The organism is Chelativorans sp. AA-79 (assembly GCF_029457495.1).
In the GTDB taxonomy this organism is placed as follows: Bacteria; Pseudomonadota; Alphaproteobacteria; order Rhizobiales; family Rhizobiaceae; genus Chelativorans.
In genome coordinates this window covers 4,030,531-4,085,285 of sequence record NZ_CP120361.1, presented here as the reverse complement: position 1 = coordinate 4,085,285, position 54,755 = coordinate 4,030,531, and the positions used below count along the sequence as shown (strand labels likewise).

Sequence of the window (54,755 nt, the reverse complement as noted above, 5' to 3'; positions counted from 1 at the left end):
CGAAAGTGCCCACGTGCTGCTCCTTCCAGAGGGTGCCGACGGCTTCGGCACAGTCTTCGATCAAAAGAAGACCGTGCTCCTCGCACAGGCCGACAATGGCATCCATCGCGCAGGGATGACCGTAGAGATGCACGGCCATCACGGCTCTCGTGCGCGGCGTGATGGCTTTATGGGCGGCTTGCGGATCCAACTGTAGTGTGGTTTCGAGCGAATCGACGAAGATCGGCGTGGCGCCTGCCTGGAGTATCGTGTTGACGGAGGCGATATATGTTAAGCTCGGCACGATTACTTCGTCACCTGGTCCGATGCCGAGAGCGACGAGGGCAAGGTGGAGCGCTACCGTTCCATTCGCTACAGATGTTGCCTCAGCCGCACCGACATACTCCGCGAACCCACTCTCGAACTTAGAAATAAATTCTCCTCTTGAGGAAATCCATCCCGACGACAGGCATTCATTGACATAGGCAGTGACGTTGCCTGTTAGCCGCGGTCGATAAACAGGAATGCTCGCCATCGTCATTCTTTCGGAGCGTATGAATGATAACCCTGCTTCATCAAAAGCGCATCGCGCTCTGCCGCCCGCAGGTCCTCGCGAACCATTTCCTTGACCAGTTCAATGAATGATATCTTAGGCTCCCATCCTAGTTTTTCCTTGGCTTTGCGTGCGTCGCCCAGGAGCGTCTCGACTTCCGCTGGCCTGAAATAACGGGGATCCACTTCTACGACAAGAGTGCCTGTCTTGGCATCATAACCCTTTTCGTCGACTCCTTCACCCTCCCAGCGAATGTCGATACCGAGTTCAGCCGCCGCGATCGTCACGAACTCGCGCACGGAGTGTTGCTCTCCAGTTGCGATCACAAAATCTTCAGGGGCCTCCTGCTGTAACATCAACCACTGCATTTCAACATAGTCGCGAGCGTGGCCCCAATCACGCCGTGCATTAAGGTTGCCGAGGAATAGTCGCCGCTGCATTCCAAGTTTAATTCGAGATAGCGCACGCGTGATCTTGCGTGTTACAAAGGTTTCGCCGCGTATCGGGGATTCGTGATTAAATAGAATTCCATTGCAGGCATATATGCCGTAAGATTCCCGATAGTTTATCGTAATCCAATACGAATACAGCTTGGCTACGGCATAAGGGGAGCGAGGATAAAATGGCGTCACTTCAGTCTGTGGTGTTTCCTGAACCAGTCCATACAATTCAGATGTCGAGGCTTGATAATAGCGCGTGCGGTCAACCATGCCCAGAATTCTGATGGCTTCGAGAATGCGCAATGCGCCCAGCGCATCTGAATTTGCAGTATACTCAGGCTCCTCGAAGGAAACCGCTACGTGACTCTGAGCGGCCAAGTTGTAAATTTCGTCTGGTTGAACCAATTGTATAACGCGCATGAGACTCGACGAATCTGTCAAGTCGCCGTGGTGAAGTGTAAGGTCGACCCCACTCTCATGCGGGTCATGATACAAATGATCGATGCGGTCCGTATTGAACAGTGAAGAGCGCCTCTTAACGCCGTGCACGGAGTATCCTTTCGCCAGCAGAAGTTCTGCTAGATAGGCCCCGTCCTGTCCCGTAATTCCGGTAATCAGCGCAACTTTCTTCTTTGGCACGTCCGAATCCTTCTTCGTCTGCTACGCTCGGCCGTAGACGTCATCGAACCGCACGATGTCGTCCTCTCCCAGATATTCGCCGCTCTGCACCTCGATGAGGACGAGGGGCAGGATGCCTGGATTCTCCAGGCGGTGCTTGTGGCCGCAGGGGATGTAGGTGGATTCGTTTGTGGAAAGGAGGATCTCCCGCTCGCCGTTCACTACTTTTGCGGTACCGGAAACCACGACCCAGTGCTCCGAACGGTGATGGTGGGCCTGCAGGCTGAGCCTCGCGCCGGGCTTCACCTCGATGCGCTTGATCTTGAAGCGGTCGCCTTCCTCGAGCACCGTATAGGTGCCCCACGGGCGATGGGCGGTGCGGTGCAGCTTGGCCGCCTCGTGGCCCTGGGCCTTCAGGCAGCTGAACAGATGCTTGACGTCCTGCGCCTTGTCCTTGTGCGCGACGAGAAGCGCGTCCGCCGTGTCGATGACGAGCAGGTCGGAAACGCCCACCAGCCCGACCAGCCGGTCCTGCGCCTGGACGAAGCAGCCCTCCACGTCCTGGAACACCGTTTCCCCGGCCGAGCGGTTGCCTTGCTCATCGGCGGGGTAGACATCCGCCAGCGCGGCCCAGGAGCCGATGTCGGACCATCCGCATTCGACGGGCACGCAGGCGACGTTCTCCGCCTTTTCCATGACCGCGTAGTCGAAGGAGATGGCCGGCGTCGCCGCGAAGGCTTCCGGGTCCACCTCGAACGCCGTGCGGCGGTCGGATTCGCTTCTGCGCGCGGCTTCATAGGCGGTCGTCGCGCCCGCAAGCACGTCGGGGCAGTGGGCTTCCATGGCCTGCAGCATCGTCCCGGCGGCGAAGAGGAACATGCCGGAGTTCCACAGGAACCGGCCGCTGGCCACATACTCTTTCGCCCGCTCGAGGTCGGGCTTCTCGACGAAGCGAAGGACGTTGCCGTCCTCGGCCTCGATATAGCCGTAGCCGGTCTCGGGACCCTCCGGCACGATCCCGAAGGTCACGATGCGACCGCCCGTGGCGATCTGCTCCGCCTTCGCCACCGCGGCGGCGAAGGCCGCCTCGTCACCGATGAGGTGGTCGGAAGGCAGGATCAGCAGCTTGGCGTCGGGGCCGTTCTCGGCGGCGGCATGGACCGTGGCGAGCGCCACCGCCGCGGCCGTGTCGCGGCCGAAGGGCTCCAGAAGGAAGGTGTTCGCCACTTCGGGCGCAGCCGCCTCCGCATAGGCGTCCGAGGTCAGGAACAGAAGCTCGCGATTGGTGACCGTGATGGCGGATCGCACCCCGCCGAGCCGCGCCGCCCGCGAATAGGTGCGCCCGATGAGCGTGCTCCCGTCCGGAAGCTCGATGAAGGGTTTCGGATGCATCTCGCGCGACAATGGCCAAAGCCGCGAGCCGGCTCCGCCGCTGATGATTGCGGGAATGATTGTCATTGAGTGAGACAACGCCTTTCCGATGGTCGACCAGATCTCGTCACCATGGGTGAAGATCGAGTGGGCGACAAAAGCCCCAGGCCGTTCGTCCTGTCAACCCTGCTTCAGCAGCGGCATAATGCCATTTATGCCGGTCGTACCTGGGGGAAATCCGCCCCGGCCAATCTGACCGTCCTATCCAATACCGCCCGAAGGCTGCTTTTCAAGACCAAACAGCCGCGCTGCCGGTCGGAAGGTGACTTCGCTTACAGGACTGGTCCTCACGGCTCCGGGCCGAGGCGTCGGCGGATGGCGTTGTCGCGGATGTCGGCCTTTGAGAGATAGTCGATCTGCTCGACCAGCACCTCGTGCACGAGCTTGTCGCCCACACGTGCATTGATGCTGTCGCGGATTCCGCCGCGCAGCGCGTCGAGATCGACGTGTTCCTTGTCGGAGAAGTCGATCTGGGGATTGCCGTAGAGATAGGAGTGAAGCTGGTCGAGCAGGAGGAGGTTCGCCGGCAGGGAGAGCGCCTTCATCTTGGCTGGCTCGACCGTGTAGACGAGACGCGCCAGGAAATAGCCGTCCACCCGGCCGTTCTTCACGACGGGCACCGACATCACGCCGGTGCGCACATAATCGAGCCCGCCGAAGAAGGGCGGTGCGGGCTCCGCATTGCCGCGCGCCTGCGACATCTGGAAGGAATAGAGCACGGCGCCGAGCGTGGCGGCACTGATCCAGATGGCGGCCAGGACGAATTTGAACATCGGCCTATCGCTGCCCGAACTCGTGCATGGAATAGGTGCCGTCGGCCTGCGCGCGCTCGATCACGTTCTGCAAAAGAGATGCGATCTCGCCCACCGCGCTCAGATGAGCCCGGATCGTTGCCTCGTTGATGGCCAGCTTGGCCCGCAGCCGGGTCATCGCCGCACGGTGCTCGGGATCGAGGTCGCTCTCCTTCATTCCCTTGAGCGCCTTGGTCAATTCGTGGAGGTGGCGGCCCTTGCGCGCGTTCGACGCCTTGATGTCGAAACGGGGATCCGCGCGCAGCGACGCCGTCTCGGTCTCGATGCAGTCCTCGATCCGAACCATCAGGCTGAGCAGGCTGGAGCCTCGTCCGTCCGATGGGATCGCGTCCGCGGCCGGACCGGGACCAGGCTTGGTGATCAGATCTTGCATGGGCGGTTTCCGCATCTCCTGCTACTCTCCATTCTCCGGGGACGGTGCCCCGCCGGCCAGAGGTTTTGCCGCCTGGCGCTCGATCTCCTCGACCAGCGCTGTAGAGAGGGCCGCCTGCTCCGCGGCCTCCGCGGCTTGCCGGCCGAAGGAAACTCCGGCGACGGGAATCTTCGTTCCGTCCTCGAGGTAATGATCGCCCAGCACGCGCCCGGCGATGCCGATGCCGCCGCGCCTGGCGAAGACCTCGCCCAGCTGACCGGCCAGCAGGCCGCGCCACATCTCGCCGGAAAGCCCTTCGCCATAGGCGGTGCCGGCATCCTTGGGCAGCATTGTCTGGAAGAAGCTTTCCAGCACCATCGCCTCGAACTTCACGAAGGCATCGGGCTGATCCGCAGCGGCAGGGAGCCTTTGCCCGGCATGGGCGGAGGCCTCGACTGCCGTGTGGTGGTCGAATGCGCCATTGCCGGCGCCGGCGATGGCGCGCAGGCGCACCTGGGCCGCCTGCACCTTTTCCGGGCTGGCCGCGCGGGCCACTTCGAGAAGGATGTCGCCTGGAGGTGAAATCGCCACGACCGATGATCCGTTTCAACAAAGCCAATATGGCAGGGGAAGCTTGCGGCAGACTTGCCTGAGCATTTTGCAGGTCTATTGGGAGCCGTCAGGCTTCGGCATGCGTTCGATGATCTCGAGCACGGCGCGTTCCTCCGCGTTCCGCTCATGTCGCTGCTGCGCGGTGCGATGCGCGCGCTTCACTATGTCGGCGCGGGCGCTGGCCGCGGCGACCTTCTCCATCTCCGCCCGGGCTTCCTCCTGATGCGCATCGCGCCTGGCGAACGCCCTGCCGATCCGCTCGTGCCAGAGGCCGGGAAAGAGGGAGGAGACGCTGTCGGGGGCCGCGAGGCTTTCCATGAGGGTCTTCGCCTCTTCCTGGGCGTCGGCAGCCTGCTTGAGACCGGCGGCATGGCGCGCCTCGTGCAGTCCCTTGATCCGCTGCTGCAGGATGAGGAGTTTCGCCAGCCGGTGCCGCCTGTCCATTGCTCACCTTCCGATCGTTGTGGGGAAGAAGCCGTCGGCAAAGAGCGCGAGCAGAGAGCCGATGCCGAAATAGAGAAGCACAAGTCCGCCCGCGATGACGAAGGGCAGCGAGATGAAATAGATGGGAATCTGCGGCGTGAGCTTGTTGATGAAGCCGAAGGCGAGATTGATCAGGATGGCATAGGCGATGAAGGGGCTGCCAAGCCGGATCATCACGAAGAAGGATTGCGAGAGCGTGTCCGACAGGTCGATGAGTGCCGACTGCGCATCGAACAGGGCATCCATGGGCGCGAGGCGGTAGGAGGTCACCAGGGCCTGGATGACCCCATGATGGAAATCGAGCACGAAGAGCAGCATCAGCGCCGAAAAGGAGATGATGGCCGCCACCGCTGGCTGCGGCTCGTTCTCTTCGATGGCAATGCCGCCACCGGCCATGCCGAAGCCGATCATCATGGCGATGGCCGAGCCCATGAACTGGAGCGCGAGCACGTAGAAGCGCGCGACGAGCCCGATCAGTGCGCCGATCAGAAGCTCCGAGACGATGACCAGGAAGAGCCTGTCTGGCCGGTCTCCTGCATGGGGCGCGATGGTGTCCCACAAATGCGCGAGGAGGGCGAGCGAGGCGCCGACGGCCACGAAGAGCCTCACCTGCATGGGCACGCGGGCGCTGCCGAGCGCCGGCATCAGCATGAAACAGGCGCCGACCCGGCAGAAGGCGAGGAAGGCGGCGATGACGGCCGTCTCAATCATGGCCGCGCGGTGCGGACGTGGCGATGGTATGGGGCAGAGGGGGTGCGCAGCGGCTCGGCATGTCCGTCAGGAAATCGCCCCCAGCACCTTGATCTCCACGCCCTTGGCGATCTCGACATGGCTCAGCACCGGGAGCGTCGGGAACAGGCGCTCGATGATCATGCGCACATAGGGCCGCGCCTCGGGCGCGGTGACGAGCACGAAACGCTCGCCGGCATCGATCTGGGTGCGGATCGCCTTCGCCGCCTCCTGGCCGAATTCCTCGAGCTGGCGCGGATCGATGTCGAACTCGCGCACCTCGCCCTTGGGGTCGCGCTTCAGCGCCTGGTGGAAGGCAAGATCCCAACGGTTGCCGAGCCTGAGCACCTTCAGCGCGCCCGCATCGCTGAGATCGCCGCAGATCTGCTGTGCCATGCGGATGCGCACATGCTCGACGATTTGCTCCGTGCGGCGCACATGCGGCGCGATCTCGGCGATGGCTTCGATGATGAGATGCAGGTTGCGGATCGAAACGCGCTCGGCCAGGAGCAGCTTCAGGACCGCCTGCAGGCCGGGATAGGTGATGTGGGAAGAGCAGATCTCGTCGGCGAGCTTGCGGTATTCCGGGTCGAGCCGGTCGATCAGCGCCTTCATGTCCTTGTAGGAGAGAAGTTGCGGCAGGTTGTTGCGGATGACCTCCGAAAGATGGGTGAGCAGCACCGACATGTTGTCTGCATAGGAGAGCTGCTCGTTCTTCAGGTCCTCCGCGAACATCTCCGGCACCGAATAGGCGCGCATGCCGAAGGCGGGCTCCTTCACCTCCTCGCCGGGAATTTCGGGTGCGGGCCTGCCGCCGAGCAGCACCATGAGCTCGCCCACGCGGAGCTGGTATTCGGCGACCACGGTTCCGTGTACCTTGATCCGGTAGCTCTTGGGCGGGATGGAAAAATCGTCGGAGAGGCGGACTTCCGGCACCACGAAGCCGTACTGGGTGGCGAACTTCTTGCGCATCTTGTTCATGCGGAAGGCGAGTTCCTGGTGCGAGGCGATGAGCCGCGTCGAGAGTTGCTTGCCGATGAGCAGCTCGATCTCGGCCGTCTTGAGCGAGGCCTTGACGGAGTTCTGCTCCTCCTCGGACGCGGCGAGCTGTTCCTGGCGTTCGGCTTCCACGGCGGCGTCGGCGCGCTGCTTCTCCCGCCTGGGCAGCACATAGCCGAGCCCGGCCATGACGCCGCCGAGCGCCAGGAAGGGCAAGGCGGGAAGCCCGGGGACGAGCGCCAGCACGCCGAGCAGCATCGCGGCCACGAAGAGCGCGCGCGGATAGGCGCTGAGCTGGCCGAAGACGGCCTGGTCCGCCGAGCCGCGCGTGCCGCCCTTGGAGACGAGGAGACCCGCGGCAAGCGACACGATGAGCGCCGGGATCTGCGAGACGAGGCCGTCGCCCACGGAAAGCTTGGTGAAGATGTCGGCGGATTCGCCCAGATCCATGCCGTGGCGGGCGTAACCTATGGCGATGCCGCCCACGATGTTGATGGCGGTGATGATGAGGCCGGCGATCGCGTCGCCGCGCACGAATTTCGAGGCGCCGTCCATGGCGCCGAAGAAGGCGCTCTCCTCCTCCAGCTCGCGCCGGCGCCGCTGCGCCTCCTTCTCGTCGATGATGCCGGCCGAGACGTCGGCGTCGATGGACATCTGTTTGCCGGGAATGGCGTCGAGCGTGAAGCGCGCGCCCACCTCGGCGATGCGGGTGGAGCCCTTGGTGATGACGACGAAATTCACCACGATCAGGATGAGGAAGACGATCAGGCCGATGACGAAATCGCCGCTCATCACCAGCTTGGAGAAGCCGCCGATCACATAGCCGGCCGCGTTCGTGCCCTCGTGCCCCTCGGACAGGATCATGCGCGTCGTCGCGATATTGAGCGAAAGGCGCAGCATGGTGGAGATGAGGAGAATGGTGGGGAAGGACGAGAAGTCGAGCGGCCGCGGGATCCAGAGCGCCACCATCAGGATGAGCACCGAGAAGGCGATCGAGAAGGCGAGCCCGACATCGATGAGGAAGGCCGGTACGGGCAGAAACAGGATCGAGAGGATGATGACGATGCCGACCGCGAAGCCCACATCGCGGCCGTGTTTTCCCCTCTCCGGGACGAGAACGCCTTCGCTCGATGCCATGTCACGCCTCCATGGAAGGCACGTTACCGGCCGAAGCTTGTGCGAAGGCGGAGAGCTAGAACCCGTTCTCGATGCGCTGGAAGATGACGGTCGTGAAGGACGAGATCTGCGCGCCGATGAACGGGCCGGACAGGGCGACCGCGAGCAGGATGGCGACGATCTTCGGCACGAAGGTCAGCGTGATCTCCTGTACCTGGGTCAATGCCTGCACCAGCGCGATGCCGATGCCCACGACCATCGCCACGACGACGCCGGGCGCGCAGGCGAGCAGCACCGTCCAGATCGCGTATTGCGCGATTTCCAGCGCGTCGGCCTCGTTCATGTCAGCGGATCACCACGCCGGGTCCGACGATCACCTCTTCTCCGCTGTCGAGCTTGGCGACGACGCCGTCGCTGTAGAGCTTCACCTCGGCCACGGTGCCCTTCACCGTGCCGTCGGCGGAGGTGATCTCGCGCCCCACGAGGCTGCCCGCCTGGGAGAGCGACGAGGCCGCCAGGATCTGCTCGAGCTTGGAGTTCATCTGCACCGACTGCTCGACCTGCGAGAACGTGGCGAGCTGGGCCACGTAGTCGGTCGATTCCATCGGGCTCGTCGGGTCCTGGTTCTTCATCTCCGCGACGAGCAGCTTGAGAAAGGCCTGATAGTCGACGGTCTGCGGAGCGGAGGCCTGCTGCTGGGATTGCGAGGCCGAATTCACTGTCGAGACATTCATTCTATTCTCCCACCGCGCGTGCAAAGCTGAATTCGGGGCTGTTCGTTTCGGGGCTTTGGCGCTGCCCCGACAGGATCTCCTCCTCCAGCGGATAAAGCGCGCGGATCGCCTTCAGCGCCTCGTAGACGTCGCCTTCGCCGACCAGCGTGTCGATGTGCTTCAGGCCTGCAAGGATGCGCTCGTTCCGGAAGACGGAAAGAAGATTGCCGAGCGTGCTTTTGAAAAGCTGCCGCGTCTTCTCGGCATTGTCTGGGCTCATCAGCATCACCTGGACGACGAAGTAGAGCTGCCGCAGCGGCGTGCTCGCCTCCTCCGGCTGCAGGACATGCTGCTGCAGTAGGAATTGCACATCGTTGAGGAACTCGAGCGAGACCTTGCGGTCGACCTTGATCACCGCCCCGTTGACATAGATCTTCTCATTCGGCTTGAGCGAGATCTTGAGTGTCTTCTTCATTGCAAACCGTCGCGGATGATCTGGGAGATTTCGATAAGCCCGTCGAAATTGTCCGAGCGGCCCTGCCGCACCTCTTCGCCCTCGCGCAGGAGCCACAGGCCGATGGAGATGAGGTTCGCACGCAACTCCTTCGGCAGCGCGTTGTCCGGATGCCCGAGATCCTCCACCAGCGACGTCCAGACCCGGTTCATGAAGAGTATGGCTTCGGTTGCCTCGCGCGATTGCGGCCCGGCGGTCCGCGCGGTGGTGAGGAGATCGATCGAGCGCGTCAGCAGCTGGTGCTCGCGATCCTTCGCGTCGGCCAGCGAGTCGGTCTGAATTTCGCTGTAGGAAAATTGGTACATGAAGTGTCCCGTCTCGCTTGGCTGTTACGGCAGGTAGCGCAGGAGGCTGAGCTGCTGGATGCGCGCGGTGAGCGCATAGGAAGTCTCGATCTGGGTGAGGAGCTCGTTCACCCGCGTTGACGCTTCGAAGGGATCGACCCCTTCGAGATCGTTCACGAACATCTTGTAGAGGTCGATCTGGGACGAGATGCGCTCGCTCGCATCCTTGACGCGCTTCTCGATGACGCCCGCCTCCGACTGCGCGGAAGCGATTTCCGGCACGGCTTCGCCCACCGTCGCGGTCATCTGCTTGTAAAGCGCCTGGCGCGCCTCGTCGCCCAGCGAGATCGCGAGGAATTCGCTGAGGACCGAGGTGGTCATGGCGAGTTTCCGCATGCCGCCGCCATTGGCGGTCATCGAGGTCTGCGCCGTCTCGTTGGGCGCGATGCGGCTCGTCACCCGCTGGTCCGAGGCGTTCGACCAGGCCGTCTGCCAGCCGGCGCCCATGAAGCTCGGCTCGATGACGGTGTCGAGGAAATCATCGATCTGCCCCGCCGTGATTCCCGCCGCCGCTGGATCGTCCTGGCTGAAGCCGAAATAGGCGAGGAACTGTGCGTCGAACTGGGCCTTGTTGGGCGAGGCGGGATCGGTGAAGTCGTTCAGCGGCTTCACGTCCGTGTCGATGCCGGCGAAGAGATATTCGCCGTTGAAGTTGCCGTTGAGCACGCTTGTCATGGATTCCAGCGCGCGCTTGGCTTCCGCCTGCACGATCGCCGTATCGTTCACCCCGGACATCGCCGCCGTCAGCGTGGAAAGCAGGCCTTGGCTGATCTCCCCGAGCTGCGTCAGGCTGTCCTGCGTGGCTTTCAGCCGGTTGCCGGCCAGGCTGTTGGAGTCGATAAGGCCTTCAAGCCGCGTGATCTCGCGCGTCATGGAGAAGCTGGAGCCGGCGCGCGCTCCCAAAACCTTGCCAGGGTCCGACAGGCGCAACGTCGTCGCCTCCTCCTGGCGCTGCACCAGATCCGCCTGCATCCGCATCATCTGGAACCGCAGCGTCTGCGAAATGGCGCTCGTGGATACGAAGGAAACCTTCATGGCTATCGCGTCGCCTCCATCAGGGTCGCAAGCATCTCGTCGATGACCGACATCAGCCGGGCGGAAGCCTGGTAGGCATGCTCTAGCTCGAGCAGCAGCGCCATCTCCTCGTCCATGTTCACACCGGTCTCGTTGGACAGCGAAGCGGCGGTGTGCATCGCCAGCGCCTCCTTCGCTTCCGCTCCGCGGGCGGCGTCCTGCCGCAGGCTTTCCAGCCAGCCGATCGCCTCGCTGGAGAAGGCCATGAGGCTTCGCGACGTGCCGAGCGAGGCCGCCGGATCGAAGGAGACCGGCTCCTCCAGCCTTTCCACATAGCTGTTGAGCAAGCCGGAATAGGAAGCCGCATCGTCGGCATTGTGGACATAGGCGCCGCCATTGGCGCCGCCGTCGCGCAGCAGTTCGGGGTTGCCGCCCACCGTCGAATCCATGGCCGGGTTGACGCGGATCGCACCCGCCAGTCCGTCCACGAGGGTGCCGTCAGCCGGAAGCGCGGGGCCGCCCGGCCAGGTGAAGAGCCCCGCGGCATCCGCGAGCGTCCCGCCGGGGTCGGTCTCGGCAAAGGCCGTGATCAGCCCCCGCGCGACCTCGTCGAGCTGCCGCTGCATCTGCACGGCCACCTGATCGCGCAGTTGCAGATTGGCCGCGAGGCTTCCCGAGGCGGAGGTGTTGCCGCCGCTGCCGGCCGTGAGCGGCACGCCGTCCACATAGATCCCGTTGCCGGCGGTCGAGGCGGTATAGGTCGCCGTCGGCGCGAAGGTGACCGGCCGCGGCACCGTCTCGAACAGGGTGACGCCGCCCGTCGTGGTGAGCACCATGTCGTTGTTGGAGCGCATGACGGTCGAGACCGGCACATGGGCCGAGATCTGCTTCAGCAGCGCATCGCGCCGGTCGAGCGCGTCGCTGACATCGCGACCGGCGCGTGTGCCGGAGACGATCTCCTCATTGGCCGCGCCGAAATCGGCGAGAAGCCGGTTGAGCTCGTCCACCGATGCGGCGATCTCCCGGTCGATACTGGAGCGGAAGGACTGTACCGCCGCCGTGCCGTCGTTCAGCGACCGCACCACGCCGCGCGCCGCCTCGACCGCGCTTTCGGCCAGGGTCCTGTTGGAAGGCGTGGCGGCATAGGTCTGCAGCGCCGTCTGCAGCGCACCGAGTGCGGAGGCCGGCGAGGAGGCATTGTCGACGCCGTTCACATTGACCTGCAGCGTGTCGAGGCCCTTGGAGAGACTGGATTGGGCATGCCAGCCCGACTGTGCGGAGAGGTTCTGACGGAAAAGCACCTCGTCCGTCGCGCGCCGGATATCGCCGATCCTTGCTCCGCCCGCCGTGCTGTGGAGCGATGCGGAGCGCCTGGTATAGTCGGGATTGGAGGCTTCCGAGATGTTGCGCGAAACGATGCTCGTCTGGCGTGACGTGTTGAACAGCGCCGATTGGGCGATACTCAGTGCAGACGTGAGCGACATCTCTCCTCTTTCTGGCGTCCATGACGCCAGCCTTCTTGAGCCTTGCTATCTCTTCAGGTTGACCAGGAGCTCCATCAGGTCTGATCCGGTCTGGAACACCTTGGAATTCGCCGTGTAGCTGCGCTGGGACTCGATCATGTTCGTCAGCTCCTCGGCGATGTCCACGTTCGAGTTCTCGAGCGCCCCGGACGCGATGTCGCCGAAACCGTCCGCGCCGGCAAAGCCGAGGCGAACGCCGCCGGACGTGGCGCTTTCGGCGAAAACGTTGCCCGAAAGGACCTGGAGCTCGTCGGGGCTCGGCACGCTCGCGAGGGGGATGCGGTAGAGCGGCTCGAAGGAGCCGTCGGCATATTGCGCATAGATGATGCCGTCGGAACTGATCTCGATGCTCTCGATGGAACTCGGCGGCGCGCCGTCCGCCTTCGCGTCCTGCACCTGGAACCCCGCGTGGAGCTGCGTGACGGCGGAAAGATCGATCTCCAGATTGTCGCCGCCGGGTACCGGGACCGTGATGCCATTGGCGCTGGTGCCGCCGAGCCTGCCGGTCGTCGGGTCGAAGGACAGCGTCTCCGTCGCCAGCGGACCGGAGGCATAGGGAAAGGAAGTGTCCGGCGCGGCATCCGCCCGGTTGAAGACCGCTACTTCCCAGGTGTCGTCGGCCGTCTTGGTGAAATAGACGTCGAGCAGGACTTCCTCGCCGCGATTGCCATAGGCCACGAGCGAAGTCTTTGCCGAATAGGAGGCCGTCGCCGCATTGGCCGAAGGCAGGTCGGCGGCCGGAACCGCTTCGGCGCCGAGCGGCAGGTTGCCCGAGAAGAGGCCGTTGCGCGAAGGCGTCGCCACGAGCTCCGGCTGGGTAATCGTGATCGGTTCCAGGCCGGCATAGCCGTTCGCCGTGGCCGACGGCGCGCCATTGGCGTAGCTGTACCCCATGAGCTGGAACCCGGCGGCGTTCACCAGCCGCCCGTCGCCGTCGAGGACGAATGCGCCGGCGCGCGTGAGGTAGGGTTGACCGCCCCCGTTCTGCACGACGAAGAAGCCGTCGCCGTTGACGGCGAGGTCGGTGACCGAGGTCGTGTATTGCAGCACGCCCTGCGTGGAGATGGCGTTGCGCACCGTCGTGGTCACGCCGCCCGAATTGTAGGCGCCCTGGGTGCTTGGGACCACCAGCGTGGAGAACTCCGTATTCGCCCGTTTGTAGCCGTTGGTGCTGGAGTTCGCGATGTTGTCGGCCACCGTCGAAAGGCGGTTCGCCTGGGCGTTCATGCCGGAAACGCCGGTTCTCATCATGCCGTAAAGGCTCATCGGACTCTCCTATTGCTCGCCGCGAGCAGGCTACCGGATGGGACTTGCGTGAAACTGGCCTTCGCGCCCGCTTCGCTAGTCAGGCATCAGCCGGTAACCGAGATACCGCTTGGAATCGATTGGATCGAAGCCCAGCCGCCCGCGCAGCTTCTTGCGCAGCTTGCTGATGTGACTTTCGACCACGTTCTCCTCCACGTCCTCGTCGAAGATGCCGTAGATGGCGTTGAAGATCTGGGTCTTGGTGACGCGCCGCGAGGCGTTGTTCGCGAGATATTCCAGGATGCGCCGCTCGCGCCGCGGCAAGGGCATGGCCTCGCCGTCGATTTCCGGGTCGCGCCCGTCGGCAAAGATGCGTAGGCGTCCGAATTGAGCGAAATTCTGCCTTTGCTGCTGTGCGCGGCGGCTGATGGCCGAGATGCGCGCCAGGATCTCCAGCACGTGGACCGGCTTGCGCACCACGTCGTCGACGCCGCTTTCGAAGAGACGCAGCGTGTCCTCCAGCGAGTTCTGTTCCGACAGTGCGATGACCGGAGCGCGTGTCCTGTCGCGGATGCGCCGGGCCGGGCTTTCCGGCGTCCTGCACTGTCCCAGCAGAAACGCCTGCACGGATCTCAGATCGTCGTCCGCCGCCGTGCCGACCCACTCGTCGAATTCCGGCGGACGGAAGCCCGCCGTCGCGACACCTTCTCGATTGAAAAGCGAAGTATATCCTTCAGTGACGAGCTCTCGCTCGTCTACCACTACTATCATCGGCCCGCCCCCGAATCAGTTATTGTTCCAAGAGGTACATGCTGGGCGGAATCACGCGCAACTACTTTTTGTAATAAAATGTTAGGGATTTCCGAGGCGTGTTTTTCGGGAAGGTTCACCCAGGATAGCGTTATCTACTTTAGATTGCAGAAGGTGCGGGCCGGCGAGGTCCAGGATCCGAAGCCTGTGGCCACCATATTGGCGATCACCCGGCAGAGATACCGCTTCTGTGCGGGGTCGTTGTTCGGGCCCGCGTGGTATCGCGCCACGGCCATCGACCAGGTCTCGTGCTCTTTCTTCAACCGGGTGAGGAAGCGCGCCGCATAGTCGACATTCTGGCGCGGATCGAGCATGTCCGCCAGACTGCGGAAATGGCTGGCGTGGTAGTGATGGTTGATCTGCATGCAGCCGAGATCGATGAGCCTGGCGCCACCTTTCTGCGCCTTGACGAACTCAGCCATTGCCTCGGCTGCGCTGTGGGCGAAGACCGCCTTGCCTTCGATGTTGAGGGCATAGGGCTGGAGGCTGCCTTTCACGCCGGTTTCCGTCAGGCCCACCGCATAAAGGATGCCTGCCGGCACGCCATACTTCTGCGCCGCGCGCAGCACCTCGGCCTCGCAAGGATTAGCCGCCGCGGAATGCGCGGAGAGCAGGAGGCTAAATATAAAGGCCGTTGCCCGCCGCATCGGTCTGCCTCGCCTCCGGCCGTTTTCCCGTCCCCGTTTCGCCCCTGCCTCCGCCGCCCTGCCGCGGGTCTGACTGGCCGCCGCCCTGATGGCCTTGCCCCGGGCCGTTCTGCGCTCCCGGATCGCGCGCGGAGGGCGCCCCGGGCGTGCTTGCGGAGGAGCCTGCCGGCGCCTGCTGGATGACGATCCGGTCGACGTCGTAGCCCAGTGTGCGCAGCGCCTCGCGCATGGCGTCCCCGTCGGCCTGAAGCTTGTGGCGGGCCTCGGCCGTCTCGACCTGTAATTCTACCAGGAGTTGATCTCCGGAAAGGCTCAGACGGGCAGTAACGGTGCCGAGTTCGACTGGCTGCAGCTGAAGTTTCAGTGTGTGCAGGGGCTCACCCGCGGCCGAGCCGTTCCGGGCGGTCGCGAGGGCCGCCTCGGCCACGGCCGGGGAGAAGCCCGGATCAGTCTGGAAAGCGGTGAGGACGGCTGCCGCCGGGCTGCCGGACGGCGGCTGTCCCTGTGGCAACGGGACCGTCTGTACGCCAAGGACACGGATTTGAGGGGGGACGGCTTCCGGTTTCGCGGAAGGCCGTTCGGACAGCGGCCTGTTCTCTTCTGCAGCCGAGTGAGCGGGTGTGCGGGATGCCGTGGGACCGAGTGACAACTCTGCCCTTTCGAGCCGGAAACCGGAGCCTTCGGTTCGCGCAGGAGCACCCTCGCGTGGCAAGGGGGCCATTTCTCCCGGCGCAGTCGATGTCGCCTGCGCCAGGCGCGAACCGGCGAGTACAGGCCGGCTCTCCCGCGCGACGGCGCGGCTCTCCATGGTGCGCGGCGGCACCTGAGCCGCCACGGTATCCCCGGAACTCCCTGCGCCTCCCCGCGGCAGCCTTTGCTCTGCGGCTGCGGCATCTGCGAGCGTGATCCACGCGGCGGACAACTCGGCCGCCTCTTCCCCTCCCGCGGGGCGGTCGCCTTCGCCGGCAGGACCCTCCCGCCAGTCCGCCGGGATTTCCATGAGACCTCTCGCAACACGCCAGCCGTCCTGTTCGCGCGTCAAGGGCGGGCGGACCTTTTCCGGCACCGGAGCGTTCGGTCCGCTCTCTTGGAGCGCACTCCCGAAGGCGATCTCTTCGGCAGGTGCGTTCCTGAGGCCGCGTCCCTGCCCGTGGGATCCGAGCAGGGCGGCCGGCAGGTTGAGCCTGATGGATCCGGTCACCGGGTATCCTCCTGGAGAAGCGCGTCGATCGCCTTGAGCCTCTCGCGCGCGCTTGCGACGAATGCCCGGTTGATGTCTCCTTCGCCGGCCTGCACATCCCTGCCGGCGGAAGCGGCGAGCACGCGCGGCGTACCGGCCGGTACGGAGGGCGGCGGAGCGAGGACGCTACGCGCGATGCGGCGTGCTGCGCGAAGCAGCTTCCGGTCATTTACGGAGACCCGCCTTTCATCGATGCTATCGAGCGTTTCAAGCACCGCCTCCACATCCTGCGAAGCGACGGCGGCGGCATTCGCATAGAGCACGGCTCTCGGATCGGCTTCGCCGGCAAGCTCCGCATAGCGCTCCGCATTCGCGGCGGCAAAGGCGAGAAGCCGGTCGTGGCCTTCGATGACGCTCTGCCGCGCGATGCGCAGATAGGTCACATGCGCCTGCTCGGGCTCCATGCCCGCCGCGACCTCCTCGACCACGCCGGTGTCCATCCTGTCGTGCAGTGCCATCACGGCGGAAACGAAAGCCTCCGCGAACTGACTGGCATAGGGCGAACGCAGGAACCGGCGGACATATTGCAGCGAGGCGAGGCTGAAGCGCGCCGTATCGCCAATCTCCGCGCTCAACGGGATCGACCGGCGCAAGGCGGCCTCCTCCAGCAGGGTTCCCGGGGCGATCAGGCGCACGGCATCGAAGAACTGGAGGGCGCGCCGTGGATCCTGGGGCGCAACGAGCGAGCCCGCGACGAGCATCAGCGACGCCGCTGCCTCCCCCGGCATCTGCTCGGGTTCCATGCTGCCCAGAAGTTCGCGGGCGCGCGCCAGATCGCCGCGCGCATAGCTGACGACAGCCTCGCTCAATGTTCCGTCGATGCCTTCCGGTTCGAGGCGCGAGACGAGCCGCTCCAGGGTCGCGGGATTGCCGCCGCTGGTCCCGTAGATCAGCAGCGCCTCGAAATTGCGCCTGTCCGCGAAGGCTTCCGGCTGCACGAGCTGCAACCGCTCGTCGATCACGGCGAGCAGCTTGCGCTGCATCGGCAGGGCGGCGTGGTCCCCATCGGCGATGCGGTCCTGCACGAGCTGCAGCGACCGTACCATCTGGTACGGCTCCAGGCCCTCCGCGGATGCCGGCGAGAAGGGGCAGGCCAGCACTGCCGCCAGCGCGAGTACGCGCGCTCTCCGCCTCATCGGGGCGCCTCGAGCAGGATTTCGATGCGGCGATTGGCGTCCGCCAGCGGGTTTTCCGGCAGCTTGAGCCGCCGGTCGGCGAAGCCCGCCACCTCCGCGATGCGATCCTCCTCAAGGCCGCCGCGCACGAGCATGTACTGTGCGGCATGGGCGCGGGCGGTGGAAAGCCGCCAATTGTCATAACTGCCGCCCTTGAAGGGACGCGCGTCGGTATGGCCATGGATTCGGACCGTACCGGGCTGTTCGGCGAGTGTCTTCCCGATCTTCTCCATGGCGAGCACCAGCGAGCGCTCCGGGACCGCCGAGCCGACGGCGAACATGCCGTTGCGGACATCGTCGGTCACCGAGATCATCACGCCTTCGTCGCCTGCCGAAACCGCGACCGATCCTGCGAGCCCTTCGCCTTTCAATGCCTGCGTGAGCGCTTGCCGCAGGGCTTCCGCTTCTGCCTCACGCGCATCGCTTGGCACTTGGCGCTCCTTGGCAGCCTTGGTGGCGTCGGCCGTCTCCTTCACGGAATTGGCATCTGCTTCGCCTTCGTCCGCCGCAGCGATCGCCGTCTTGGGATCATCGGCGGATTGCCGTGCCACCGCGCCGGCGAGCGGTTCTGCCTGCGGGACGGGCTTCAGGGGTATCGCCAAGACCTCGTCCTCGCGGCCCGTATCCGCCTCCGGCGCTGCCGCGGCAAGCTCGTATGCGCCCGTCTCCCGTGCCCTTCGATCGGCACCCGCGGGCTGCTCGCGGGCTTCGTCCGGGTCGCCCTCCACGCCGATCTGCGGCACGGCCACTTGCTGCGACCAGAAATCGGGAGCGAAGGGATCCCGATAGGCTTCGCCTCCGGACGCGCCGGAGGAGGGGCCGGCGATCTGCTGCCCTCCTTCGCCCCTGGCGGAAACGTTCTGGTCCTTGCCGCTTTCGGCGGCGATCTCCGCCAGCACCGCATAGGGGTTGGAGAAGAAGTTCTCGTCGGAATATTTGCGCGTGTCGGCGAGGTCCGACGCGTTCTGGAAGTTCGCCGGGCCGGACGTCTTGTCGTGCTCTCCGGCGGGCTGGTCGGTGATCTTCTGTGCCTCGTCCGCTTCCGTCGCCGTCTGCGGTCCCTGGCCGATCTCCTCCAGCCCCTTGCGGTTCGTGTTGCGGTCGATCAGCTTGACCGGGTTGAAATAGCTGGCGAGGGCCGCGCGCGTCTGCTCGTTTGCGGCGTTGATGAGCCACATGACGAGGAAGAAGCACATCATCGCCGTCATGAAATCCGCAAAGGCGATCTTCCATACGCCGCCGTGATGGCCCTCCTCCTCATCATCGCCGCCGCGGCGGACGATGATGATCTCCGGATGCCGTTCCTCCGGGTTCCCGGCCGTCACGGGAGAACCTCCGCCAATGCCTCTGACCATTCGGCAAGGCGCGTCTCTACCAGAGCCTCGTCGATCTCGGCCGTGAGATCGACGCCCGGCGCATCGACGAATTCGACCTGGCGCGCGCGTTCGCCCAAACGCTCCTCGAGCGCGCTGCGCAGGGAGGCGGGGCCGTTCACGCGGATGCGCACGGCGCCGCCGTCTTTCATGGTCTCGGCCAGGACATGCGCGAGTTCATCCACCGCCTGCTTCTGCAGGTCTTCCGTGAGGATCGCCCCGAGGATGCGTGCCACCGCCGCCCCGGTCACCGACAGGACCTGCCGGTCCATATCCGCGAAGCGCTCGGCGATGATCCGCGACGCTTCCTCTCCCAGACTGGAGGTGAGCGCGGCAAGCTCCGCCTGGTGGCGCTCGCGCTCGGCGGCGAGCTTATCCTCATGCTCGCGGACGAGGCGTTCGCGCAGCGCTTCTTCCGCCGCCGCGACCGCACGCGCAATCCGCATCTCCTCGGTTTCCCGCGGTTGCGTCTGCCGCCTTTCGTCTTCCATGGAAACGGCAGGCGGATGCGCCTTCGCGGAAGGGCGCCCGGCACCGAAATCCGGCAGCGCATCGGCGAGTGCGAGAGCGGCGGTCATCCCGCTGCCTCCGCTTCGGCCCGCGCCCATTTGCGCAGGATATGGGCGGTGCGCTCTTCGTTGAGGTCGACCATCCGCGCGAGGCGGGCCTGTGGCGCCGGCTTCATCTTCAGGTCCGTCCCGTCACCTGCCTCTTCCAAATCCCGGCTTGCCGCATCGTCGCCCGCGATGACCGGCAGCGCGCCGTCGGCGGGGCCGGGGAGGGCGGCGCGCGCGTCTTCCACGGCCGGCTCCTCGGCACCGGTCGTGCGCATCAAGGCGGCGCCGAGCGGCTTCAGCCCGAACCAGGTGACGAGGAAAGCGACGAGCACGAACGCGCCCGCGTTGATCATCGTGCCCAGATGCCGGCCGAGCATGTCCAGGATGCCCGGTTGCGGCATCTCCGTGCCGTCGAGGCCGTCGATGAACTCGACCGCGGCAACCTTGAGAACGTCGCCGCGCGCCTCGTCGAAGCCGGCGGCGGACGCCACCACGGACTGGATCTCCTCGATGCGCGCCTGCAGCGCATCGGCGGCCGCGTTCTCGCCAAGGATGGCGGCAAGACGTGCCTCGTTCACGACGACGGCGATGGAGAGCTTCGTGACCTGATAGCCGTTGCTGGCGGTGGCGATGCGCTTCGTGTTGATCTCGTAATTCGTCGTTTCCTCGCGCCGCTCGCTTTCCTCGGAGGAGCGCGGCATTTCGCCGGCCGGCGTCTCCTCCTGCGGCAGGTTCTGCAGCACGGTGGTCGGCGTGGCGGCGGTCTCGCGCGTCGCGCTGTCGGCGGTGCGCACGATCTGCACCGAGCGTTCCACGCGCGAATCGGGATCGTAGATCACCTCCTCGACCTGCCGCGTATCGGTGTCGACCTCCGCCTTCACGCTCGCGCGGAAGTTCTCCGGCCCCAGATAGGGCGCCAGCGCCAGGCGGATATTCTCCTGCACCTGCGCCTCGACGGACCGCTCGACACCGATGGAGCGCTGCGCGGTGTTGTTGGCGGGATCGTCGCCCGCCGCAAGCAGCGTGCCGGAGGAATCGAGCACGGTCACCTCCTCCGCGTTCAGCCCAGGCACCGCGGCGGCGACGAGATAGCGGATGGAGGCGGCCTTCGCCGCCGCATCGATGCCGGAGGTGCGGATCACCACCGAGGCGGTGGGCTCCTGCTGCTCGCGGCGGAAATTCCCGCGATCGGGCATGACGATGTGAACCCGCGCGGCCCGGATGCCGGCGATCGAACGGATGGTGCGGGCGATCTCTCCTTCGAGCGCGCGCACACGGGTCACCTCCTGCATGAAGGTGGTGAGTCCCAGGGAGCCGACATTGTCGAACAGCTCGTAGCCGGCATTCGTGCTCGACGGCAGGCCCTTTTCCGCAAGCAGCATGCGCGCTTCCGCCGTCCTGCCGGCCGGCACCAGGACGGCGGTGCCGTCGGAGACCACGTCGAAGCTGATGCCCGCTTCGCCCAGCACGAGGCCGATCTGGTTCACGTCGGAGCGTTCCAGGCCGACATAGAGCGTCTCGTAGGCCGGCCGGTTGAGGTAGAAGGCGCCGACGGCGATCAGGGTCATCACCAGCGCCAGCACGCCGCCCATCATGGCAAGCCGGCGCGGCCCCAGGCTTCTCAGGTTCTCGACGATGGTCTGAAGCTGCTCCGGCAAATGTCGCTCCCCAGGCGAATGGCCCTGTGAGCCTAGGACGCGAAGCTTGTGCGAAAATGAAATGAGGAGAGGTCGATCGCGCAGCGGGGTGGGGGCGTCTCAGCAGAGGCTGGAACCTGGTAGGCGTTTCTGCCGATATTGAGTAAACGATGCGGATCTTTGTAGTAAAAGGACATGCATCGTATAAAACGCCGATTTACAAGCAGGCGTTAAGGTCTGCATCGCTTGTTCTCTGAGATGAACCTTCATGAGAATGTAGCGTGCGTTCCAATATGTTTCCGATAACCGGAGAATAGTCTATGCATTTTGTATCGAAAGCTATCGTGCCAGCGATCGCGGTTTTCTGCGCAACTACATTTGCCGCCGCGCCCGCCTTTTCGCAGGCGACCTCGGCAACGGCCCCTGCGCAGTCGGGTCAGGCCAACGCCAACGCGTCGGGCGATCAGTACGACACCTTGTTCGAGAGCCTCGCGGGCCTTCTGGTTCAGGGACAGGGTTCGCCGAACTACTCGCCGAATATCGGCGACACCCTCCCCGACAATGTGCAGCTCCAGCCGATGCCGCAAGCGGCTGCGCAGGCTCTGCCCGAGGCGCAGAACCATCATGTGGCTAAGGTCGACGACAATACGACGGTGATTGCCGACCCGGAGAGCCGCCAAATCCTCGGCGTCATTTCCTCCGTTTTCGGAGGCGGTGGCAGCGGCAACGGAGCGACGCCGAACGCTGCTCCAGGCGGAACTTCGAACAACTGATTTTGCGGCCGAAGTTTCCTTTGGAGATGGCCGGAAAGCCGCGTCAGATTCGACGCGGCTTTCTGGTTTTCAGATATAAGGATGGGGCGGCCCTTTGTCCGGGTCTTTCCCGGCCCCTTCCCGCTACTTGAAGAGGGAGAGGATGTTCTGCGCGTTCTGGTTGGCGATGGAGAGCGCCTGGATGCCGAGCTGCTGCTGCACCTGCAAGGCCTGGAGGCGGGTCGATTCCTCGTTCATGTCGGCGTCCACGAGCTGGCCAACGCCGCGCTCGATCGAATCCATGAGGTTGGAGACGAAGTCCTTCTGCAGGTCGAGGCGATTCTTGACGGCGCCGAGATTGGCGGCGGCGGTGGACATGGCCCCAAGCGCGGTCTCCACGTCTTCCAGATAAGCGTCGATGGAAGCGTCGCTCCCATTGGCCACGACGTCGATCTGCATAATGTCATGCGCGAGGTGCTGGGTCGCGTCGACGGTGGTGCCGTCGGCGGCGACGAGCCGGATGCCCGTCAGGTCGAGCGAGATCGTGCCGATGCTGACCGTGCCGTCGGAGGCGCGGTTGTAGGAGGCGGCGATCTCCAGCGGAGCGGTGCTGTCGGTCGCCAGCACGTTCGTGCCGGCATAGTTGGCGCCAAGGGCGGCATCGCGGATCTGATCGAGCAGGATATCGATCTCGGCCTGGATCTTGGTCTGGTTTTCCCCGCTCGCGCCGCGTGCGTTGATCAGTTTGGTCTTGATCGAATCGACCGCCTCGATCGCGTCGTTCATGGCGGTGTAGGCCGTGTCCACCTTGCCGGCGCCGAGGCCCAGCGAATCCTGCACGGCCGAAAGCGCCTTGTTGTCCGAGCGCATGGTGGTGGCGATCGACCAGTAGGCGGCGTTGTCGCTCGCCTCCGCTACGCGATAGCCGGTGGAGATGCGCCCCTGCACCACTTCGAGCGCCTTGTTGGTCGCCTTCAGGCTCTGCAACGCCACCATTGCAGAGGTGTTCGTCATAATGCTTGCCACGTGCCTGCCCCTTGCCCGACGCCAATGACTGGCGGATACGAATGATTAACCATACGTAAGCAGCTATGGTTAACATTCGCTTAACCCGAGAGGCGCGGGCAAACGAAAGCCGGGCCGCCCTGGGACGGCCCGGCTGATAGGCTGCGTCAGGCCGGGCTGCGCCCGGCGGCCGCGCTTAGCGGAACAGCGAGAGGATCGACTGCGTGTTCTGGTTGGCGATGGAGAGCGCCTGAACGCCGAGCTGCTGCTGGACCTGCAGCGCGGAAAGGCGGGCCGACTCCTCGTTCATGTCGGCATCCACGAGCTGGCCCACGCCGCGGTCGATGGCGTCGGAGAGCTTGGAGACGAAGTCCTTCTGCAGGTCGACGCGCGATTTCGCGGCACCCAGCACCGAAGCCTGCTCGGAGAGCGACGCGAGGGCGGTCTCGACAGCGCCCAGCATGGTGTCGACGGCTGTATCCGCGATCGCGCCGCCGGATGCATCGAACCAGCCGTCGGCCGCGATGGCGGAGACGATGCCCGTCGTGCCGTCTTCGCTCAGCACCTGGACATCGGCGCCGGTGATGGTGATCTGGTCGACGCTGACCGTCGTTCCCGTGCGGTTGTAGGACGCGACGACATTGACGTCGGTGCCGTCCTGCAGCATGTTGGAGCCGGCGTAGTTGGAGTTTCCGACCACCGACACGATGTGGTCCTGCAGGGCCTCGACCTCGGTCTGGATCTTCTGCTGATCCTCCTGGCTGGCGCCGCGGGCGCTCACCAGCTTCTGCTTGATCTTGTCGACCGTCTCGATCACCTCGTTGATGCCGGTATAGGCGGTGTCGAGCTTGCCGGCGCCGAGGCCGAGCGCGTCCTGCACGCTGGAAAGCGCCTTGTTGTCCGACTTCATCGAGGTCGCGATCGACCAGTAGGCGGCGTTGTCGGAGGCTTCCGCCACGCGCAGGCCGGTCGAGATCCGCGACTGCGTGGTGGCCATGTTCTTGGAGATGGTGTTGAGGGTCTGCAGCGCCGTCATCGCCGACGCATTGGTGTTGATGCTTGCCATGGGAATTACGCCCCTGAATGAGAACTGACGAGGGACATACCGGGCCGACCGGTGATGGCGGAGAGGCGTCATGCCGTGAGCCTTCGGGCTCACTCCGTCATGCAACGGCAGTGTTATGACGCCCAATTGCTACCAAAAGGATAACCGCCGGCTCGCCCGACTTCAGACGAAGGAGCGGACGAGGCTGCCCACGAGCAGGTTCCAGCCGTCGATCAGCACGAAGAAGAGAATCTTGAAGGGGAGTGAGATCACCGTGGGCGGCAGCATCATCATGCCCATCGCCATGGTGATGGTGGCCACGATGAGGTCGATCACCAGGAAGGGCAGCACGATCAGGAAGCCGATCTCGAACCCGCGCCTGATCTCCGAGATCATGAAGGCGGGGATGAGCACGCGCAGGTCCGCCCGGTCCGCGGAGGCTTCTATCCCCCCGCGCTCCGCCGCGAGGTCCGCGAAGAGGTTGAAATCCTCCTCCCGCACATTGGCCGTCATGAAGGCGCGGAAGGGATCGGTGATCCGCTCCATGGCCGCCGCCTCGGTGATCTCGTTGTTCATGAGCGGCCGCACGCCGTTGTTCCACGCCTGGTCGAAGGTCGGCGCCATCACGTAGAAGGTCATGAAGAGCGCGAGGCTCACCAGGATCAGGTTGGCGGGGGTGGAGGGCAGGCCGATCCCCGTGCGCAGGATCGAGAAGACGATGACGAAGCGGGTGAAGCTCGTCACCATGATGAGGATGCCCGGCGCGATCGAGAGGACCGTCAGCAGGCCGAAGAGCTGGATGATGTAGCCGACCGTGGTGCCGTTCGCCCCTTGGGCGAGCGGGCCGAGATCGATCGTCTGCGCCGCCGCGAGCGTGACGCCGGCAAGAAGCATGCAGAGGGCGAGGGCGGCGCGCTTCATTCGTAGAGGAAGGTCATGATCAGGATGTCCTTAGCCTTCCCTTCGCTGCGGATCCTGGCGCGCTCCGCAAGGTCGGCCTTGAGATGCTGGAAGCCGCTCGCGCTTTCGATCTGCCGCAGCTTCACGGTGCGCATGAAGGCGAAGAGATCCTGGTGGATCGCACGCGCGAGCGCGGGATCCGCCTCGCCGTCGAAGACGACGGCGAGTTCCATCCGCACCCACACGTCAGTGGGATCGGCGAGGTTTGTGGTGATCGGATCGAGCGTGGTCACATTGGGCGCGCCGGCGGCTTCGCCGTCCGTCTGTTCGGCCGCCGGGTGTTCGGTCTCGTTCGCCGCCTGCTGGTCTCCGGGTTGCGCATGGCGCGTATCCAGATAGCCGCCGGTTAGCCAGCCCATTCCCGCCGCAAGACCGGTGACGACGAGGAGGGCGGCCGCCTGCATGATGAGGGACGGACCCTTCTTCTGATTTTCTGTCTGCGTGTCGAGTGCCACGATCCTGCGCCCCGCTCAGAACGGCAGCACGTTGTCGAGTACCTGCTGGCCCCAGGGCGGCTGCTGCACTTCCGTCAGCCTGCCGCGCCCGCCATAGGAGATGCGCGCCTCGGCGATGCGCTCATAGGAGATGGTGTTGTTGGGGCCGATATCGCTCGGCCGCACGATGCCAGCGATCGTGAGCACGCGCAGCTCGGCATTGACGCGCACCTCCTGCGTGCCGGAGATGCGCAGGTTCCCGTTGGGAAGCTTCTCCGTCACGATCGCGGCCATCACGAGCCTCATATCCTCCGAGCGCTCCGTGGCGCCCGCGCCCGTGGTCGAGGTGCCGGAGCCGATCTCGCCCTCCGCTTCCGCCGAGCCAGTGGCGCTGCCGATGGCGAAGGAGCCCGCGAGACCCAGGTTGCGGCTCGCCCGGCGCGAACGCTCCGACTCGTTCTCGAACTTGGCCTTGTCGTTGATCGAGATGAAGACCGTCAGGATGTCGCCCACCTCGAGCGCGCGGGGATCGGTGAAGAAGCGGCTTTGGCGGTCGCTCCAGAGCGAGTAGCGGCTGACATGGGCCGGCTTCCGCTCCGGGTAGTGATAGGCCTGCAGCACGGTCGGCTCCGCGCCGGAGCCGACCGGCGACAGAGCCGGCGGTTTGCCGATCTCGTCATGGGCTGCGCAGCCTGCGAGAGCCAGGACGGCAAGGAGCAGCGGTGTTCTTACAAGCGTCCTCATGAGGGGTCCTCGGGGCGGCCGGCGCTCGCCATGATGCCGGTGATGACGGCGGCGGCCTTGCTGTTCATTTCGTTGAGGATGATGCCTGCCGCGCGGGGCTCGATCTTCATCAGGATCGCCGCGGCGAGATCCATGCGGACCTCGGCCAGGCGCTCGGCGGCGGCGTCCGGGCGCATGCTGGAATAGATCTGCACCAGATTGTCCTCCGCCCTGGCGAGGAAGTCCTCGCGCCGGGCGAGCCAGGCCTCGTATTCGGCGCGCTTGGCCTCCAGCGCGGTGATGCGCTGGTCGACTTCGCTGCGCAGGTCCTCCAGCTCCTGCGCCTGGAGGGCGTAGCGCCGGTCGCGCGCCGCATCGGCGATGTTGCTGCAGTAGCGGGCGATCTCGTCGGACGTGGTTGGCGCGGCCTCCTCGCCGCGGGCACCGCTTCCGGCGGGGGCGGCGGCGAGGAGGGCGGCGAGCCCGGCCATCGCCAGGCGCGGCTTCCTGCGTCGAAGGAGGTCGCAAAGGAGCATCCCGGTCATCCCCTACTGCAAGACCAGTTCGCCCTGCAGGGCGCCGGCGGACTTGATGCCCTGCAGGATGGCGATGATGCCGTCCGGCTTCACGCCGAGCCTGTTGAGGCCGGAGACGAGCGTCTGCAGGTCCGGCCCGTCGAGCACGGCCACCGTGGCGTCCGGCTGCGTGGCCTGAACCACGGTATAGGGCTCCTCCGCCGTCTCGCCGCGCGAGAAGGGCTCCGGCTGGATCACGCGCGGCATCTCCGTCACGCGCACGGTGAGTGTGCCGTGGCTGATGGCCACGCGCGAGATGCGCACGTCGTTTCCGATGACGATCGTGCCCGTTCGCTCGTCGATGACGACGCGGGCCGGCGCGTCCACCTCCACCGGCAGGTTCTCGATCTCCGCATAGAAGCGCGCGGCGGAGATGTTCTTGGGCTTGCGGACCACCACCGTGCGCGAATCCTGCTCGCTGGCGAGCCGGGCACCGAAGCGTCTGCTCGTGTGGGCGTTGATGACGTCGGCGATGCGCACGGCTGTGGAGAAGTCCGCATTGCGAAGCTGCAGGGTCAGCATCAGCAGGTCGTCGAGGGCGGCAGGCACGCCGCGCTCGATGATGGCGCCGTTGGGCACCCTGCCGGTCGTGGGCACGCCCTGGGTCAGGGTCTCCGCCTCGCCCTGGGCGCTGAAGCCGGATACGACGACGGGGCCCTGCGCGACTGCGTAGACTTCGCCGTCGGCGCCGCGCAGCGGCGTCATCACCAGCGTGCCGCCCGCAAGCGAGTCGGCGTCGCCCAGCGAGGACACGGTGACGTCGATGCGGGCGCCCGACTGCACGAAGGGCGGCAGGTTCGCGGTGACGATGACGGCGGCGACATTCTCCGCGCGCGCCCGTCCCCCTTCCGAGGCGATGCCCAGATTCTCGAGCATGGCGCGGATGGATTGCTCGGTGAAGGGAGCATTGCGCAGGCTGTCGCCGCTGCCGTTCAGGCCGATGACGAGGCCATATCCGACGAGCTGGTTGTCGCGCGCCGCCTGAAGCTGCGCCACATGCTTGATCTGCGTGGTGCCGGCGGCAGCCGGCCGACGCCGGCAACGAGCGCCGCGAGCACCGCCGCCGCCAGGCGGCCCAGTCCGGACATGCCGAGCCGGCGCTTCGTCATGACGCGCCGACCCGGACGGTGCCGTCTCGCATCACCGTGCCGGTGAAGACGGCGCCGCTGTCGATATTGCGCATCTTGATGAGGTCGCCCGCGGCGCCAGCCTGCAGCGGAACGGCGAGGATGGAGATCGTGAGCGGCCCGTCGGCGAAGACGGCGGTCACCGTCGAGCCCTGCTCGACCAGATAGGCATCGCGCACGGAGGAAAGCGGCAGAAGGCGGCCGGGAAGGAGGGTGCGCCGCGCCACCTTGCCCTCCACATCGGCGGGCGAGCGCGCGATCGCCGGATTGCCGCGCGGCGGGCGCCGCAGCATCATCTCCTGGAGCGCTTCCGCGGCGATCGTCTCGCCGGGATAGATCACGCGCACCGGCACGACCACGATCTCCTGAGCGGAAGCGGGCACGGCAAGCCAGGGCAGGGCCGCGACCAGCCCGGCCATCAGAATGCGCCGCGTGGGGAGTGAAGCCATGGCTATCGCATCGACTGGGTGACGGTGGCGGCCATCTCGTCGGCCGCCTTGATCACCTTGGAGTTCATCTCATAGGCCCGCTGCGCAGAGATCAGCTCGGTGATCTCCTTGACGGGATCGACGTTCGAGCTCTCCAGATAGCCCTGTTCGACCGTGGCGAAGCCCGGATCGCCGGGCACGCCGATCGTCGCCGGCCCGGAGGCGGCGGTCTCGCGGAAGAGGTTGTTGCCGATCGGCGCGAGCCCCGCTTCGTTGGCGAAATTGGCGAGCGTGAGCTGGCCGAGTTCCTGCAGCTCGTTCTGCCCCTCGATCCGTGCGAAGACCTGGCCGGATTTGTTGATGATCACCTCCACCGAGTTCTCGGGGATGACGATGGCCGGCGCGACGGGAAAGCCGTCGACGGTGACCAATTGGCCGGTGGCATTCGTGTTGAAGGCGCCGGCGCGGCTGTAAAGCGGCTCGCCGTCGGCCCCCTCGATCTGGAACCAGCCCTTGCCGACGAGCGCCACGTCGAGCTTGTTGCCCGTGTTGTTGAGCGAGCCCTGGATGTGCACGTTGCGCACGGCGGCCGTCTTGACGCCGAGGCCGATATTGGCGCCCTCGGGCACGATGTTCTGGTTCGCCCGCTCCGGCACGCCCTGAAGCCGCTCCACCTGGTAGAGCAGATCGGAGAATTCCGCCCGCGCCCGCTTGAAGCCGGTGGTGTTGATGTTGGCGATGTTGTTGGCGATGACCTCGAGATTGGTCTGCTGGGCCGACATGCCGGTGGCGGCAATGGAAAGGGCTTTCACGGGCTTCTCCTCAGATCGCCATGCGGCTGATTTCCAGATAGGCGGAGACGATCTTGTCGCGGATGGCGATCGCCGTCTGCAGCGACTGTTCCGCGCTCATCACCGCATCCACCACGGCGCGGGTATCAGCCTCGCCCTCCAGCGCCTTCACGGAAAGCGTCTCGGCGGCCTCGAGCCGCGACACAGTGCTGGTGGCGAGTTCGCTTACCATCGCCGCAAATGCGTCACCGTCGGCCGGCGCTGCCTCGGCCGAAGGGCGGAGGGAGGTCGTGCCCAAGGGGGCAAGCCGTGTCAGGTCGCCGATGCCGGAAATCATCCATTGCTCCTGAGAAGGTCGATCGTCATCGAAATGAGGTCCCGCGCCTGCTTGATGACCTGCAGATTGGCCTCGTAGCTGCGGTTCGCCTCGCGCATGTCGGCCATTTCGACCAGCATGTTCACGTTCGGCATCTTCACATAGCCGTATTCGTCGGCCGCCTCGTGGCCGGGCATGTATTCGGCGGGGAACTCGGTCGTGTCGCGCGCGATGGCCGAGACCTCGACCATGGCTGCGCCGCTGGCGCGATCGAGCTCGGCCGCGAAGCTGATCGTCTTGCGGCGATAGGGATCGCCGCCCGGGACGTCGCTCGTGGACTGCGCGTTGGCGAGGTTCTCGGAGACCACGCGCATGCGCTCGGACTGGGCGGTGAGCCCGGAGCCTGCGACTTTGAGAGCGGTGGAGAGCGGATCCATCGTGCTCAGCCCTTCGCCGTCATCATCAGCATGCGGTGGAAGGCCTTCACGATGGCCGTGTTGAGTTCGAAGGCGCGGCGCACCTCGCCGGCCTTCACCAGCTCGTCCTCCAGCACGACGCTGTTTTCGGACGGCAGGAGCTGCGGATCATCGCGCTCGTCGAGGGAGAAGGAGGCGGGCGTCACCCCGGTATCCTGGTGCTGCGCATGAGTGGCGCTCATGGCCACGCGCGTGCCGTCGAGAACCTTCTCGAAAGGCTCCACGTCCACGGCCTTGTAGTTCGGCGTGTTGATGTTGGCGATGTTGCCTGCCACCGCCGTCTGGCGGACCGAGAGCCACCGCGCCTGTTGCGTGGCCAGATCGAACAGGTTGACGGGTTCCATCGGCATTGTCCCACGTTTCCTTGAGGCCTCCAGACTCGCGTGAGCCAGACTAGGAGGCCAGTCTTGCGCGGGCCTTGCGTCCCGTTCAGCGCGACAGCGCGATCTCGCCCTCTTCGCTGGTGACGAGAAGCCAGGTGCCGCGGCGCCGTTCGATCCGCGCAAGGCGGCTGCCGTCCGGCAGGGGCGAGCCGGGCCTGACGATCCAGAATCCGTCCTCGTCCTCGATCATAGCTTCCCCATTCTCCAGGTGGATGAAGCGAAAGGCCTGCCGGTCGCCGGGATAGGGCTGCGGCGGCGGGGTATCCGGCTGGTGTTCGGGCGCCTGCGGCACAGTGCCGGTGGGGAAGAAATCAAGCTGCGGCATCGCCTCCATGGCGAGCGACGCATCGTCCTCGGCAAGGCCGGAGGCGGCAGCGGTGGTTTCGCCGGAAAGGCTGAGCGGACGCACGCCGAACTGATCCTGGTTGAAGAAGATGTACCATGGGAAAAGCGCACAGGCGCCCGCCAGGGCGAAGCCTCCCGCAGCGAGCAGCCAGTCCCCCCGGCCCAGGACGGCGAACCCCGCCGCAAGAGCCGGAAGCCTCGCAAGCGCATGCCGTTTCCTTTCCTTCCGGGGCGCGGCAGACGTGTCGGCCCGCACGTCTTCCACGGGCGTGGCATCAGGCAGCACGAGTCCTGCGAGCCTATCCGTCACGGCTGGTCTCCTTCGCCTTTAGGCGGCCTGCGAGGTCGCCGAGCGGATCCATGGAAGGACCGTCCTTGGGCGACTGCTGCAGCACGTCGTAGATGATGGGAACCTGGCGCACGGCGAGGTCCAGTTCCGCGTCGATGCCGGGCTGGAACCCGCCGAGCAGCCGGATGTCGCGCGTCTCCTCGAAGCGCGCGATCATGGATTTCAGGCGCTGCACGAGCTTCCGCCGGTCGTCGTCCCAAGCCCGGTCGGCGAGCCGCGAGATGGAAGCGAGGGGATCGACGGCGGGAAAGCGCCCCTGCTCGGCAATGGCGCGGTCGAGCACGAGATGGCCGTCCAGGATGCCGCGCACGCTGTCCGCGACGGGATCGTTGTGGTCGTCCCCGTCCACGAGCACCGAAAAGATCGCGGTGATCGAGCCGTGGCCGGCCTCGCCCGGCCCGGCGCGTTCGAGGAGGCGCGGAAGATCGGTGAAGACCGAGGCCGGATAGCCGCGCGCCACCGGCGGTTCTCCGGTGCCCGTCGCCACCTCCCGCGCCGCATGGGCGTAGCGCGTGATGGAATCGAGGAGCAGCAGCACCTTCTCGCCGCAGTCGCGGAAATGCTCTGCCACGCGCATCGCCGTATCGGCGGCGCGCCGGCGCATCATGGGGCTTTCGTCGCTGGTGGCGACGACGGCCACCGTCTTGCGCATGCCCGCCGGTCCGAGCGTGTCCTCCAGGAACTCGCGCACTTCGCGGCCGCGCTCGCCCACCATGGCGACCACGACCGTATCGAAGGCTTCGGCCCGGGCAAGCATGGCGAGCAGGGTCGACTTGCCGACGCCGGAGCCGGCGAATATGCCGATGCGCTGCCCGTGGCAGAGCGGCGTGAAGAGGTCGACCACGCGCACGCCGGTGAGAAAGGGTGTCGCCACGCGCTGCCGGCGCAGGGCTGCCGGCGTTCGCGGCGTTGCGGCCAGCACCTCTGCGGCAGGCCGTATCAGGGGAGGGCCGTCGTCGATCGGGCGCGCCAGCGCGTCGATGACGCGTCCGCGCCAGCTCTCGTGCGGCAGGATATCGAGCGCCCCGGCCGTGAAGACCGGCTGCCCGAGCCTCGCCTCCGCGTCGCGTTCGAAGGGAGCGACCAGCACGTCGTCGGAGGAGATGCGCACCACCTCGCCGCGATGCTCGCGGCCGTGGATGCGGCAGGAGACGATGTCGCCGAGCCGTGCCGCCCGGGATAGGCCCCGCACCCTGTAGTGGGTCGGCGTGACCTCGCAGATCCGGCCGCCGTACCGGAGGGTACGGCCCGGTACGCCGAAGCGCCGGAAGGCGCATCCGAGCGCAGTCAGCGTATCCGGATCCCGTCCGGCCCGGCTTTGCGCGGTCGTTGCGGCGGCCTCGTCCATCAGGAGCCGAGCGTCTTGATGGCGTCCTTCATGGCCGTGTCGCTGTCGCGCACGAGCGTCGTCACCTGCTCGAACGCGCGCTGAACCTGGATGAGGCGCATCATCTCGGTCATCGGATTGACGTTGGAGCCTTCCACGAAGCCCTGGACGACGCCGACATCGGGCAGATCGACGACGGGCTGCGGCTGCGTGTCGGGCAGGAAGGCGGAGTTCCCGTAGCGCGTGGCGTTGGGGCCGGGCACGAAGGAGAAGAGCCCGATGGCACCGATCAGCTGCCCGCCCTGCCGCAGGATGCCGTCGGCACCGGCCTCCGGCGGGCCGGCCTGCGGGTCGAGGACGAGCGGTGCGCCCCCGGCGTCGAGCACCGCGTAACCCTCCAGCGTCACCAGCTCGCCGGTTTCCCGCATGGTGAAGCGGCCGTCCCGAGTCATGGCCGGTCCAGCCGGCGTCTCGACGGCGAACCAGGCGTCGCCCTGAACGGCGAAATCGAAGGGGTTGCCCGTCTGCTGCAGCCCGCCCGCGCGCGTGTCGTAGAAATCGGCGCCGGTGGAGACGAAGCTCACGGAATCCTCCGTCAGGCCGGTCATCACGTCGCTGAAGGTGATCCCGCCGGCGCGGAACCCGACCGTGCCGGCATTGGCTACGTTGTCGGCGAGCGTGGTCAGCCGGCGCTCCAGAGCCATTTGGGAAGAAAGCGCGACATAGAGCCCCGTCTGCATGGCCTACCTCCTCATCTGGGCGATCGTGAGCAGGATGTCGGTGGAGATGCCGAACTCCGCCGGCTGGCTGAAAAGCGCGGCGATCGAGCTCTGCGGGGTATAGGAGGGATTGTCGATCTCCCAGAGCGTGGTGAACCGCTTCAGGAATTCCTCGAGCGTCTCCGGATCCTTGAGGTCCTCGAGGTCGAGGCGCTCCTTGATCATGTTCACCTGCTTGTCGATGTCGGCCTGGGCGAGCGCTTCGGGGAAGCCGAGAGCGGTGCGGACCACCTGCGCGAGCGCCGGGTCGGCCAGGATTTCGTAATAGGACTTGAGGCTCCCGGCCTTGCGCTGGAAATAGAGCGCGAGGCGCACGCCCTCGTTCTGGTTGCCGGCGTCCTCCTCCAGCGTTTGGCGCATATATTTCTCCACCGTCCCCGTCGTGGAGCTGTGGAAGCTCGTCGTCTGCTCCCCGTATCGGGCGAAGTTGAAGATATCGACGAAGTCCCGGTACCGCTTGTCGGTGAGCGTGTTGACGAAGCTGTCCTCGGCGTCGATGCCGCCCTCCAGCGCCTTCACCATGAAAGCCTTGGCATAGGCCATGTCCTCCAGCCCGTGCGCCTTCATGGCGTAGCGGAAAAGCCGTTCGTCGGAGACGAAGTCCTCGATGCTTTTCACATTTCCGATATTCTCGCGGTAGTAGGCCGTCTCGCGGCTGACCATGGGCTGGGTCTCGACGCGGTCGATGGAACGCTCCATGTCCCGCGTAATCAGCTGATAGCTCGTATAAGTGTTGATCACGCCAAGCCTCCGGCCATTCTGCGCGCGAAGCTAAGCGCCCTGGCTTGCGCGAGGCTTTCCCCGCCGGATTGTCCGTTCAAGCCTCACGCAAGCCACGGGGGATAGGAAAGGCGAGGGTTTCGCGTGATGAGGTGCGAATGTGGGCATTCTGCTGGGACTGGTCGTCACTCTGGGCTGCGTGATCGGCGGCTTCATGGCCATGGGCGGACATGTCGACGTGCTCGTCCAGCCTTGGGAATTCGTCATCATAGGCGGGGCGGCCCTGGGCACGTTCCTGGTGGCAAACCCGATGGCAACCGTGAAGGATACCGGCAAGGCGTGCATCGAAGCCTTCCGGCAGAAGGTGCCGAAGCAGAGCGAGTACCTGGAGACACTCGGCGTGCTGCACGGCCTGATGCGCGAACTGCGCTCGAAATCCCGCAGCGAGGTCGAGGCGCATATCGACAATCCGCAGGAATCGGCGATCTTCCAGGCATTTCCCACGGTCCTGCAGAACCGGGACCTGATGTTCTTTATCTGCGACTACTGCCGCATCATCATCATCGGCAACGCGCGGCCTTTCGAGATCGAGGCGCTGATGGACGAGGAGATCCAGACCATCCGCCGCGACAAGCTGAAGCCCTACCACGCGCTCCAGGCGGTGGCGGACGGCCTTCCGGCGTTGGGCATCGTGGCGGCTGTTCTCGGCGTCATCAAGGCCATGGGGGCGCTGGACCAATCGCCGGAAATCCTGGGCGCCCTCGTGGGGTCAGCCCTCGTCGGCACCTTTCTCGGAATCTTCCTCTCCTATGCGGTGGTGGGGCCGATCGCCACGAAGGTCAAGATCGTGCGCGAGAAGAACAACCGGCTCTACGTGATCGTGAAGCAGACGCTGCTCGCCTATATGAACGGCTCGCTGCCGCAGGTGGCGCTGGAATTCGGGCGCAAGACGATCTCGGCCCATGACCGCCCCTCCATCGATGCGGTGGAGGAGAACACGCTCAACCACAACCCGGCCGGAGCCGCGGCGGAAAAGAAGGCGGCGTGAGCGGCGGATGACGGCGGCCCCCGACAATCAGGCGCTGATGCGCAATCTCGTCGTGGAGCGCCTCGTCGGCGCCACCGGCGACCCACGCCAGGTGGTGGAGGCAGCGCGCGGTGCTGCGATGCGGGCGCTGCCGGCCGTTCAGCAAGTGCTGGGCGAACGGTTCTCGCCGTCTCTCGCGGTCGATATCGCGGACATCGATGATGTACGCCTCTCCGAAGCCAGACCGGGGCAGGATTCCTTCGACGCGCTGGTCGTGGTCCCGGCGGCTTCCTCGCCGGACGCGCTCACCATGCGGCTCGATCCGCAGGCGCTCTCGCTGCTCGTGAGCATTTTCCTCGGCGGCGATCCCGACATTCCCCCGCCGCCGCTCGACAGGCCGCCGTCCAGGATCGAGCTGGACGTGGCGGCGCTGGCGTTCGAGGCTTTCGCGGAGGCGCTGAACGGGACGGGCGGGCGTTCGCTCGGCCTGCGGCTGCCCGTGTCGCAACCCCTGGCCGGACCAGTCGATTTCCGGCGCTTCGTCGTGCGCGACGGGCCAGGAGTGCGCATAAGCTTCTCTCTCCAAGGTGGGCGGGAGACGGGGCTTCTGACCGCCTGGATCCCGCATCGCGTCATTCTGGAAACACGTGTGTCCGCCGGCCGTGATGCTCCGGGCGCGCCCGCACCCGCTGAGTGGCGGCAGCGCTTCGGCGACGAGGTGATGCGCTCCAAGGTGGAGGTGACCGCCACGATCCCGCTGACGAAGCTCTCGCTCGGCGCGCTGGCGGAGCTTCGCGAGGGGCAGGTGCTGGCCCTGCACGACACCGCGCCCGCGCAGACGCGGCTTTCGGTGCGCAATCGCGGCATCTTCGTGTGCGAGTTCGGGAAGCTCGGTCAGAACTACACAGTGCGCATCAAGCAGCCCTTCGACGACCGCCAGGACGTGATCGAGGGCCTGCTGGCCGGCCAGACGGCGGACGTGGCCGGCATCAGGGAGAAAAGCGAATGAGCAGGACGAAAGCAGCACCCCGCAACGAGGACGAGAAGCTGAATGCGGCGATCGAGGAGATGCAGGACGCGCTGCACGAGGAGGCTCGTTCGAAGGCAGCCGATCCGGCCATCTCGGGTTTCCTGCTGGATATCCCGGTCGAGGTGCAGATCGTTCTGGGCAGCGCGGAGATGCCGGTTTCCGAGTTGATGGCGCTGCAGCGCGGCTCGACCGTCTCGCTCGACCGGCGGATCGGCGAACCGGTCGACATCGTCGTCAACGGCCGCCGCATCGCACGCGGCGAGATCACCATCCTGGAGGAGGACCCGAGCCGCTTCGGCGTGCGCCTGACGGAGATCGGCGGCGCGGGCAAGGGGATCCGAATGAACACGGGAGGCGGTTTGTGACGGCTTCGGTGAAACTCACACAGGCGGAGAAGGCCGCGGCCATCCTGGTCGCCATGGGAAAGCCTTCGGCGGGCAGGCTGCTGAAGTTCTTCAAGCAGGACGAGCTGAAGGCGCTGATCGAGGCGGCCCGACGGCTGCGCACCATCCCCCAGGCGGAGCTCGAGAAGGTGGTGCAGGAATTCGAGCGCGAATTCTCCGAGGGCGCCGGGCTCCTCGATTCGGCCGACAGCATGAACAATCTGCTCACCGAATCCCTGTCTCCCGAGGAGATGAACGCGCTCATGGGCGGCGGTGAAGCACGCCCGGCGGCAATGCAGGAGGTCTGGGCGAGGCTCGAGAGGATCGCGCCGCATCGGCTCGCGGAGATCCTGGCGCCGGAACATGCGCAAACCGTGGCCGTGGTGCTCGCCAACCTCGCGCCGCAGGCGGCCTCCAGGGTGATCCTCGAGCTCGACAGGGGGCAGCGTGGCGAGGTGCTGCGGCGCATGGCTTCCATGGGGCAGTTGAGCGCGGAGGCACGCACGGTGATCGAGCGGCGTATCGCCGAGATCCTGCGCGCCGAGGCGGGCGGAAAGGATGTCTCGGCGGGCCATGCGCGGGTGGCCCGACTTCTCAACGAACTCGACAAGACCGAGGCCGACGAGGTCATCCGCGACCTGGAAGCCGTGGGCACGTCCGACGTCGACGCGATCCGCGCGCGCCTCTTCTCCTTCGAGGAGATCGTCGACCTGTCACAGAAGGCGCGCGTGGCGCTGCTCGACGGCCTTGCTACCGACGTGGTTACGCTCGCGCTGCGCGATGCTCCGGGGCCGGTGGTGGAAGCGGTCCTATCCGCGCTCGGCGCCCGCTCGCGACGCATGATCGAAGCGGAACTCGCCGCTCCGGCGGATGGGGCGACGCCGGAGGCGATCGCCGCGGCGCGCAGGCGCATCGCCGCCACCGCGGTCCAGCTCGCCCAGCAGGGGTCGATCGATCTGCCTTCGGCGCAGAAAGCGGCGGCATAACTCCGCATGGCCGAGGGGCAGGACAAGGAAAGCAAGACAGAAGAGGCCACGGAGAAGAAGGTCCGCGATTCGATCGAGAAGGGGCAGCTTCCCTTCTCGAAGGAGGCGCCGGCGCTCGCCTCGTTCCTGGCCATTCTCGTCTTCGCGATCTTCTTTGCCGAGGGCCAGGCCGCCGAACTCGCCGGCTTCCTGTCCATCTTCATCGAGCGGTCCTATAGCTGGTCGCTCGAAACCCAGACCGATGCCATCGCGATCTACCGACTTGTCTTCGTGGAGATCGCCAAGGCGGTGGGGATCGTCATCGCCTTGCTGGTTGCGGCGGGCCTGGCGGCGTCCATCCTGCAGAACGTCCCGCGCTTCGTCCTCGAACGGATCAGGCCGAAACTCTCGCGCATATCGCTCGCGCAAGGGTGGTCGCGGCTCTTCGGCGCGCGCGGGCTCGTGGAGTTCGTCAAGTCCATCTGTAAGATGCTGATCGTCGGCGGCCTCGTTGCCTTCACATTGCGCGAGGCGAGCGCGCGGTTGTTGTCGGGAATGGTCACGCATCCGGTCGTCTTCACCCTTACCATCCGCGACCTCGCCATCGAGATTCTCGTGGCGATCTGCCTCTTCATGATCGTGCTGGCCGTCGCCGACCTGGTCTGGTCGCGCTTCAGCTGGCGGCAGGACCTGCGCATGACGCGCCAGGAGGTGAAGGACGAGCACAAGCAGACCGAGGGCGACCCGCTGGTGCGCGCGCGGCTGAGATCGCTTGCCCGCGACCGGTCGCGCCGGCGCATGATGTCGGCCGTGCCGCAGGCGACCCTCGTGATCGCGAACCCCACCCACTACGCCATCGCGCTGCGCTACCGGCGCGACAGGGACGCCGCTCCGGTCGTGGTGGCGAAGGGGCAGGACCTGATCGCGTTGAGGATTCGCGAGATCGCGCAGGAGCACGGCATCCCGGTCTTCGAGGAGCCGGTGCTCGCCCGTTCCATGTACAAACAAGTTTCGGTGGATACGCTCATTCCGCCTCAGTTCTACAAGGCGGTCGCCGAGCTTGTCCGGCGCGTCTACGGGGCGGGTGGAGGAGCATCGTCAGTGAAGGCAACAGCATGAACCGGCAGCCCCATGCGGCGGAACGTGAGATGATCGTGGCCAAGGCCATGGAGGAGGTCGCGAGCGAACTGCGCCTCATAGAGCTTGCGGACTATGTCGCCTTCATCAGGCTGGAGAGCATCGCCAGCATCGCCGACATCGTGGAATCGGCGGCGGAGCTCTATTTCCAACCCGGCACGCTGAGGCTCGGCCATGGCTGCGAGGCACACGTCTCCTGGACCGAGCCGCCTCGGATCGTGCTCGATCTGGAACTGCGCCCGCAGGGCGCCACGGTGTATTTCAAGCTCACGCTCAACGCTTCCCAGGCTGGCGTGGAGGTGAACTACATCGCCTTCGAGGCGCCATCGGACAGTCCCGGTGCCAATTCCGCATTCCTGGCGCAGGCGCTGGAAGCATCCCGCATCCAGCGGACCCGCCAGCCCTGTGGATAGGGCTGGCGGGCCGGAGGTATGCCGTTCTTCCGCCGGTGGGCGGGCGTTTACTCGGCCGCGCGCAGGGCACCTGAGCCGAGGGAGGCGAGTTCGCGCGCCTTGGCGAGGCTTGCCGGCTGCTCGCTGCGATAGCGCCGGCCGATTTCCATCATCAGAGCGGTATCGGGCAGGAAGTCCAGTTCGGCGAAGATCTCCTCCCAGGGAATGTCGCCCCAGCCGAGCGGCATGTGCAGGTCGCCGAGACCGAGTGCGGTGGCTTCCTGCGGATGGAAGAACTTGCTGTGGCCGGCCGGGCGGCCGAAGGAATCGTGCACGTGCAGATGGCCGGTGACCGGCGCCATGGCACGGAGCTGATCGCGGAAATCGAGGCCGCGATAGGTGCTTTCGATATAGGCGTGGCTGAAGTCGATGAGCGCCACCAGATTGGGATGATCGATCGTCTTCACCGTCTCCGCCACCTCCGCCGGGGTCTGCCGGTACTGGCCCGGATCGGTGGTGAAGATGTTCTCGAGCGCGACGCGAACCCCGTAGGGCCTGGCGAATTCGGCAAGTTCGAAGAGGGCTTCGCGCTCGCGCTTGTCCGCCTCCGCGCGCTCCTCGATCTGGTCGGCGCGCACGAAGCCGCCGTGCTGCACGATGATGCGGGAGCCGACGCGGTCGCAAAGCTGGATGAGGGCTTTGGCCGCATCGATCTGGTAGCGCACCGTCGCCGGGTCCATGAAGTTGGAGGAAACGAGGCCGTGGACGGTATAGCGGAAGGGAAACGCCTTCGTGAGCGCCACCAGCCGCTCTGCACGCTCCTCGATGATCCGCCCGCCGGCGACGAGATCGAGGCTGGTGAGGCCCAGTTCCACCGTGTCGACGCCGATCTCCGCCAGGCTGCTGAGTTCGCGTTCGAGGCTCTCCAGTTCACCGTCGGTCGATCCGGCATTGAAGCCGATGCCGTCGATGTTGCTGCTCATGGGGCTGCTCCTCGGTTTGGTCGGCCACGATGCGCGTACCGCACGGTCAGTATGGGCAACCTACTAGCGGGCGAAGATGACGCCCGCGTCACCCCGGCATGAACCTAAAATGACATCTGTGGAGAACTCGGCCTCCCGGGGCGGTCATTGGCGGCGAGGGGGCAGGCAAGCGGGAAACTCTTTTCCGCGCTCACTAAGTTGACTTTACTAGTCATGTTAATTACGAGCGCATTTTCAGGGAGCCAGCCTGCGGGGCAAGCCACCGAGATCTTCGTCGGGACCAGGGGGTCGGTTTGCCTCGCTTTTCCAAGAATCAGGTCAATCGCTCGGTCTTGCTCGCCTCCGGGGCCGGGATCCCGCCGGCGAGCATGATCGGCAGCGTGCTTGCCGGCTATGCGGCGAACCGGTTCGGTTACGGCATCTTCTTCACGGTGACCGGCTTTATCGCGCTCATCTCGGTACCGGCGATCTTCGCCATCGCCGGGCGCGGCGGGCCGGAAACCGATGATTCCCTGGAATGGCGCCGCGAGCGCCTGGCTGTTGGAGATCGATGATGAACACGATACGCCTGCTCAGCGCGGAAACCTTCGTCCCGCTCAGCGCGCCGACGGTGTTGATGTCGCACCTGCGCGAGCATTTCGACGAGCATGGCAGGGTTTCGGGCTCCGAACACGCCTGGTCTGCCTCTTTCGACATCGGAAGCGCGACCGCCAGCCTGCGCGAGGACGGCATTGCCTTCCGGGTCGAGGCCGGCGACGACACATCGCTCTCCTTCCTGCAGTGGAGCGTGGCCGAGCACGTCTACCAGTTCGTGCCGGATGAGAAGCCGCCGATCGTCTGGCGCGGCGGCACCGCGCCGGGTGCGCCGCTTCCCTATTTCCGCGCCATGCGGGTGGTCCGCGCGGCGCAAGTCACGCCGCTGATGCGCCGGCTGACGCTCGCCGGCGAGAATCTCGCGCGTTTCGCGCGTGACGGGCTGCATGTCCGCCTGCTTCTGCCGCCGAAACCCGGCGTGGTTCCGGTCTGGCCGGTCATGGGAGCAGACGGCCGTCAGGCCTGGCCGGAGGGAGAGCGGCCGGCGGTGCGCATCTACACGATCCGCAGGATCGATGTGGAGGCCGGCGAGATCGACATCGATTTCGTGCTGCATGAGGGCGACGACATGCCCGGCGCCCGATTCGGGATGGAAGCCAGTCCCGGCGAAGTGGTCGGCATGATCGGCCCGGGCGGCGGCAATCTCGCGCAGGCCTCGCGCTATATCTTCGCCGGCGACGAGACCGCACTGCCCGCCATCTCGCGCATGCTGGAGGAATTGCCGCCGCATGCGCAGGCAAAGGCCTTCATCGAAGTCGCCAGCACCGAGGAAGAGCAGGAACTCACGCACCGCCCGGGGATCGAGGTCAACTGGCTGTCGCGCCAGGGCCGGCCGACCGGCTCCACGACACTGCTGATCGACGCGCTGCGTGGGCTCGACCGCGCCGAATGGGAGGGCGATTCCTATCTCTGGGCAGGATGCGAGCATGAGGGCGCGCGCAGCATCCGCGAGTTCCTGAAGGCGGAGCTCGATTTCCCGAAGCGCCGCTCTCTCGTCGCCGTCTACTGGCGCCGCGGGCGAGCGGGCGAGGAGAGCAGGAACTGACGGGATTTGCAGCTCTCGGGTCACCTCCGCTCCCGGTTCGATGCCCTAACCCTCATAGCGTCCCTGCCCGGGGAAGTCGCCCTCCCAGCAGGGGCGTGCTTCGACCGTGCCGCGCCTGCCGTCCAGGAAGCCGACATCGCGCTTGAGATGATCGGACAGCATCCGCGGGTCGAGACGCCGGCGCCGCCTTCGCGGCAGGAGTGCCGTCATCCATGACAGGAGCCGGCGCGAGAAACGGGCGCGAGGGATCGTGTGCACCATCGACATGGTGGTCGCCTTTCAATCAGTTGTACTGTTGTCTTGGCGTTTAATCTGACGCAGAAATGCAGTATTTTCTAATTGAATGTCGATCACCATGCATAAGGAGACCTTATGTCAATGCAGCTTCCGCCCCTCTCCGCCGTCCGGGTGTTCGAGGCTGCGGCGCGGCATCAGAGCTTCACCAGAGCGGCGGCGGAGCTGGGCATGACCCAGGCAGCCGTAAGCTATCAGATCAAGGTGCTCGAGGATCGGCTCGGCGCGCCTTTGTTCCTGCGGCGGCCACGGCAGGTGAGCCTCACCGAAGTTGGAAAGCGGCTGGCGCCGGCGGTCACCGAGGCCTTCGAACTGATCGGTGAGGCCTTCGCCGCCGCGCGCAGCGGCGCCCAGGGCACGCTCGCGATCACCACGGTGGCCACCTTCGCCACCAACTGGCTGGCGCAGCATCTGGGCTCTTTCCAGGTCGCACATCCCTCGCTCGCCGTCCGGCTGGACCTTTCGCATCAGTTCGTCGATTTCGCGCGGGAGGAGATCGACGTCGCCATCCGCTCCGGCGACGGCAACTGGCCGGGGCTTGCGACGCACATGTTGATGCGCATGGAATTCACCCCGATGCTGAGCCCGGCGCTTGCCGAGAGCATCGGCGGGGTGAAGGAGCCGGCGGATCTGCTCCGGCTTCCCATCATCGGTCCGGACGACCCGTGGTGGGCGCAATGGCTGACGGAAGCAGGCGTTTCGCCGGCTGGCCTGGAAGGACGCCCGCAGAACCGGATGGGCTCGCAGACCGTGGAGGGGGGAGCGGCAATTGCGGGGCAGGGGGTCGCGATCCTTACACCTGCCTTTTTCCAGGCGGAGCTTGCGACCGGCCGCCTCATCCAGCCTTTCGACCTCATATGCAGCGACGGCAAGGCCTATTGGCTGGCCTATCCGGAAGCACGCCGCAACGCTCCCAAGATCGCGGCCTTCCGCACATGGCTACTGGCCGAGATCAAGGCGGGTGCGCAGGTATGATCGACCAAGGGCCGGGATTCTGACGGATGCGCCGCCCCGTGGCGGCGCATCCTGCTGTAATGGTCCTCAGGCAGGCTTGGGGACGGCCCGCGTCTGGACGCGGGTCAGGATCGTCGCGGCAGCGGCGATGAGCACGGCGCCGCTCACCAGGAAAACGGACTGAACGCCGTTGACGTCGAAGATCAGGCCACCGGCCGCGGCACCCGTGGCGATGGCGAAGTTGATCGCCGCGACGAAGAGGCCGCCCGCGCTTTCGGCCTCGTCGGGCACCGCGCGCGTGATCCAGGTGGACCAGGCCACGGGCACTGCTCCGAAGGCGAGGCCCCACAGCGCCACCATGGCCGCGTCGGCTGCGACATTGCCGCCGAGGCTCGCGAGCGTCAACGCAAGCGTGCCCATGGCTAGCGGCATGATGGCGAGCGTCAGCCGCATGGAGCGTTCCAGCAGGAAGGCGCCGAGATAGTTGCCGAGAAGATTGGCGATGCCGAAGCCGAGAAGGATGGCGGAGATGCCGGTCACGCCCACGCCCGTCACCGTCTCCAGGAAGGGGCGGATATAGGTGAAGAAGGCGAAATGGCCGGTGAACACGAGGAGGATCGCCGCCATTGCGATGGCGACCGCCCGGCGGGAGAGCACCTCGAGCATGGTGCCGAGGCGTGATTGCCCGCGCGGCGGAAGGGACGGAAGCGTGGCGAACTGCACGGCGAGCGCCAGCACGCCGAGGCCGGCCGCGGCGAGGAAAACGAAGCGCCAGCCGGCGAGGTCGCCGAGATAGCTACCCATGGGCGCCGCGAAGATGGTCGCCGCCGACACCCCGGAGAACATGATCGAAAGCGCCTTCGGGACGTGCCTTTCAGGCACGAGCCGCATGATCGTCGCCGCCGACATGGTCCAGAACCCGCCAAGCGCTATGCCGAGCAGGATTCGCCCGGCAAGCAGGAGGGGCAGGTTGGGGGCGATCGATACGAGCAGGTTCGACAGGATGAGCAGGATGGAAAAGCCGAGCAGCACGTGACGCCGGTCGATCCGCCGCGTCGCGGCGGTGACGAGCAGGCTGGTGACGAGCGCCACGGCCGCCGTCGCAGTCACCGCCTGACCGGCCATGCCTTCCGACACGCCGAGATCTGCCGCCATGGGGGTGAGCAGGCTCGCGGGCAGGAATTCCGCGCCGACGAGCCCGAACACGCCGAGGCTCATGGAGATGACCGCCCCCCAGGCAGGCCGCGCCCCGGAGGCATCGTCTTCTTCTGAAATTGTCGCTTGATGCATCTGCAGGATCCTCTCACGATAAAGGTTCTCAGCAGATGGGTGGCGTTTCCGGACGATCCATGCTAGTTGATCCGGAATGCTTGATCGAAACTCCGGATTTCAACAGCGCGTCGGAATCGATCCCGTCAGCGAGCTGCTGATGGGCATGCGCCTTCGCGGCGCGAGCTACGGCAGACTGCGCCTTGCGCCGCCTTTCGGCGTTCGCTTTCCGGCCGCCTCCGAGGCCCGCTTCCACTTCGTCGCGGCGGGAAGCGTTCATCTCCAGTCGGAAGGGTGCGGGACGCGCGTACTCTCCGATGGCGATGCCGTGCTCATACCCCGCGGCGACAGCCACGTTCTGCTCTCCGCGCCCGGCGTGCCGATACGCTCCCTGGACAGCTTCGAGACCATGCCGCTCTGCGGCAATATCTGCGCCATCCGGGAATGTCCGGAGGAGACATGCCGCACCAAGGATGTCCTGATCTTCTCTGGCCGGATGGAATTCGAACTCGACGCGCTGCATCCGCTGGTGGGCCTCATGCCGCAGGTCATGTCGGTGAGTGAGCTCGTTTCCCGGCAACCGGAAATCCTGCCGCTCCTCGAGGCGATGGAGCGCGAGATGACGGCCGAGCGCGCAGGCTCCGCCGGCATCCTGGCGCGGCTTGCCGATGTCGTTGCGGCAAGCATCGTGCGCGGATGGGTGGAGTGCGGTTGCGGCGATGCGACCGGGTGGATCGATGCGCTACGCGACCCCAGGCTCGGACGCGTGATCGCTGCCCTGCATCGCGATCCCGGCCGTGATTGGAGCGTGGCAGAAATGGCCGCGGAGATGGGCAACTCGCGCTCTGTCTTTGCCGAGCGCTTCGTGACGGCGACGGGCATGACGCCACAACGCTATCTTGCGACGCTGCGCATGCGTCTTGCCGCCCAGTGGATCGGGCGCGACCGCATGGCGATCGATGCCGTCGCGAAGCGGCTGGGCTACGGCTCGCAGGCAGCTTTCGCCCGCGCCTACAAGCGCCTCATGGGCCAGCCGCCCGGCAAGGCCCGTGCCTCGGCGCCTGGCGGCAGGCCTGCTGCCCCGCAGGCGCGGCTTTAACCGCTTTCCTAGGATCGACCGCCCTTCTGCCCCTGCGGCAGGAAGCGGAAGAGGAGGCTCGCGCCCGCGATGACGAGAAACACCCTGGCCATATGATGGGCGACCACGAAGGGGACCTCCAGGCCCAGCGCAAAGGCGACCAGGCTCATCTCGGCAAGCCCGCCCGGGGAATAGGCCAGGAGCAGCCCCTCGAGCGGGACGTCCGTGAAATGCGAGATGGCCTCTCCGAACAGCAGCGTGATGAGCAGGAGGATTACGGTCGAGCCGACGGACATCGCCAGTATCCTCAGGATCGTCCGCGGCGCCGTGCCGACGAAACGGCCGCCCACCGTTGCTCCCAAAACGACCTGGGCCGCGGCGACCGCGCCGCTGGGCAGCACGAAATCGGTGAAACCGCCGAGATGCAGCCCCGCGCTCACCAGCATCGGACCGATCAGGAACTTGGCCGGCAGGTGGAGAAGATGCCCGAGCAGCGAGCCGCCGGCGGCAGCGACGGCGAACCAGAACACGCCTTCCGCGTGGACGGACGACCATGGCCGGTAGGCGGCTGACTGGGCATCCAAGGTGACGCCCGTCGCGAGCTGGATCAGGGTCGGTAAGCACAGGACCACGAGGAAGATCCGCGCGGCGTGGATCAGCGCGATGCTCTTTTCGTCTCCGCCTTTCTCCCCGCCCAGGATGACCATGTCGATCAGGCCGCCGGGCATGCCGGCGAAATAGGCTGTCGGCCGGTCCAGGCCGACCACCCGCCTGAAATAGAAATAGCAGGCGGCGCCGGAGACGATCAGGAAGCCAACCAACCCCAGCAGGGGCACGATCCAATGCGGCAGGTTTACGAAGATCTCCGGCGAAAAGGATGTTCCGAGCATGGAACCGATCACCGCGGACATCGGCGGGCGCATATAGCCGGGCGTCGCGATCGGCAGGCTTATCAAGGCCGCGATGCCGCAGGCCGTCATGGCGCCCAGCATCCAGGCGAGCGGGAGGTTGAGCCGGTAGAAGATGGCGCCGCCGAGTGTACCGCACGCCAACGCGGCGAGGAACTTCAATCCCGTGCCGAGCCGTGAGTTTCCGGCACCGACTGGATCCGCCGGCTTCCACATCGAGATCTCGCCTTTCGTTCTGTACGCCAAGAGTGGCGTGAATGCTTCCAGGGCCGCCTCGAAAATGGGCAAGTCGGGAATCCCGTCGAAGCGCCCCGCACCCGTATCGCGGAGCGGCGGCGCGGGATCAAGAGCATCGATCCGCGCCGGGGTGGAATTCCTGTAATAAACGGCCGGCGACGCGTTGGCGCGGATTGTCGGCGAATAGCGTCCACCTTCGCGAACGCGGCAACGCGGTGGGATGCGGCGGCGATGGCCCGCCGCCCTGCTTGTTCAGTGCTTTGCGAGATCGGCCGCGATGCGCTGCCGCAGGTAGTCATGCGCAGTGATCGGAGCGTAGCCGCGCCGATGCTGTCCTCCTCTAACGACCTGAATCGCAGGCCTCGCTCCCTCCGCGTGAAGGCAAACTCCGGCAGGCTTTTCAGCCTGCTGCAAAACAGCACACCCCGAGAGGAGGAATTGCATCGGCGGATTTCTGTCTGTACATGAATTTCAGTAATTTCTGAAATTACCGTCATGAGGTGCATATCATGAATTTGCCACCGCTGATCCAGTCCTTCGTCCTCCATTTCGGCGAGATGGGCAGCCGCTGGGGCATCAACCGCACCGTCGGCCAGATCTATGCACTGCTCTATGTGTCGGAGGAGCCTCTTTGCGCTGACCAGATCGTCGACGCACTGGGCATCTCGCGCTCGAACGTGTCCATGAGCCTGCGCGAGCTCCAGGCGTGGAATCTCGTGATCCTGAAGCATCTGCCCGATGACCGGCGTGATTTCTTCACCACGCCCGACGATGTCTGGCAGATCCTGCGGACGCTCGCGGAGGAGCGCAAGAAGCGCGAGGTCGACCCGACCCTGTCGGTCCTGCGCGAGCTTTTGATGCAGAAGCCCGGCAGCGATCAGGAGCGCTTCGCGCAGGCGCGCCTGGGGGAGATGAACGGCCTGATCGAGCAGCTCACCAACTGGTACGAGGATGTGAAGCAGCTCGACACCGATCGTCTCGCCATGCTGCTCAGCCTCGGCTCGAAGGTGACGAAGCTTCTCGATGCCAAGGACCGCATCGTCTCCATCGGCCGCAAGCGCAGGGATGGCGGTGAGAGATGACGTCGCTCGGCGCTCTTGATGCCGCACCGGCACTCCAGGAAGCGGAGCCCGCGCCGCGGTTGCGCACCGCCACGGCTTCGCCGGGCAGGGCCGCCGTCGCGCTGCAATCGGGTGCTGCGCTCCTTTGGATTCCCCAGGCTGCCCTCCTCAGCCTTGCCGTGGGCAATATGGGCGCCGGCGCCGGAGCAGGCGAGGCGGTCCTGCCGGCGGCTGGCATCCTCCTGATCGGCGTCATGCGCGCCGTCATGGACCGCGCGGGAACGCGTATTGCTTTCAGCGCCGCCCGCCGGCAGCTCACGGCGTTACGAGCCGATGCCGTCGTCAAGCTGGCGCGACGCTCCCCGATCGATGCCTCCCGACCCTCCTCGGGGCTCGTCGCCAGCACGCTTGCCGAGCAGGCCGAAGCGATCGTGCCCTATCGCGCGCGCTTCACGGCGCTGCGCTACAAGGCGGCCTTCGTGCCGCTCGCCATCCTTGCCTCGGTGCTGGCGCTCTCCTGGGCGGCGGCGCTGATCTTGCTCGTCGCCGCCCCCCTCATTCCCCTCTTCATGGCGCTGATCGGCTGGCGCGCAAAGGAGGCGAGCGAGCGGCAGCTGGCCGAAATGGGCGGCATGAACGCTTTCCTGCTCGACCGCTTGCGGGGCCTTTCGACGATCCGCACCTTCGGCGCGGTGGACCGGACGGCGCGCCGTGTCCGCGACAACGCGGAAGACCTGCGCAAGCGCACCATGGCGGTCCTGCGCATCGCCTTCCTCTCCTCGGCGGTGCTGGAGCTCTTTGCCGCGCTCGGCGTGGCGATGGTCGCCGTCTATGTGGGATTCCACTATCTCGGCGCGCTTGATTTCGGAGCCTGGGGCAGCAAGCTCCCGCTTGGGGAAGGCTTGTTCATCCTGCTCCTCGCGCCCGCTTTCTTCGAGCCGCTGCGCGATCTCTCCTCGGTCTGGCACGACAGGGCAGCAGGCGAGGCCGCTTTAGAAGCCGTCCGCAAGGTAGCCGTGGAAGGGCCGGCGCTCCTGGGCGCTGTCGAGAACGCGCCTGCCAAAGCCGCCTCCGTTCACGCCCCTGGCGCATGTATCGAGAATCTCCGCTTCCGGTACACGGGACAAGTCGAGCCGGTTTTCGACGGTCTCGCACTGGAAATCCGGCCGGGCGAGCACGTCGCCGTCACTGCGCCGAGCGGCGGAGGGAAGTCGACGCTCCTGGCTCTCATCGCCGGCCTGGCCCGACCGGAGGAGGGCGTGATCCGCATCGGCGGCGAGCCGCTGAACGACGCCACCGCACCCCGGCTGCGTGCCGGGATGGCCTGGATCGGCCAGACTCCGCACCTCTTTTCCGGGACGCTGTCGGGCAATGTCGCGCTCGGACGGCCGGGAATCGGCGCGGCGGACATCGGCCATGCCCTGAAGCTCGCCCGCCTCGACACATTGTCCGCACGGCGCGGCTCCGCCGCCCTCGGCGAGGACGGAAGAGGGCTCTCCGGCGGAGAAGCCCTGCGCCTCGCGTTGGCGCGAGTAGCCGCGGCATCCGGCGCCGGCCTGATCCTCGCGGACGAACCCACGGCCCATCTCGACCGCGGCACGGCGGCGGAGATCACGGATATGCTGCTCGCCGCAAGCGCGGGTCGCACGCTGATCGTCGCAACGCACGATCCGGTTTTGGCCGCGCGCATGGACCGCATCGTCACATTGCCCGCGGCTTGTGCGGGGGAGGGCTGCGCATGAGCCCGGCCCGCCATCTCCGCCCGGTGCTCGTACTTTTCTGGTCGGGCAACCGGCGAATGCTCGCCGCCGGCGCCATGCTGGCGCTTTCCACCGTTCTTGCCGGCATCGCGCTTCTGGGCCTCTCTGGCTGGTTCATCACCGCCACTGCGATCGCCGGCGCATCCGTGGCAACGGCGCTGGCCTTCGACGTCTTTGCACCATCGGCGGGAATCCGCCTGCTCGCACTCGGTCGCACCGCCTCGCGCTACGGCGAGCGGCTGACGACGCACGATGCCACACTGCGCGTGCTGGCCGGCCTGCGTGAACGGCTCTTCCGCGGCTGGGCCCGGGCCGATGCTTCGCGGGTGCTTGCTAAGCGCCCCTCGCGCCTGCTCTTCCGGCTGACGGTCGATATCGACGCGCTTGATTCCCTTTATCTGCGCGTCATCGTCCCCGCCTTCGCCGCGACGGGCGCTGCACTTGCCGCTTCGGTGGCGCTTGGGTTCCTGCATCCATTGCTGGGTCTCGGCGCCGGCCTTGTCCTCCTGCCCATCGGGCTTGGCGTTCCGACGCTCGCCGCCCGCCGGGCGGAAAAATTCTCCCGCCGCCGCGCCCATGCGCTGGAGGTGCTGCGGAGCCGCACAATCGATCTCATCCGCGGTCAGGTCGACCTTGTGATGGCGAACAGGCTGGGCGCCCAGGCGGGTGCGGTCGCCCGCGCCGACACGCGCCTTTCAGAGGCCGACGACGCCCTGAACGGGATCGACGCGGATGTGGGCCTCGCGCTTGGCATAGCGGGTTCGGCGCTGCTGGCCGGTACGCTGCTTGCCGCAGCCGCGCTCGCGGAGCGTGGCATGATTACCGCTCCCCTCGGCGCATTTGCGGTGCTTGTCGGCATGGCCTGCCTTGAGCCTTTCGGCGCCCTGCGGCGGGGCGCGGTCGAGTTCGGCAGAACGGTGCTTGCAGCCCGGCGGATCGGCCCGAAACTGGCTGAACCCGGAGGCGAAGCCGCGCTTCCGGCTCCGCTCGTTCCCGAGATCGCGATTCAACTCGGGGGGATCACCGCGGGCTATCCCGGTGCGCGCCGGCAGGTTCTCGCCGACCTGTCGCTGAGAGTCCGCGCGGGCGAACGCATTGCCGTGCTCGGCGAGAGCGGGGCAGGGAAGTCGACGCTTCTCTCCGTACTTGCATCGGAGTTGGCACCGCTCGGCGGCTTTGCCGCCGCGAAACCCGCCACGCTGTTGACCCAGCGCTCCGAGCTCTTCCGGGATTCCCTCCGCGGCAATCTGGCGCTTGCCAGGGCCGACGCCACGGACAGGGAGATGGTCGAAGCACTCGGTGCGGCCGGCCTCGATCGCTTTTTCGCGGCGCTGCCCGAGGGCCTCGATACGAAACTGGGCGAGGGGGGCGCCGGGCTTTCCGGCGGGCAGGCGCGCCGCCTGGCGCTGGCGCGTCTTCTGCTGCGCGATACGCCGGTCTGGCTGCTCGACGAGCCGACCGAAGGGCTCGACGGGCCCACGGCTCGGGATGTCCTCGCCCGCATCGACCGGCGCTCGCGCAGCCGTACGCTCGTCATCGCCACGCATATCCGGCGGGAGGCGGCGCTTGCCGATCGGCTGGTGCTGCTGCGTGGCGGGCGAATCGCTGCCGCGCTTGGCCGCGGTACCGCCGAGTACGGCACCGTGCTCGAGGGGCTGAGACCCGACTGAGCAGGAGTTCAACCAGGCAGGCACGCCATCGGAGTCTGCCGCATGAGCAAGGAGGGCCGGAACACCGGCTGTAGCCATGGAACTCGATATCGTAGACCTGTCGCGGCTGCAATTTGCGATCACCGCGCTCTATCACTTCCTGTTCGTGCCGCTCACTCTGGGACTGTCGATCCTGCTCGCCATCATGGAGACGGTCTACGTGATGACCGGCCGCACCATCTGGCGGCAGATGACCAAGTTCTGGGGCACGCTGTTCGGCATCAACTTCGTGCTGGGCGTGGCAACGGGCATCGTCATGGAATTCCAGTTCGGCATGAACTGGAGCTACTACAGCCACTATGTGGGTGACATCTTCGGGGCGCCGCTCGCCATCGAAGGCCTGATGGCCTTCTTCCTCGAAGCGACCTTCGTCGGCCTCTTCTTCTTCGGCTGGGACAAGCTTTCCAGGCTCGGCCATCTGGCGGCCACCTGGGCCGTGGCGATCGGCTCCAACTTTTCGGCCCTCTGGATACTGATCGCCAATGGTTGGATGCAGAACCCGGTCGGTTCCGTGTTCAATCCGCAGACCATGCGCATGGAAGTCAACGATTTCTATGCCGTTCTCTTCAATCCCGTGGCGCAGGCCAAGTTCGTTCACACGGTGTCGGCCGGCTATGTCACCGCGGCGGTCTTCGTGCTCGGCGTGTCGGCCTGGTACCTGCTCAAAGGCAGGCATCTGGAGATCGCCAAGCGTTCCATGACGGTGGCGGCTTCCTTCGGACTTGCTTCGGCTCTTTCGGTCGTCGTACTCGGCGACGAGAGCGGCTATCTCTCCACCGAGCACCAGAAAATGAAGCTCGCCGCCATCGAGGCCATGTGGAAGACGGAGCCGGCGCCGGCCGCCTTCACTGTCTTCGGCTTCCCGGACCAGGAGGCGCGGACGACGCATTATTCCGTGCATGTGCCCTGGGTGATGGGGCTCATCGGCACCCGCTCGCTGACCACCGAGATTCCCGGCATCGAAGAACTCGTTGCCCATGCGGAAACCCGCATCCGGCGGGGCATCACCGCCTATGACGCGCTGCAGGACATCCGCACGGCCGGCAGCAGCGGCGTGATCCCCGAGGACGTGCGCGCCGCGTTCGAGGAGAACGGCCTCGACCTCGGCTACGCCCTTCTGCTCAAGCGCTACGTGGACGATCCGCGCCAGGCGACGAACGCGCAGATCGCCCGGGCGGCCTCGGACACGGTGCCGCATGTGCCCACCCTGTTCTGGTCCTTCCGCATCATGGTCGGCCTCGGCTTCTTCTTCATCCTCCTGACGGCGGTCTTCTTCTACCTGTCGGCGCGCCACCGGCTGGACCGCTACCCTCTCCTCTTGCGCTTGGCCGTGCTCGCCATCCCGCTGCCCTGGATCGCGGCGGAGATGGGCTGGGTCGTCGCCGAGTTCGGGCGCCAGCCCTGGATCATCGAAGGCGTTCTGCCGACGGCGGCCGCCGTTTCCAATCTCGGGGCCTCCACGGTGCTTCTCACCATTCTCGGATTTTCGCTCATCTACACGGCGCTCTTCATCGTTGAGATGTCGCTGATGGTCGCCGCCATCCGCAAGGGGCCGGAGCCGGACCACCAGTCGAGGACACCGGTCGCTCCCCCTTCGCTCGTTCCCGCGGAGTAACAATCATGATCCTTCATGATCTCATCGACTACCAAACCCTGCGTGTCATCTGGTGGGTGCTTCTGGGCGTGCTCCTGATCGGCTTTGCCGTGATGGACGGCTTCGATCTCGGCACCGGTGCCCTGCTTCCCTTCGTGGCAAAGACCGATATCGAGCGGCGCGTGGTCATCAACAGCATCGGCCCGGTGTGGGAAGGCAACCAGGTCTGGCTCATCCTCGGCGGCGGCGCCATCTTCGCCGCCTGGCCGCCGCTCTATGCGGTCTCCTTCTCCGGTTTCTACCTCGCGATGTTCCTGATCCTCTTCGCGCTGATCCTGCGGCCGGTCGGCTTCAAATACAGATCGAAGCGGGAGAGCGTAGCCTGGCGCAAGGCATGGGATTGGGCGCTCTTCGCGGGCGGCTTCGTCCCGGCACTGGTGCTCGGCGTCGCGGTGGGCAATGTTCTCCAGGGCGTGCCCTTCCGCTTCGAATCCGATCTGCGCATTTTCTACGATGGCACCACGCTTGTCGAACTGCTCAACCCTTTCGCGCTGCTCTGCGGGCTGCTGTCCGTCGCCATGCTCGTCATGCACGGCGCAGCCTGGCTGGTGCTCAAGACCGAAGGGCCTGTGGCCGTGCGGTCGCGCACCTGTGGGGGCTTGGCGGCGATCGCCACGATCCTCCTTTTCGCGCTTGGCGGCCTCTGGCTCTGGGCCGGGATCGACGGCTACCGCATCACGAGCGAGATCGTCACCTCCGGCCCGTCGAACCCGCTGGCCAAGACGGTTGTGCTGGAGGCCGGCGCCTGGTTCGGGAACTATGCCGCCCATCCCTGGATGATGATCGCGCCAGCGCTCGGCTTTGCGGCCGGGGTGGGCGCCTTGCTCTTCCTGAGCGCGCGCCAGCAGGTGCTGACCTTGCTTGCGAGCGCCATGACGATCATCGGCATCATCTCCACCGTGGGGCTTTCGATGTTCCCTTTCATCCTGCCCTCGTCGGCCGATCCGAATTCCAGCCTGACGGTCTGGGACGCCTCATCGAGCCACCTGACGCTCTTTATTATGCTGGTCGTCACGGCCATCTTCATCCCGCTCATCGTCGCTTACACGAGTTGGGTCTATCGCGTGCTCTGGGGGAAGGTGGACGAGAAGGCGATCCGCGACGAATCCGGCCACGCCTATTGAACCAAGGAAAATGCATATGTGGTACTTCGCATGGATGCTCGGCCTTCCGCTCGCTGCCGCTTTCGCGGTGCTCAACGCCATGTGGTACGAGTTGATGGACGATGCCGCAAAGGCCGCCCCGTCGCACCTCATCGACCAGGAGAAGACCAACCGCTGAGTGAGCGGCCTCGAGTGCGGTTGCTCTCGATTCCGTGCCAGGGCTGATCCGCGCCGATTGGCGCGGATCAGCGGAGCTGCGTGTCCGATCTTCCGTGAGAACTCGTGCTGCTTAGGCCCGGATTTCGCGGGAGGCGGCATCCTGGGCGGGTCGCCAGTCGAACGAGACATTCCCGCCCAGCGTGATGATCTCCCGCGCGATCAGGTCTGCAAGCTCGTTCTCCGAGATGTTCAGGCCGGGCAGCGCATACTGCGACCGGCGAACCATTTCCGAGATCGAGATCGGATAGGTGCTGCGGCGATTCCGTACATAGTGGCGGATAGCCGTTGCCAACCTTTGCGGGGCGTCTGTTTGCTTTTCGTATTCCATGGCATCCTCCCATGCAAACGGTACGATGCCCCCCAAGTAAGTGCACTTTACCACGTCCCTAACACTGTTTTGTGACTTTTTTTAAGAATCGAGAACGGCTGGCTTCTCAGGGCAAAACCAGGGCTCAGCGCCATCCTCTCGGGCGCCGTGGCACCCAGCTTGGCATGGGCTACGGGGCGGCGGGCGAGCTGCTCATTGGGGATTTCCATAACATAACAGGATTGCTGCCGCTGTTATTGTTATTTGAATTATCTCCTCCCGTCGGAAATCGTCAGGAATGGAGATGCGGTAGGGTCTTTTTCTCGAGCATGCAGGATCTTGGCACACGGGAACTGGTGGTTGTCGGCGGTGGGCTTGTGGGCCTCGCCGTGGGGCTTGGAGCTGCCCGGTTCGGCGCCGACGTCCTGGTGCTCGATGCCGATGACGGCGCGTTCCGCGCCGCGCGCGGCAATTTCGGTCTGGTCTGGGCACAGAGCAAGGGTGCGCGCGGGCGCGATTATGCGGTCTGGACCAGGCGTGCCGTAGCGGACTGGAAGGCGCTCGAGACGGAGCTGATCGATCTGGCCGGTGTGGAAACCCATTTCCGTACCGGGCTCGGATTGCATCTGTGCCTCGGTGAGGCGGAGTTTGAGAAGCGCCGCCGGCTGATCGACAAGGTGGCGGGTTACAGTCTGCCGGATGGCGGTCCGCGCATGATCCGCCGCGAGGAGGTGACGGAGATCCTGCCGGGCGTGGGTCCGGAGGTTACCGGCGCCTCGGTGTCGACCCTGGACGGTGATTGCCATTCACTGGCGCTTTACCGGGGGCTTTCCATCGCCTTCGGCAAGGCAGGAGGTGAGCTCCTCACCAACGCGCCCGTGACGTCCATCGCGTCCGCCGGCAACGGCTACCGCGTCACAGCGGGACGTCGGGTGGTGCGGGCCGATCGCGTGCTGCTCGCGGCGGGACTGGCCATCAACACTCTGGCGCGGCCTCTCGGCTTTCCCGATATCGTGCGGCCGCAGCGCGGGCAGATTCTGGTGACGGAACGGACGCGGCCGTTCCTTCCGGTCGTCACCTCGGATCTGAGGCAGACACCGGAGGGCTCGGCACTGATCGGCGACACCAAGGAGGAGGCCGGCTTCGACGACCGCTCCTCGCGGGAAGGCATTGCCTATCTGGCGCGGCGGGCTGT

At 65.8% G+C, this 54,755-nt stretch carries 61 protein-coding genes and 1 pseudogene (2 of these 62 only partly in view); 18 read left to right on the top strand and 44 right to left on the bottom strand.

The annotated features are described in order from the left end of the window. The 23 genes from PVE73_RS19995 to fliF all read right to left on the bottom strand — a co-directional run. Positions 1-514, bottom strand: partial view of a DegT/DnrJ/EryC1/StrS family aminotransferase gene (locus PVE73_RS19995; RefSeq protein ID WP_277363923.1) — the start only. 575 nt of this gene lie to the left of the window's left edge; 514 of the gene's 1,089 nt are visible here — the first part of the coding sequence; it begins with the start codon at positions 512-514; its stop codon lies beyond the left edge, outside the window. Positions 515-516: 2 nt separating this feature from the next. Further along, a complete protein-coding gene (gene gmd, locus PVE73_RS19990) occupies positions 517-1,611 on the bottom strand; it encodes a GDP-mannose 4,6-dehydratase (RefSeq protein ID WP_277363922.1) in 1,095 nt (364 codons plus the stop codon). A gap of 21 nt (positions 1,612-1,632) precedes the next feature. Continuing rightward, on the bottom strand, positions 1,633-3,048 hold the full coding sequence (locus PVE73_RS19985) for a mannose-1-phosphate guanylyltransferase/mannose-6-phosphate isomerase (protein ID WP_277363921.1): 1,416 nt from the start codon (positions 3,046-3,048) through the stop codon (positions 1,633-1,635). Positions 3,049-3,308: 260 nt separating this feature from the next. Continuing rightward, the gene (locus tag PVE73_RS19980; protein ID WP_277363920.1) at positions 3,309-3,794 is read right to left on the bottom strand and encodes a hypothetical protein; all 486 of its coding nucleotides are present in this window, start codon (positions 3,792-3,794) and stop codon (positions 3,309-3,311) included. Between the two features lie 4 nt (positions 3,795-3,798). Next, positions 3,799-4,206 carry a hypothetical protein gene (locus PVE73_RS19975; RefSeq protein ID WP_277363919.1) on the bottom strand — a complete coding sequence of 136 codons (408 nt, stop codon included), beginning with the start codon at positions 4,204-4,206 and terminating at the stop codon, positions 3,799-3,801. A gap of 21 nt (positions 4,207-4,227) precedes the next feature. Then, complete coding sequence (locus PVE73_RS19970; protein WP_277363918.1) at positions 4,228-4,776, bottom strand: hypothetical protein; 549 nt, start codon at positions 4,774-4,776, stop codon at positions 4,228-4,230. Between the two features lie 75 nt (positions 4,777-4,851). Then, on the bottom strand, positions 4,852-5,241 hold the full coding sequence (locus tag PVE73_RS19965; protein ID WP_277363917.1) for a hypothetical protein: 390 nt from the start codon (positions 5,239-5,241) through the stop codon (positions 4,852-4,854). A gap of 3 nt (positions 5,242-5,244) precedes the next feature. Beyond that, positions 5,245-5,991, bottom strand: coding sequence for a flagellar biosynthetic protein FliR (gene fliR, locus PVE73_RS19960; RefSeq protein ID WP_277363916.1), 747 nt, complete (start codon positions 5,989-5,991; stop codon positions 5,245-5,247). A gap of 66 nt (positions 5,992-6,057) precedes the next feature. Continuing rightward, entirely contained in the window at positions 6,058-8,145 is a 2,088-nt protein-coding gene (gene flhA, locus PVE73_RS19955) for a flagellar biosynthesis protein FlhA (RefSeq protein WP_277363915.1), read from the bottom strand. 55 nt (positions 8,146-8,200) lie between these two features. Then, positions 8,201-8,467 (bottom strand): flagellar biosynthesis protein FliQ, encoded by a 267-nt coding sequence (fliQ, locus tag PVE73_RS19950; RefSeq protein ID WP_277363914.1) that lies wholly within the window; start codon positions 8,465-8,467, stop codon positions 8,201-8,203. 1 nt (position 8,468) lies between these two features. Then, positions 8,469-8,858 carry a flagellar hook assembly protein FlgD gene (gene flgD, locus PVE73_RS19945; protein WP_277363913.1) on the bottom strand — a complete coding sequence of 130 codons (390 nt, stop codon included), beginning with the start codon at positions 8,856-8,858 and terminating at the stop codon, positions 8,469-8,471. Position 8,859: 1 nt separating this feature from the next. Beyond that, a complete protein-coding gene (flbT, locus tag PVE73_RS19940) occupies positions 8,860-9,312 on the bottom strand; it encodes a flagellar biosynthesis repressor FlbT (RefSeq protein WP_277363912.1) in 453 nt (150 codons plus the stop codon). Beyond that, positions 9,309-9,656: a flagellar biosynthesis regulator FlaF gene (flaF, locus tag PVE73_RS19935; RefSeq protein ID WP_277363911.1), complete on the bottom strand. Its 348-nt coding sequence runs from the start codon at positions 9,654-9,656 to the stop codon at positions 9,309-9,311. Before flaF ends, flbT begins: the two co-directional genes overlap by 4 nt. Before the next feature lie 24 nt (positions 9,657-9,680). Next, positions 9,681-10,730 carry a flagellar hook-associated family protein gene (locus tag PVE73_RS19930; RefSeq protein WP_277363910.1) on the bottom strand — a complete coding sequence of 350 codons (1,050 nt, stop codon included), beginning with the start codon at positions 10,728-10,730 and terminating at the stop codon, positions 9,681-9,683. Between the two features lie 2 nt (positions 10,731-10,732). After that, entirely contained in the window at positions 10,733-12,193 is a 1,461-nt protein-coding gene (gene flgK / locus PVE73_RS19925; RefSeq protein ID WP_277363909.1) for a flagellar hook-associated protein FlgK, read from the bottom strand. A 45-nt stretch (positions 12,194-12,238) separates the two neighbouring features. Next, positions 12,239-13,498 (bottom strand): flagellar hook protein FlgE, encoded by a 1,260-nt coding sequence (locus PVE73_RS19920; RefSeq protein WP_277363908.1) that lies wholly within the window; start codon positions 13,496-13,498, stop codon positions 12,239-12,241. Positions 13,499-13,573: 75 nt separating this feature from the next. Next, positions 13,574-14,248 (bottom strand): response regulator transcription factor, encoded by a 675-nt coding sequence (locus PVE73_RS19915; protein ID WP_277363907.1) that lies wholly within the window; start codon positions 14,246-14,248, stop codon positions 13,574-13,576. Positions 14,249-14,382: 134 nt separating this feature from the next. Continuing rightward, positions 14,383-14,934: a transglycosylase SLT domain-containing protein gene (locus PVE73_RS19910; RefSeq protein WP_277363906.1), complete on the bottom strand. Its 552-nt coding sequence runs from the start codon at positions 14,932-14,934 to the stop codon at positions 14,383-14,385. Next, entirely contained in the window at positions 14,906-16,135 is a 1,230-nt protein-coding gene (locus PVE73_RS19905) for a flagellar hook-length control protein FliK (RefSeq protein WP_277363905.1), read from the bottom strand. The genes PVE73_RS19910 and PVE73_RS19905 overlap by 29 nt, the downstream gene beginning before the upstream one ends. Next, positions 16,132-17,310 (bottom strand): chemotaxis protein, encoded by a 1,179-nt coding sequence (locus PVE73_RS19900; RefSeq protein WP_277363904.1) that lies wholly within the window; start codon positions 17,308-17,310, stop codon positions 16,132-16,134. The genes PVE73_RS19905 and PVE73_RS19900 overlap by 4 nt, the downstream gene beginning before the upstream one ends. Then, on the bottom strand, positions 17,307-18,674 hold the full coding sequence (locus PVE73_RS19895; RefSeq protein ID WP_277363903.1) for a MotB family protein: 1,368 nt from the start codon (positions 18,672-18,674) through the stop codon (positions 17,307-17,309). Before PVE73_RS19895 ends, PVE73_RS19900 begins: the two co-directional genes overlap by 4 nt. Then, complete coding sequence (locus PVE73_RS19890) at positions 18,671-19,300, bottom strand: hypothetical protein (RefSeq protein WP_277363902.1); 630 nt, start codon at positions 19,298-19,300, stop codon at positions 18,671-18,673. Before PVE73_RS19890 ends, PVE73_RS19895 begins: the two co-directional genes overlap by 4 nt. Next, positions 19,297-20,937: a flagellar basal-body MS-ring/collar protein FliF gene (fliF, locus tag PVE73_RS19885; RefSeq protein WP_277363901.1), complete on the bottom strand. Its 1,641-nt coding sequence runs from the start codon at positions 20,935-20,937 to the stop codon at positions 19,297-19,299. Before fliF ends, PVE73_RS19890 begins: the two co-directional genes overlap by 4 nt. 299 nt (positions 20,938-21,236) lie before the next feature. On the opposite strand from fliF, the gene PVE73_RS19880 reads away from it, so the two are divergent. After that, positions 21,237-21,689 carry a hypothetical protein gene (locus PVE73_RS19880; protein ID WP_277363900.1) on the top strand — a complete coding sequence of 151 codons (453 nt, stop codon included), beginning with the start codon at positions 21,237-21,239 and terminating at the stop codon, positions 21,687-21,689. A 123-nt stretch (positions 21,690-21,812) separates the two neighbouring features. Here the strand turns inward: PVE73_RS19880 and PVE73_RS19875 are convergent, their stop codons facing one another. From PVE73_RS19875 to PVE73_RS19800, 16 genes and pseudogenes are all read right to left on the bottom strand, one after another. Next, positions 21,813-22,694 (bottom strand): flagellin, encoded by an 882-nt coding sequence (locus PVE73_RS19875; protein ID WP_277363899.1) that lies wholly within the window; start codon positions 22,692-22,694, stop codon positions 21,813-21,815. Between the two features lie 175 nt (positions 22,695-22,869). After that, positions 22,870-23,739: a flagellin gene (locus PVE73_RS19870; RefSeq protein WP_277363898.1), complete on the bottom strand. Its 870-nt coding sequence runs from the start codon at positions 23,737-23,739 to the stop codon at positions 22,870-22,872. A 162-nt stretch (positions 23,740-23,901) separates the two neighbouring features. Next, positions 23,902-24,639, bottom strand: coding sequence for a flagellar type III secretion system pore protein FliP (fliP, locus tag PVE73_RS19865; RefSeq protein ID WP_277363897.1), 738 nt, complete (start codon positions 24,637-24,639; stop codon positions 23,902-23,904). Then, positions 24,636-25,133, bottom strand: coding sequence for a flagellar basal body-associated FliL family protein (locus PVE73_RS19860; protein ID WP_346772380.1), 498 nt, complete (start codon positions 25,131-25,133; stop codon positions 24,636-24,638). Before PVE73_RS19860 ends, fliP begins: the two co-directional genes overlap by 4 nt. A gap of 15 nt (positions 25,134-25,148) precedes the next feature. Next, positions 25,149-25,856 carry a flagellar basal body L-ring protein FlgH gene (flgH, locus tag PVE73_RS19855; RefSeq protein ID WP_277363896.1) on the bottom strand — a complete coding sequence of 236 codons (708 nt, stop codon included), beginning with the start codon at positions 25,854-25,856 and terminating at the stop codon, positions 25,149-25,151. Further along, complete coding sequence (locus tag PVE73_RS19850; protein WP_277363895.1) at positions 25,853-26,326, bottom strand: MotE family protein; 474 nt, start codon at positions 26,324-26,326, stop codon at positions 25,853-25,855. Before PVE73_RS19850 ends, flgH begins: the two co-directional genes overlap by 4 nt. A gap of 57 nt (positions 26,327-26,383) precedes the next feature. Next, positions 26,384-27,498 (bottom strand): annotated as a pseudogene (locus PVE73_RS19845) (flagellar basal body P-ring protein FlgI). A gap of 17 nt (positions 27,499-27,515) precedes the next feature. Continuing rightward, positions 27,516-27,986 carry a flagellar basal body P-ring formation chaperone FlgA gene (gene flgA / locus PVE73_RS19840; RefSeq protein WP_277363893.1) on the bottom strand — a complete coding sequence of 157 codons (471 nt, stop codon included), beginning with the start codon at positions 27,984-27,986 and terminating at the stop codon, positions 27,516-27,518. A 2-nt stretch (positions 27,987-27,988) separates the two neighbouring features. Then, a complete protein-coding gene (flgG, locus tag PVE73_RS19835; RefSeq protein ID WP_277363892.1) occupies positions 27,989-28,777 on the bottom strand; it encodes a flagellar basal-body rod protein FlgG in 789 nt (262 codons plus the stop codon). A 10-nt stretch (positions 28,778-28,787) separates the two neighbouring features. Beyond that, on the bottom strand, positions 28,788-29,093 hold the full coding sequence (locus PVE73_RS19830; protein WP_277363891.1) for a flagellar hook-basal body complex protein FliE: 306 nt from the start codon (positions 29,091-29,093) through the stop codon (positions 28,788-28,790). Then, positions 29,090-29,509 (bottom strand): flagellar basal body rod protein FlgC, encoded by a 420-nt coding sequence (gene flgC, locus PVE73_RS19825; protein ID WP_277363890.1) that lies wholly within the window; start codon positions 29,507-29,509, stop codon positions 29,090-29,092. The genes PVE73_RS19830 and flgC overlap by 4 nt, the downstream gene beginning before the upstream one ends. 5 nt (positions 29,510-29,514) lie before the next feature. Beyond that, positions 29,515-29,892: a flagellar basal body rod protein FlgB gene (gene flgB, locus PVE73_RS19820; RefSeq protein ID WP_277367522.1), complete on the bottom strand. Its 378-nt coding sequence runs from the start codon at positions 29,890-29,892 to the stop codon at positions 29,515-29,517. 85 nt (positions 29,893-29,977) lie between these two features. After that, positions 29,978-30,586: a hypothetical protein gene (locus PVE73_RS19815; protein ID WP_277363889.1), complete on the bottom strand. Its 609-nt coding sequence runs from the start codon at positions 30,584-30,586 to the stop codon at positions 29,978-29,980. Beyond that, positions 30,576-31,973 (bottom strand): flagellar protein export ATPase FliI, encoded by a 1,398-nt coding sequence (gene fliI, locus PVE73_RS19810; protein ID WP_277363888.1) that lies wholly within the window; start codon positions 31,971-31,973, stop codon positions 30,576-30,578. Before fliI ends, PVE73_RS19815 begins: the two co-directional genes overlap by 11 nt. Continuing rightward, positions 31,973-32,692 (bottom strand): flagellar basal-body rod protein FlgF, encoded by a 720-nt coding sequence (gene flgF, locus PVE73_RS19805; RefSeq protein ID WP_277363887.1) that lies wholly within the window; start codon positions 32,690-32,692, stop codon positions 31,973-31,975. The genes fliI and flgF overlap by 1 nt, the downstream gene beginning before the upstream one ends. A gap of 3 nt (positions 32,693-32,695) precedes the next feature. Continuing rightward, complete coding sequence (locus PVE73_RS19800; RefSeq protein WP_277363886.1) at positions 32,696-33,472, bottom strand: DUF1217 domain-containing protein; 777 nt, start codon at positions 33,470-33,472, stop codon at positions 32,696-32,698. 139 nt (positions 33,473-33,611) lie between these two features. Here PVE73_RS19800 and motA point away from each other — a divergent pair, with 139 nt between their 5' ends. From motA to PVE73_RS19770, 6 genes are read left to right on the top strand one after another with little or no spacing between them, the layout of a single operon-like run. Further along, the gene (motA, locus tag PVE73_RS19795) at positions 33,612-34,499 is read left to right on the top strand and encodes a flagellar motor stator protein MotA (RefSeq protein ID WP_277363885.1); all 888 of its coding nucleotides are present in this window, start codon (positions 33,612-33,614) and stop codon (positions 34,497-34,499) included. A 7-nt stretch (positions 34,500-34,506) separates the two neighbouring features. After that, the gene (locus tag PVE73_RS19790) at positions 34,507-35,487 is read left to right on the top strand and encodes a FliM/FliN family flagellar motor switch protein (RefSeq protein ID WP_277363884.1); all 981 of its coding nucleotides are present in this window, start codon (positions 34,507-34,509) and stop codon (positions 35,485-35,487) included. Then, on the top strand, positions 35,484-35,873 hold the full coding sequence (gene fliN, locus PVE73_RS19785; RefSeq protein ID WP_277363883.1) for a flagellar motor switch protein FliN: 390 nt from the start codon (positions 35,484-35,486) through the stop codon (positions 35,871-35,873). Before PVE73_RS19790 ends, fliN begins: the two co-directional genes overlap by 4 nt. Then, positions 35,870-36,877: a FliG C-terminal domain-containing protein gene (locus PVE73_RS19780; protein ID WP_277363882.1), complete on the top strand. Its 1,008-nt coding sequence runs from the start codon at positions 35,870-35,872 to the stop codon at positions 36,875-36,877. Before fliN ends, PVE73_RS19780 begins: the two co-directional genes overlap by 4 nt. A gap of 6 nt (positions 36,878-36,883) precedes the next feature. Further along, positions 36,884-37,975 carry a flagellar biosynthesis protein FlhB gene (gene flhB / locus PVE73_RS19775; protein ID WP_277363881.1) on the top strand — a complete coding sequence of 364 codons (1,092 nt, stop codon included), beginning with the start codon at positions 36,884-36,886 and terminating at the stop codon, positions 37,973-37,975. Next, positions 37,972-38,406: a hypothetical protein gene (locus PVE73_RS19770; RefSeq protein WP_277363880.1), complete on the top strand. Its 435-nt coding sequence runs from the start codon at positions 37,972-37,974 to the stop codon at positions 38,404-38,406. Before flhB ends, PVE73_RS19770 begins: the two co-directional genes overlap by 4 nt. A gap of 47 nt (positions 38,407-38,453) precedes the next feature. On the opposite strand, the gene PVE73_RS19765 is transcribed toward PVE73_RS19770, so the two are convergent. Beyond that, positions 38,454-39,368, bottom strand: coding sequence for a TIM barrel protein (locus PVE73_RS19765; RefSeq protein ID WP_277363879.1), 915 nt, complete (start codon positions 39,366-39,368; stop codon positions 38,454-38,456). Between the two features lie 293 nt (positions 39,369-39,661). On the opposite strand from PVE73_RS19765, the gene PVE73_RS19760 reads away from it, so the two are divergent. Both PVE73_RS19760 and PVE73_RS19755 read left to right on the top strand, forming a co-directional pair. Beyond that, positions 39,662-39,922 (top strand): hypothetical protein, encoded by a 261-nt coding sequence (locus PVE73_RS19760; RefSeq protein WP_277363878.1) that lies wholly within the window; start codon positions 39,662-39,664, stop codon positions 39,920-39,922. After that, positions 39,922-41,007, top strand: coding sequence for a siderophore-interacting protein (locus tag PVE73_RS19755; protein ID WP_277363877.1), 1,086 nt, complete (start codon positions 39,922-39,924; stop codon positions 41,005-41,007). The genes PVE73_RS19760 and PVE73_RS19755 overlap by 1 nt, the downstream gene beginning before the upstream one ends. A gap of 45 nt (positions 41,008-41,052) precedes the next feature. Here the strand turns inward: PVE73_RS19755 and PVE73_RS19750 are convergent, their stop codons facing one another. Continuing rightward, a complete protein-coding gene (locus PVE73_RS19750; protein WP_277363876.1) occupies positions 41,053-41,274 on the bottom strand; it encodes a hypothetical protein in 222 nt (73 codons plus the stop codon). Positions 41,275-41,379: 105 nt separating this feature from the next. Here PVE73_RS19750 and gcvA point away from each other — a divergent pair, with 105 nt between their 5' ends. After that, positions 41,380-42,276, top strand: a complete 897-nt coding sequence (gene gcvA / locus PVE73_RS19745) for a transcriptional regulator GcvA (RefSeq protein WP_277363875.1) — start codon at positions 41,380-41,382, stop codon at positions 42,274-42,276. Positions 42,277-42,342: 66 nt separating this feature from the next. Here gcvA and PVE73_RS19740 read toward each other — a convergent pair whose 3' ends face one another. Beyond that, complete coding sequence (locus tag PVE73_RS19740; RefSeq protein ID WP_277363874.1) at positions 42,343-43,545, bottom strand: MFS transporter; 1,203 nt, start codon at positions 43,543-43,545, stop codon at positions 42,343-42,345. Positions 43,546-43,684: 139 nt separating this feature from the next. Between PVE73_RS19740 and PVE73_RS19735 the strand changes: the two genes are divergently transcribed. Further along, on the top strand, positions 43,685-44,623 hold the full coding sequence (locus PVE73_RS19735; protein ID WP_277363873.1) for an AraC family transcriptional regulator: 939 nt from the start codon (positions 43,685-43,687) through the stop codon (positions 44,621-44,623). 8 nt (positions 44,624-44,631) lie between these two features. Here the strand turns inward: PVE73_RS19735 and PVE73_RS19730 are convergent, their stop codons facing one another. Continuing rightward, a complete protein-coding gene (locus PVE73_RS19730; RefSeq protein WP_277363872.1) occupies positions 44,632-45,726 on the bottom strand; it encodes an AbrB family transcriptional regulator in 1,095 nt (364 codons plus the stop codon). Positions 45,727-46,256: 530 nt separating this feature from the next. Here PVE73_RS19730 and PVE73_RS19725 point away from each other — a divergent pair. The 6 genes from PVE73_RS19725 to cydX all read left to right on the top strand — a co-directional run bounded on the left by PVE73_RS19725 (position 46,257) and on the right by cydX (position 53,212). After that, positions 46,257-46,829, top strand: a complete 573-nt coding sequence (locus PVE73_RS19725) for a GbsR/MarR family transcriptional regulator (RefSeq protein WP_277363871.1) — start codon at positions 46,257-46,259, stop codon at positions 46,827-46,829. After that, entirely contained in the window at positions 46,826-48,550 is a 1,725-nt protein-coding gene (gene cydD, locus PVE73_RS19720) for a thiol reductant ABC exporter subunit CydD (RefSeq protein WP_277363870.1), read from the top strand. The genes PVE73_RS19725 and cydD overlap by 4 nt, the downstream gene beginning before the upstream one ends. Next, the gene (locus PVE73_RS19715) at positions 48,547-50,238 is read left to right on the top strand and encodes an ATP-binding cassette domain-containing protein (protein WP_277363869.1); all 1,692 of its coding nucleotides are present in this window, start codon (positions 48,547-48,549) and stop codon (positions 50,236-50,238) included. Before cydD ends, PVE73_RS19715 begins: the two co-directional genes overlap by 4 nt. Before the next feature lie 76 nt (positions 50,239-50,314). Next, positions 50,315-51,892, top strand: a complete 1,578-nt coding sequence (locus tag PVE73_RS19710) for a cytochrome ubiquinol oxidase subunit I (RefSeq protein WP_277363868.1) — start codon at positions 50,315-50,317, stop codon at positions 51,890-51,892. A gap of 5 nt (positions 51,893-51,897) precedes the next feature. Beyond that, entirely contained in the window at positions 51,898-53,055 is a 1,158-nt protein-coding gene (cydB, locus tag PVE73_RS19705) for a cytochrome d ubiquinol oxidase subunit II (RefSeq protein ID WP_277363867.1), read from the top strand. A 16-nt stretch (positions 53,056-53,071) separates the two neighbouring features. After that, on the top strand, positions 53,072-53,212 hold the full coding sequence (gene cydX / locus PVE73_RS19700; protein ID WP_277363866.1) for a cytochrome bd-I oxidase subunit CydX: 141 nt from the start codon (positions 53,072-53,074) through the stop codon (positions 53,210-53,212). Between the two features lie 111 nt (positions 53,213-53,323). Here the strand turns inward: cydX and PVE73_RS19695 are convergent, their stop codons facing one another. After that, entirely contained in the window at positions 53,324-53,581 is a 258-nt protein-coding gene (locus tag PVE73_RS19695) for a hypothetical protein (RefSeq protein ID WP_277363865.1), read from the bottom strand. A gap of 308 nt (positions 53,582-53,889) precedes the next feature. Between PVE73_RS19695 and PVE73_RS19690 the strand changes: the two genes are divergently transcribed. Next, positions 53,890-54,755 carry the 5' portion of an FAD-dependent oxidoreductase gene (locus PVE73_RS19690; protein ID WP_277363864.1) on the top strand. 268 nt of this gene lie beyond the right edge of the window, so 866 of the gene's 1,134 nt are visible here — the first part of the coding sequence; the start codon lies at positions 53,890-53,892; the stop codon falls past the right edge of the window.

Excerpts from the sequence above, each read along its gene's own strand:
- PVE73_RS19985 (WP_277363921.1), bottom strand. The coding sequence starts at position 3,048 with ATGACAATCATTCCCGCAATCATCAGCGGCGGAGCCGGCTCGCGGCTT.
- PVE73_RS19980 (WP_277363920.1), bottom strand. The coding sequence starts at position 3,794 with ATGTTCAAATTCGTCCTGGCCGCCATCTGGATCAGTGCCGCCACGCTC.
- PVE73_RS19975 (WP_277363919.1), bottom strand. The coding sequence starts at position 4,206 with ATGCAAGATCTGATCACCAAGCCTGGTCCCGGTCCGGCCGCGGACGCG.
- PVE73_RS19965 (WP_277363917.1), bottom strand. The coding sequence starts at position 5,241 with ATGGACAGGCGGCACCGGCTGGCGAAACTCCTCATCCTGCAGCAGCGG.
- fliR (WP_277363916.1), bottom strand. The coding sequence starts at position 5,991 with ATGATTGAGACGGCCGTCATCGCCGCCTTCCTCGCCTTCTGCCGGGTC.
- flhA (WP_277363915.1), bottom strand. The coding sequence starts at position 8,145 with ATGGCATCGAGCGAAGGCGTTCTCGTCCCGGAGAGGGGAAAACACGGC.
- fliQ (WP_277363914.1), bottom strand. The coding sequence starts at position 8,467 with ATGAACGAGGCCGACGCGCTGGAAATCGCGCAATACGCGATCTGGACG.
- flgD (WP_277363913.1), bottom strand. The coding sequence starts at position 8,858 with ATGAATGTCTCGACAGTGAATTCGGCCTCGCAATCCCAGCAGCAGGCC.
- flbT (WP_277363912.1), bottom strand. The coding sequence starts at position 9,312 with ATGAAGAAGACACTCAAGATCTCGCTCAAGCCGAATGAGAAGATCTAT.
- flaF (WP_277363911.1), bottom strand. The coding sequence starts at position 9,656 with ATGTACCAATTTTCCTACAGCGAAATTCAGACCGACTCGCTGGCCGAC.
- PVE73_RS19930 (WP_277363910.1), bottom strand. The coding sequence starts at position 10,730 with ATGAAGGTTTCCTTCGTATCCACGAGCGCCATTTCGCAGACGCTGCGG.
- flgK (WP_277363909.1), bottom strand. The coding sequence starts at position 12,193 with ATGTCGCTCACGTCTGCACTGAGTATCGCCCAATCGGCGCTGTTCAAC.
- PVE73_RS19920 (WP_277363908.1), bottom strand. The coding sequence starts at position 13,498 with ATGAGCCTTTACGGCATGATGAGAACCGGCGTTTCCGGCATGAACGCC.
- PVE73_RS19915 (WP_277363907.1), bottom strand. The coding sequence starts at position 14,248 with ATGATAGTAGTGGTAGACGAGCGAGAGCTCGTCACTGAAGGATATACT.
- PVE73_RS19910 (WP_277363906.1), bottom strand. The coding sequence starts at position 14,934 with ATGCGGCGGGCAACGGCCTTTATATTTAGCCTCCTGCTCTCCGCGCAT.
- PVE73_RS19900 (WP_277363904.1), bottom strand. The coding sequence starts at position 17,310 with ATGAGGCGGAGAGCGCGCGTACTCGCGCTGGCGGCAGTGCTGGCCTGC.
- PVE73_RS19890 (WP_277363902.1), bottom strand. The coding sequence starts at position 19,300 with ATGACCGCCGCTCTCGCACTCGCCGATGCGCTGCCGGATTTCGGTGCC.
- PVE73_RS19880 (WP_277363900.1), top strand. The coding sequence starts at position 21,237 with ATGCATTTTGTATCGAAAGCTATCGTGCCAGCGATCGCGGTTTTCTGC.
- PVE73_RS19870 (WP_277363898.1), bottom strand. The coding sequence starts at position 23,739 with ATGGCAAGCATCAACACCAATGCGTCGGCGATGACGGCGCTGCAGACC.
- fliP (WP_277363897.1), bottom strand. The coding sequence starts at position 24,639 with ATGAAGCGCGCCGCCCTCGCCCTCTGCATGCTTCTTGCCGGCGTCACG.
- flgH (WP_277363896.1), bottom strand. The coding sequence starts at position 25,856 with ATGAGGACGCTTGTAAGAACACCGCTGCTCCTTGCCGTCCTGGCTCTC.
- PVE73_RS19850 (WP_277363895.1), bottom strand. The coding sequence starts at position 26,326 with ATGGCCGGGCTCGCCGCCCTCCTCGCCGCCGCCCCCGCCGGAAGCGGT.
- flgA (WP_277363893.1), bottom strand. The coding sequence starts at position 27,986 with ATGGCTTCACTCCCCACGCGGCGCATTCTGATGGCCGGGCTGGTCGCG.
- PVE73_RS19830 (WP_277363891.1), bottom strand. The coding sequence starts at position 29,093 with ATGATTTCCGGCATCGGCGACCTGACACGGCTTGCCCCCTTGGGCACG.
- flgC (WP_277363890.1), bottom strand. The coding sequence starts at position 29,509 with ATGGATCCGCTCTCCACCGCTCTCAAAGTCGCAGGCTCCGGGCTCACC.
- flgB (WP_277367522.1), bottom strand. The coding sequence starts at position 29,892 with ATGGAACCCGTCAACCTGTTCGATCTGGCCACGCAACAGGCGCGGTGG.
- fliI (WP_277363888.1), bottom strand. The coding sequence starts at position 31,973 with ATGGACGAGGCCGCCGCAACGACCGCGCAAAGCCGGGCCGGACGGGAT.
- flgF (WP_277363887.1), bottom strand. The coding sequence starts at position 32,692 with ATGCAGACGGGGCTCTATGTCGCGCTTTCTTCCCAAATGGCTCTGGAG.
- PVE73_RS19790 (WP_277363884.1), top strand. The coding sequence starts at position 34,507 with ATGACGGCGGCCCCCGACAATCAGGCGCTGATGCGCAATCTCGTCGTG.
- fliN (WP_277363883.1), top strand. The coding sequence starts at position 35,484 with ATGAGCAGGACGAAAGCAGCACCCCGCAACGAGGACGAGAAGCTGAAT.
- flhB (WP_277363881.1), top strand. The coding sequence starts at position 36,884 with ATGGCCGAGGGGCAGGACAAGGAAAGCAAGACAGAAGAGGCCACGGAG.
- PVE73_RS19770 (WP_277363880.1), top strand. The coding sequence starts at position 37,972 with ATGAACCGGCAGCCCCATGCGGCGGAACGTGAGATGATCGTGGCCAAG.
- PVE73_RS19765 (WP_277363879.1), bottom strand. The coding sequence starts at position 39,368 with ATGAGCAGCAACATCGACGGCATCGGCTTCAATGCCGGATCGACCGAC.
- PVE73_RS19755 (WP_277363877.1), top strand. The coding sequence starts at position 39,922 with ATGAACACGATACGCCTGCTCAGCGCGGAAACCTTCGTCCCGCTCAGC.
- PVE73_RS19750 (WP_277363876.1), bottom strand. The coding sequence starts at position 41,274 with ATGTCGATGGTGCACACGATCCCTCGCGCCCGTTTCTCGCGCCGGCTC.
- gcvA (WP_277363875.1), top strand. The coding sequence starts at position 41,380 with ATGTCAATGCAGCTTCCGCCCCTCTCCGCCGTCCGGGTGTTCGAGGCT.
- PVE73_RS19740 (WP_277363874.1), bottom strand. The coding sequence starts at position 43,545 with ATGCATCAAGCGACAATTTCAGAAGAAGACGATGCCTCCGGGGCGCGG.
- PVE73_RS19735 (WP_277363873.1), top strand. The coding sequence starts at position 43,685 with ATGGGCATGCGCCTTCGCGGCGCGAGCTACGGCAGACTGCGCCTTGCG.
- PVE73_RS19730 (WP_277363872.1), bottom strand. The coding sequence starts at position 45,726 with ATGTGGAAGCCGGCGGATCCAGTCGGTGCCGGAAACTCACGGCTCGGC.
- PVE73_RS19725 (WP_277363871.1), top strand. The coding sequence starts at position 46,257 with ATGAATTTGCCACCGCTGATCCAGTCCTTCGTCCTCCATTTCGGCGAG.
- cydD (WP_277363870.1), top strand. The coding sequence starts at position 46,826 with ATGACGTCGCTCGGCGCTCTTGATGCCGCACCGGCACTCCAGGAAGCG.
- PVE73_RS19715 (WP_277363869.1), top strand. The coding sequence starts at position 48,547 with ATGAGCCCGGCCCGCCATCTCCGCCCGGTGCTCGTACTTTTCTGGTCG.
- PVE73_RS19710 (WP_277363868.1), top strand. The coding sequence starts at position 50,315 with ATGGAACTCGATATCGTAGACCTGTCGCGGCTGCAATTTGCGATCACC.
- cydB (WP_277363867.1), top strand. The coding sequence starts at position 51,898 with ATGATCCTTCATGATCTCATCGACTACCAAACCCTGCGTGTCATCTGG.
- cydX (WP_277363866.1), top strand. The coding sequence starts at position 53,072 with ATGTGGTACTTCGCATGGATGCTCGGCCTTCCGCTCGCTGCCGCTTTC.
- PVE73_RS19695 (WP_277363865.1), bottom strand. The coding sequence starts at position 53,581 with ATGGAATACGAAAAGCAAACAGACGCCCCGCAAAGGTTGGCAACGGCT.